The 57,671-nt window shown below is 34.8% G+C and carries 63 protein-coding genes, 1 pseudogene, 1 riboswitch and 1 other annotated feature (1 of these 66 running past the window's edge); of the genes and pseudogenes, 46 read left to right on the top strand and 18 right to left on the bottom strand.

From position 1 onward, the window contains the following. The 7 genes from DN408_RS14865 to DN408_RS14835 form a co-directional block, all read left to right on the top strand. Positions 1 to 454 carry the final stretch of a Na+/H+ antiporter NhaC family protein gene (locus DN408_RS14865; protein WP_147740227.1) on the top strand. Its footprint begins 863 nt before the window's first position, so the window shows 454 of its 1,317 coding nt (coding positions 864-1,317); the start codon falls outside the window, past its left edge; its stop codon occupies positions 452 to 454. Between the two features lie 229 nt (positions 455 to 683). After that, entirely contained in the window at positions 684 to 1,040 is a 357-nt protein-coding gene (locus tag DN408_RS14860) for a lmo0954 family membrane protein (RefSeq protein ID WP_002011676.1), read from the top strand. A gap of 44 nt (positions 1,041 to 1,084) precedes the next feature. Beyond that, a complete protein-coding gene (locus tag DN408_RS14855; protein ID WP_002011675.1) occupies positions 1,085 to 1,747 on the top strand; it encodes a PspA/IM30 family protein in 663 nt (220 codons plus the stop codon). A gap of 106 nt (positions 1,748 to 1,853) precedes the next feature. Further along, positions 1,854 to 2,594, top strand: a complete 741-nt coding sequence (gene liaF, locus DN408_RS14850; RefSeq protein ID WP_147740226.1) for a cell wall-active antibiotics response protein LiaF — start codon at positions 1,854 to 1,856, stop codon at positions 2,592 to 2,594. Further along, positions 2,594 to 3,649: a sensor histidine kinase gene (locus DN408_RS14845; RefSeq protein ID WP_002011673.1), complete on the top strand. Its 1,056-nt coding sequence runs from the start codon at positions 2,594 to 2,596 to the stop codon at positions 3,647 to 3,649. The genes liaF and DN408_RS14845 overlap by 1 nt, the downstream gene beginning before the upstream one ends. After that, the gene (locus DN408_RS14840; protein ID WP_000598709.1) at positions 3,646 to 4,278 is read left to right on the top strand and encodes a response regulator; all 633 of its coding nucleotides are present in this window, start codon (positions 3,646 to 3,648) and stop codon (positions 4,276 to 4,278) included. Before DN408_RS14845 ends, DN408_RS14840 begins: the two co-directional genes overlap by 4 nt. 10 nt (positions 4,279 to 4,288) lie before the next feature. Further along, a complete protein-coding gene (locus DN408_RS14835) occupies positions 4,289 to 4,645 on the top strand; it encodes a DUF3992 domain-containing protein (protein ID WP_139211963.1) in 357 nt (118 codons plus the stop codon). Positions 4,646 to 4,669: 24 nt separating this feature from the next. On the opposite strand, the gene brnQ3 is transcribed toward DN408_RS14835, so the two are convergent. After that, the gene (brnQ3, locus tag DN408_RS14830) at positions 4,670 to 6,025 is read right to left on the bottom strand and encodes a branched-chain amino acid transport system II carrier protein BrnQ3 (RefSeq protein WP_002126341.1); all 1,356 of its coding nucleotides are present in this window, start codon (positions 6,023 to 6,025) and stop codon (positions 4,670 to 4,672) included. 58 nt (positions 6,026 to 6,083) lie between these two features. Next, positions 6,084 to 6,342 (bottom strand) — a binding site (T-box leader). A gap of 262 nt (positions 6,343 to 6,604) precedes the next feature. Between brnQ3 and DN408_RS14825 the strand changes: the two genes are divergently transcribed. Then, on the top strand, positions 6,605 to 6,814 hold the full coding sequence (locus DN408_RS14825; protein ID WP_000880630.1) for a hypothetical protein: 210 nt from the start codon (positions 6,605 to 6,607) through the stop codon (positions 6,812 to 6,814). Positions 6,815 to 6,853: 39 nt separating this feature from the next. On the opposite strand, the gene DN408_RS14820 is transcribed toward DN408_RS14825, so the two are convergent. Continuing rightward, positions 6,854 to 7,630, bottom strand: coding sequence for a class I SAM-dependent methyltransferase (locus DN408_RS14820; RefSeq protein ID WP_002126342.1), 777 nt, complete (start codon positions 7,628 to 7,630; stop codon positions 6,854 to 6,856). Between the two features lie 108 nt (positions 7,631 to 7,738). Here DN408_RS14820 and DN408_RS14815 point away from each other — a divergent pair, with 108 nt between their 5' ends. Beyond that, positions 7,739 to 8,590, top strand: a complete 852-nt coding sequence (locus tag DN408_RS14815) for a YhfM domain-containing protein (protein ID WP_147740225.1) — start codon at positions 7,739 to 7,741, stop codon at positions 8,588 to 8,590. Between the two features lie 183 nt (positions 8,591 to 8,773). On the opposite strand, the gene DN408_RS14805 is transcribed toward DN408_RS14815, so the two are convergent. After that, complete coding sequence (locus DN408_RS14805) at positions 8,774 to 8,971, bottom strand: hypothetical protein (protein WP_000776287.1); 198 nt, start codon at positions 8,969 to 8,971, stop codon at positions 8,774 to 8,776. Between the two features lie 152 nt (positions 8,972 to 9,123). On the opposite strand from DN408_RS14805, the gene DN408_RS14800 reads away from it, so the two are divergent. The 3 genes from DN408_RS14800 (at position 9,124) to hmpA (ending at position 12,286) form a co-directional block, all read left to right on the top strand. Beyond that, on the top strand, positions 9,124 to 10,221 hold the full coding sequence (locus DN408_RS14800) for a site-2 protease family protein (RefSeq protein ID WP_002186315.1): 1,098 nt from the start codon (positions 9,124 to 9,126) through the stop codon (positions 10,219 to 10,221). A 114-nt stretch (positions 10,222 to 10,335) separates the two neighbouring features. Beyond that, positions 10,336 to 10,854, top strand: a complete 519-nt coding sequence (locus tag DN408_RS14795; RefSeq protein WP_147740224.1) for a hypothetical protein — start codon at positions 10,336 to 10,338, stop codon at positions 10,852 to 10,854. Positions 10,855 to 11,077: 223 nt separating this feature from the next. After that, positions 11,078 to 12,286 (top strand): NO-inducible flavohemoprotein, encoded by a 1,209-nt coding sequence (gene hmpA / locus DN408_RS14790; RefSeq protein ID WP_078177935.1) that lies wholly within the window; start codon positions 11,078 to 11,080, stop codon positions 12,284 to 12,286. 29 nt (positions 12,287 to 12,315) lie between these two features. On the opposite strand, the gene DN408_RS14785 is transcribed toward hmpA, so the two are convergent. Next, complete coding sequence (locus tag DN408_RS14785; protein ID WP_002086692.1) at positions 12,316 to 12,828, bottom strand: Crp/Fnr family transcriptional regulator; 513 nt, start codon at positions 12,826 to 12,828, stop codon at positions 12,316 to 12,318. 170 nt (positions 12,829 to 12,998) lie between these two features. Here DN408_RS14785 and DN408_RS14780 point away from each other — a divergent pair, with 170 nt between their 5' ends. Then, positions 12,999 to 13,226: a hypothetical protein gene (locus DN408_RS14780; protein WP_000883004.1), complete on the top strand. Its 228-nt coding sequence runs from the start codon at positions 12,999 to 13,001 to the stop codon at positions 13,224 to 13,226. A 293-nt stretch (positions 13,227 to 13,519) separates the two neighbouring features. Here the strand turns inward: DN408_RS14780 and DN408_RS14775 are convergent, their stop codons facing one another. The 3 genes from DN408_RS14775 to DN408_RS14765 form a co-directional block, all read right to left on the bottom strand. Next, on the bottom strand, positions 13,520 to 14,320 hold the full coding sequence (locus DN408_RS14775; RefSeq protein ID WP_078421980.1) for a sulfite exporter TauE/SafE family protein: 801 nt from the start codon (positions 14,318 to 14,320) through the stop codon (positions 13,520 to 13,522). A gap of 117 nt (positions 14,321 to 14,437) precedes the next feature. Then, entirely contained in the window at positions 14,438 to 15,436 is a 999-nt protein-coding gene (locus DN408_RS14770; protein ID WP_002126356.1) for an inorganic phosphate transporter, read from the bottom strand. An 11-nt stretch (positions 15,437 to 15,447) separates the two neighbouring features. Then, positions 15,448 to 16,068 carry a DUF47 domain-containing protein gene (locus DN408_RS14765; RefSeq protein WP_000231445.1) on the bottom strand — a complete coding sequence of 207 codons (621 nt, stop codon included), beginning with the start codon at positions 16,066 to 16,068 and terminating at the stop codon, positions 15,448 to 15,450. 310 nt (positions 16,069 to 16,378) lie between these two features. On the opposite strand from DN408_RS14765, the gene DN408_RS14760 reads away from it, so the two are divergent. Further along, a complete protein-coding gene (locus DN408_RS14760) occupies positions 16,379 to 18,418 on the top strand; it encodes a transglycosylase domain-containing protein (RefSeq protein ID WP_002126359.1) in 2,040 nt (679 codons plus the stop codon). A gap of 178 nt (positions 18,419 to 18,596) precedes the next feature. On the opposite strand, the gene DN408_RS14755 is transcribed toward DN408_RS14760, so the two are convergent. The 3 genes and pseudogenes from DN408_RS14755 to DN408_RS14745 form a co-directional block, all read right to left on the bottom strand. Then, the gene (locus tag DN408_RS14755) at positions 18,597 to 19,025 is read right to left on the bottom strand and encodes a hypothetical protein (protein WP_002168802.1); all 429 of its coding nucleotides are present in this window, start codon (positions 19,023 to 19,025) and stop codon (positions 18,597 to 18,599) included. Positions 19,026 to 19,225: 200 nt separating this feature from the next. Continuing rightward, positions 19,226 to 19,570: pseudogene (locus DN408_RS32615) on the bottom strand (Gly-Xaa-Xaa repeat protein); the annotation flags it as partial. Further along, positions 19,570 to 20,835, bottom strand: coding sequence for an ATP-binding protein (locus tag DN408_RS14745; RefSeq protein ID WP_002126365.1), 1,266 nt, complete (start codon positions 20,833 to 20,835; stop codon positions 19,570 to 19,572). The gene DN408_RS14745 and the pseudogene DN408_RS32615, both read right to left, overlap by 1 nt. Positions 20,836 to 20,995: 160 nt before the next feature. Between DN408_RS14745 and DN408_RS14740 the strand changes: the two genes are divergently transcribed. Next, entirely contained in the window at positions 20,996 to 21,841 is an 846-nt protein-coding gene (locus DN408_RS14740) for a DUF72 domain-containing protein (protein WP_002086674.1), read from the top strand. Positions 21,842 to 21,990: 149 nt separating this feature from the next. Further along, positions 21,991 to 22,128: a hypothetical protein gene (locus DN408_RS31460; protein ID WP_003188136.1), complete on the top strand. Its 138-nt coding sequence runs from the start codon at positions 21,991 to 21,993 to the stop codon at positions 22,126 to 22,128. Positions 22,129 to 22,209: 81 nt separating this feature from the next. On the opposite strand, the gene DN408_RS14735 is transcribed toward DN408_RS31460, so the two are convergent. The 4 genes from DN408_RS14735 to deoD all read right to left on the bottom strand — a co-directional run bounded on the left by DN408_RS14735 (position 22,210) and on the right by deoD (position 25,883). After that, the gene (locus DN408_RS14735) at positions 22,210 to 22,404 is read right to left on the bottom strand and encodes a DUF3924 family protein (protein ID WP_002011737.1); all 195 of its coding nucleotides are present in this window, start codon (positions 22,402 to 22,404) and stop codon (positions 22,210 to 22,212) included. Positions 22,405 to 22,524: 120 nt separating this feature from the next. Beyond that, complete coding sequence (locus DN408_RS14730; protein WP_000806230.1) at positions 22,525 to 23,055, bottom strand: tyrosine-type recombinase/integrase; 531 nt, start codon at positions 23,053 to 23,055, stop codon at positions 22,525 to 22,527. 107 nt (positions 23,056 to 23,162) lie between these two features. Then, positions 23,163 to 24,974, bottom strand: coding sequence for a sensor histidine kinase (locus DN408_RS14725; RefSeq protein WP_002168798.1), 1,812 nt, complete (start codon positions 24,972 to 24,974; stop codon positions 23,163 to 23,165). Between the two features lie 201 nt (positions 24,975 to 25,175). Then, a complete protein-coding gene (gene deoD, locus DN408_RS14720) occupies positions 25,176 to 25,883 on the bottom strand; it encodes a purine-nucleoside phosphorylase (RefSeq protein ID WP_000110704.1) in 708 nt (235 codons plus the stop codon). A 175-nt stretch (positions 25,884 to 26,058) separates the two neighbouring features. Between deoD and DN408_RS14715 the strand changes: the two genes are divergently transcribed. After that, positions 26,059 to 26,865, top strand: coding sequence for a hypothetical protein (locus tag DN408_RS14715; protein WP_016119901.1), 807 nt, complete (start codon positions 26,059 to 26,061; stop codon positions 26,863 to 26,865). Positions 26,866 to 26,869: 4 nt separating this feature from the next. Here DN408_RS14715 and mprF read toward each other — a convergent pair whose 3' ends face one another. Beyond that, positions 26,870 to 29,452, bottom strand: a complete 2,583-nt coding sequence (gene mprF / locus DN408_RS14710) for a bifunctional lysylphosphatidylglycerol flippase/synthetase MprF (RefSeq protein ID WP_147740223.1) — start codon at positions 29,450 to 29,452, stop codon at positions 26,870 to 26,872. A 186-nt stretch (positions 29,453 to 29,638) separates the two neighbouring features. Between mprF and DN408_RS14705 the strand changes: the two genes are divergently transcribed. The 14 genes from DN408_RS14705 to DN408_RS14640 all read left to right on the top strand — a co-directional run bounded on the left by DN408_RS14705 (position 29,639) and on the right by DN408_RS14640 (position 42,682). Continuing rightward, positions 29,639 to 30,028, top strand: a complete 390-nt coding sequence (locus DN408_RS14705) for a hypothetical protein (RefSeq protein WP_002086670.1) — start codon at positions 29,639 to 29,641, stop codon at positions 30,026 to 30,028. 22 nt (positions 30,029 to 30,050) lie between these two features. Then, complete coding sequence (locus DN408_RS14700) at positions 30,051 to 30,542, top strand: YpuI family protein (RefSeq protein ID WP_002126375.1); 492 nt, start codon at positions 30,051 to 30,053, stop codon at positions 30,540 to 30,542. 105 nt (positions 30,543 to 30,647) lie between these two features. Then, complete coding sequence (locus DN408_RS14695) at positions 30,648 to 31,562, top strand: superoxide dismutase (protein ID WP_002126378.1); 915 nt, start codon at positions 30,648 to 30,650, stop codon at positions 31,560 to 31,562. Positions 31,563 to 31,674: 112 nt separating this feature from the next. After that, complete coding sequence (locus DN408_RS14690; protein ID WP_002086664.1) at positions 31,675 to 32,799, top strand: D-alanyl-D-alanine carboxypeptidase family protein; 1,125 nt, start codon at positions 31,675 to 31,677, stop codon at positions 32,797 to 32,799. Further along, on the top strand, positions 32,792 to 33,388 hold the full coding sequence (gene spmA, locus DN408_RS14685; protein WP_002086662.1) for a spore maturation protein SpmA: 597 nt from the start codon (positions 32,792 to 32,794) through the stop codon (positions 33,386 to 33,388). Before DN408_RS14690 ends, spmA begins: the two co-directional genes overlap by 8 nt. Then, positions 33,385 to 33,915 carry a spore maturation protein SpmB gene (spmB, locus tag DN408_RS14680; protein WP_002086660.1) on the top strand — a complete coding sequence of 177 codons (531 nt, stop codon included), beginning with the start codon at positions 33,385 to 33,387 and terminating at the stop codon, positions 33,913 to 33,915. The genes spmA and spmB overlap by 4 nt, the downstream gene beginning before the upstream one ends. 288 nt (positions 33,916 to 34,203) lie before the next feature. After that, on the top strand, positions 34,204 to 34,932 hold the full coding sequence (gene rluB, locus DN408_RS14675; protein WP_002030733.1) for a 23S rRNA pseudouridine(2605) synthase RluB: 729 nt from the start codon (positions 34,204 to 34,206) through the stop codon (positions 34,930 to 34,932). Between the two features lie 94 nt (positions 34,933 to 35,026). After that, entirely contained in the window at positions 35,027 to 35,548 is a 522-nt protein-coding gene (resA, locus tag DN408_RS14670; RefSeq protein WP_002064495.1) for a thiol-disulfide oxidoreductase ResA, read from the top strand. A 124-nt stretch (positions 35,549 to 35,672) separates the two neighbouring features. Beyond that, on the top strand, positions 35,673 to 37,289 hold the full coding sequence (gene resB, locus DN408_RS14665) for a cytochrome c biogenesis protein ResB (RefSeq protein ID WP_002186305.1): 1,617 nt from the start codon (positions 35,673 to 35,675) through the stop codon (positions 37,287 to 37,289). 18 nt (positions 37,290 to 37,307) lie between these two features. After that, positions 37,308 to 38,465 carry a cytochrome c biogenesis protein ResC gene (resC, locus tag DN408_RS14660; RefSeq protein WP_002141019.1) on the top strand — a complete coding sequence of 386 codons (1,158 nt, stop codon included), beginning with the start codon at positions 37,308 to 37,310 and terminating at the stop codon, positions 38,463 to 38,465. A 301-nt stretch (positions 38,466 to 38,766) separates the two neighbouring features. Beyond that, complete coding sequence (resD, locus tag DN408_RS14655; RefSeq protein ID WP_002011758.1) at positions 38,767 to 39,483, top strand: DNA-binding response regulator ResD; 717 nt, start codon at positions 38,767 to 38,769, stop codon at positions 39,481 to 39,483. Beyond that, complete coding sequence (gene resE / locus DN408_RS14650; protein WP_088291306.1) at positions 39,483 to 41,258, top strand: sensor histidine kinase ResE; 1,776 nt, start codon at positions 39,483 to 39,485, stop codon at positions 41,256 to 41,258. The genes resD and resE overlap by 1 nt, the downstream gene beginning before the upstream one ends. A 142-nt stretch (positions 41,259 to 41,400) precedes the next feature. After that, positions 41,401 to 41,982: a cob(I)yrinic acid a,c-diamide adenosyltransferase gene (locus DN408_RS14645; RefSeq protein WP_002086651.1), complete on the top strand. Its 582-nt coding sequence runs from the start codon at positions 41,401 to 41,403 to the stop codon at positions 41,980 to 41,982. A gap of 85 nt (positions 41,983 to 42,067) precedes the next feature. After that, complete coding sequence (locus DN408_RS14640) at positions 42,068 to 42,682, top strand: peptidoglycan DD-metalloendopeptidase family protein (protein WP_002141020.1); 615 nt, start codon at positions 42,068 to 42,070, stop codon at positions 42,680 to 42,682. A gap of 220 nt (positions 42,683 to 42,902) precedes the next feature. Here the strand turns inward: DN408_RS14640 and DN408_RS14635 are convergent, their stop codons facing one another. Then, the gene (locus DN408_RS14635) at positions 42,903 to 43,589 is read right to left on the bottom strand and encodes a hypothetical protein (RefSeq protein WP_002011767.1); all 687 of its coding nucleotides are present in this window, start codon (positions 43,587 to 43,589) and stop codon (positions 42,903 to 42,905) included. 248 nt (positions 43,590 to 43,837) lie between these two features. Continuing rightward, positions 43,838 to 43,977: riboswitch (FMN riboswitch) on the top strand. Between the two features lie 163 nt (positions 43,978 to 44,140). Here DN408_RS14635 and DN408_RS14630 point away from each other — a divergent pair. Next, positions 44,141 to 44,719, top strand: a complete 579-nt coding sequence (locus tag DN408_RS14630) for an ECF transporter S component (protein ID WP_002011769.1) — start codon at positions 44,141 to 44,143, stop codon at positions 44,717 to 44,719. A gap of 117 nt (positions 44,720 to 44,836) precedes the next feature. Here DN408_RS14630 and DN408_RS14625 read toward each other — a convergent pair whose 3' ends face one another. After that, positions 44,837 to 45,085, bottom strand: coding sequence for a ferredoxin (locus DN408_RS14625; protein WP_001151994.1), 249 nt, complete (start codon positions 45,083 to 45,085; stop codon positions 44,837 to 44,839). 297 nt (positions 45,086 to 45,382) lie between these two features. Between DN408_RS14625 and DN408_RS14615 the strand changes: the two genes are divergently transcribed. From DN408_RS14615 to DN408_RS14560, 12 genes are all read left to right on the top strand, one after another. Beyond that, entirely contained in the window at positions 45,383 to 46,444 is a 1,062-nt protein-coding gene (locus DN408_RS14615; RefSeq protein ID WP_002086645.1) for a YpbB family protein, read from the top strand. Then, positions 46,434 to 47,963: a RecQ family ATP-dependent DNA helicase gene (locus tag DN408_RS14610; RefSeq protein ID WP_002086642.1), complete on the top strand. Its 1,530-nt coding sequence runs from the start codon at positions 46,434 to 46,436 to the stop codon at positions 47,961 to 47,963. The genes DN408_RS14615 and DN408_RS14610 overlap by 11 nt, the downstream gene beginning before the upstream one ends. After that, positions 47,963 to 48,526, top strand: a complete 564-nt coding sequence (locus DN408_RS14605) for a CPBP family intramembrane glutamic endopeptidase (protein WP_002064506.1) — start codon at positions 47,963 to 47,965, stop codon at positions 48,524 to 48,526. Before DN408_RS14610 ends, DN408_RS14605 begins: the two co-directional genes overlap by 1 nt. A 22-nt stretch (positions 48,527 to 48,548) precedes the next feature. Next, positions 48,549 to 49,028 carry a LysM peptidoglycan-binding domain-containing protein gene (locus tag DN408_RS14600; protein WP_002126396.1) on the top strand — a complete coding sequence of 160 codons (480 nt, stop codon included), beginning with the start codon at positions 48,549 to 48,551 and terminating at the stop codon, positions 49,026 to 49,028. Positions 49,029 to 49,099: 71 nt separating this feature from the next. Further along, entirely contained in the window at positions 49,100 to 49,876 is a 777-nt protein-coding gene (locus DN408_RS14595; RefSeq protein ID WP_002126398.1) for a metallophosphoesterase, read from the top strand. Next, on the top strand, positions 49,876 to 50,751 hold the full coding sequence (locus tag DN408_RS14590) for a MerR family transcriptional regulator (RefSeq protein ID WP_002011784.1): 876 nt from the start codon (positions 49,876 to 49,878) through the stop codon (positions 50,749 to 50,751). The genes DN408_RS14595 and DN408_RS14590 overlap by 1 nt, the downstream gene beginning before the upstream one ends. Positions 50,752 to 50,828: 77 nt before the next feature. Next, the gene (locus DN408_RS14585) at positions 50,829 to 51,437 is read left to right on the top strand and encodes a genetic competence negative regulator (protein WP_002126401.1); all 609 of its coding nucleotides are present in this window, start codon (positions 50,829 to 50,831) and stop codon (positions 51,435 to 51,437) included. Positions 51,438 to 51,785: 348 nt separating this feature from the next. Further along, the gene (gene gudB / locus DN408_RS14580; protein ID WP_000225168.1) at positions 51,786 to 53,072 is read left to right on the top strand and encodes an NAD-specific glutamate dehydrogenase; all 1,287 of its coding nucleotides are present in this window, start codon (positions 51,786 to 51,788) and stop codon (positions 53,070 to 53,072) included. Positions 53,073 to 53,152: 80 nt separating this feature from the next. Then, positions 53,153 to 53,362 (top strand): hypothetical protein, encoded by a 210-nt coding sequence (locus tag DN408_RS14575; protein WP_002126403.1) that lies wholly within the window; start codon positions 53,153 to 53,155, stop codon positions 53,360 to 53,362. A 94-nt stretch (positions 53,363 to 53,456) separates the two neighbouring features. After that, entirely contained in the window at positions 53,457 to 53,693 is a 237-nt protein-coding gene (locus DN408_RS14570) for a DUF3961 domain-containing protein (RefSeq protein ID WP_002011789.1), read from the top strand. Positions 53,694 to 53,772: 79 nt separating this feature from the next. Continuing rightward, complete coding sequence (locus DN408_RS14565) at positions 53,773 to 54,303, top strand: peptidoglycan recognition protein family protein (protein WP_002011791.1); 531 nt, start codon at positions 53,773 to 53,775, stop codon at positions 54,301 to 54,303. A gap of 109 nt (positions 54,304 to 54,412) precedes the next feature. Next, a complete protein-coding gene (locus DN408_RS14560) occupies positions 54,413 to 55,393 on the top strand; it encodes a YpdA family putative bacillithiol disulfide reductase (protein ID WP_078179141.1) in 981 nt (326 codons plus the stop codon). Between the two features lie 33 nt (positions 55,394 to 55,426). Here DN408_RS14560 and ansA read toward each other — a convergent pair whose 3' ends face one another. After that, positions 55,427 to 56,401, bottom strand: a complete 975-nt coding sequence (ansA, locus tag DN408_RS14555; protein WP_002030754.1) for an asparaginase — start codon at positions 56,399 to 56,401, stop codon at positions 55,427 to 55,429. A gap of 213 nt (positions 56,402 to 56,614) precedes the next feature. Between ansA and DN408_RS31455 the strand changes: the two genes are divergently transcribed. After that, positions 56,615 to 56,788 carry a DUF5359 family protein gene (locus DN408_RS31455; protein WP_002135263.1) on the top strand — a complete coding sequence of 58 codons (174 nt, stop codon included), beginning with the start codon at positions 56,615 to 56,617 and terminating at the stop codon, positions 56,786 to 56,788. Positions 56,789 to 56,918: 130 nt separating this feature from the next. After that, entirely contained in the window at positions 56,919 to 57,596 is a 678-nt protein-coding gene (gene cmk, locus DN408_RS14550) for a (d)CMP kinase (RefSeq protein ID WP_147740222.1), read from the top strand. The last annotated feature ends 75 nt before the right edge of the window (positions 57,597 to 57,671 follow it).

Raw genomic sequence — 57,671 nt, 5'->3', positions numbered from 1 at the left:
TGCCATTTTAATTGGTGGTATGGTCGAACTGATTCAATATAATGGTGGCATTCAATATTTAATGAATCTTTTAACGCGTAACATTCGTTCAAAAAAAGGAGCAGAGTTCGGTATTGCTGGCTTAGTGAGTATGACGAATATGTGTACAGCGAATAATACGATTTCTATTATCTTTACAGGTCCGCTTGCGAAAAACATTGCAGATCAATATGAAATTGACCCTCGTAAATCAGCGAGTGTATTAGATCTTTTCTCATGCTGTGTGCAAGGATTAATTCCGTATGGTGCGCAAATGTTAACGGCAGCAGGATTTGCGGCGTTATCTCCAATTGAATTGTTACCATATGCGTTTTATCCAATCTTAGTTGGAGTATGTGGAATCATTTCTATATTAATTGGTTTCCCGAGGTTTTCTAAAGTAGCGGGAAAGAAAGAGTATCACAAAACAGCATAATTTAAAATGAAGTTTATGGATAGTAACGAAAGCCGTACAGAGAATGTTCTCTGTACGGCTTTTTATGTGCGATAAAAGAGTGAATCATCCTATCCTACCGCATATTTTTGCAAAAGGCTGAATTTAACTCGGTCTTAAGTCTGAGTCGAAAACAGTTCTTAAGCTCGTTATGAAAAAATGAAAAAATAGTTAAGATAAGAGTATCAAATCGAAGGGAGGCAAGCACAAGATGAAACAATTTCTAGCGTTTATCGCAGCCGGTATTTTGGCTTTAATTGCTCTTGGTAGTCTTGCTGGTATTGTAGGATTCGCCATTGGAGCAGGAGTTGTGTACTGGAGCTATAAATCATTTGTGCGAGCTAAATCATTCTTTGGAAAGTTAGCTTGGGGTATTGTTGGTTTAATCGGTTTGTCCATTGCACTTTCTCATTCCCCAGCATTAATCGGTATCGCAGCATTAGTAGTTTTATACTACGGATACCGTGAGTGGAAAAAAGGAAAAAATGTAGTTGTTGATTCTGCTCCAGAAAGTGCTAAACCATATAGCAACTTTGAAGATGAGTGGAACAAGTTAATGAAAAACTAATATAAAATAAATCAAATTATAAAGTAGAAGAGAGGAAGATTATAATGAAACAATCTTTATTCGGACGTGTACGCGATGCAATTTTAGCTGATTTTCATAATGTGTTAGATGAGAAAGAAAGAAAAAATCCAATTGCTATGTTAAACCAATATTTACGAGATAGTGAGCGTGAAATAACAAAAATTGAGAAGTTAATTCAGCGTCATAAAACATTAAAATCTAACTTCGCTCGTGAGCTTGAGCAAGCACGTTATTTCGTTAATAAAAGATCAAAGCAAGCTATCATCGCACAAGAAGCAGGCGAATTGCAATTGCATGAACGTGCATTAGAAGAAGTAGCGTATTATGAAGGGCAAGTAACTCGCTTAGAAGAAATGTATGCTGGTGTTGTAGAGCAAATTGATGAGTTAGAGCGTCGTCTTTCAGAAATGAAAAATAAATTAAAAGAAATGAACGCAAAGCGTATGGAATTAATGGCACGTGAAAATATGGCGCATGCAAACCGCCGTATGAATACTGCTATGCATAAAATGGATGAAAATAATCCGTTCTTACGATTCGAAGAAATTGAAGATCACATTCGTGACATAGAGCTTCGTATAAATGAAGAGCATGAGCGTGATACATTTGATATGAAAATTGCAAAACTAGAGAGTGAAATGAAAGAGAAAAATGAAGTATCGTTAACGAAAGAAGTAACAAAATAATTGTAGTATATAATAAAACAGGCTTATGATATAGTGATAGGAGAAAAGGTGTTGGAAAGCAATGCCTTTTCTTCTATGTATATGTGACAAGGAGGGGGGAGCTGAAATGAAGAAGCAATTTTCAAAAACACAATTTATGGGGATGCTCCTCATCATATTTGGATTCGGTCTTTTTCTTGATATGATACTTGGACATTTTGAACCAGGTGGTCTAATATTTGCATTTATTATGATTATGTTTGGAAGACATTATCGAAAGAAGAACCGTTATGTAAGAGGGAATGTATTTTTATTTGTCGGTGGTATTGTCTTCTTATTCTTCTTATTTTCATCAGCGGCATTCGTACTTGTTGTGTTTGCTTGTTTAGCTTTAATTGGTTATCAACTTATTCAACAAGGACATCGGCAAAAAGCAATGAAAGTTGAAATTAAAGAAAAGGGATATATAAATGAAGAAAAACAAATATATCGTACAGAACCGTATATAAAAAATATGTTTGTAGGTAATGTACGAATGATGGATCATATTTATGAAATAGAGGATATTAACGTCCAATATGGTGCTTGTGACGTCGAGATTGATTTAACAACTGCTATGATTCCAGAGGGAGAAACGGTTATTGTGATTCGGGGCGTCATTGGTAATATTCGCTTATATGTACCATATGATATTGAATTGTCTTTAAATCATTCTGTTATTGTTGGGCGAGTGCTCCTACCAGGACACGAAGAAACTGGATTTAACCGTAATGTTACGTTTAGAACAGAACAGTATAAAGAAGCCCCTCGTCGTATTAAAATTATTTCTTCGCTTGTCGTAGGCGATACGGAAGTGAGGAAATTATAATGAAAAAACAAAGGAATATTTCGTGGATGTATATTCGTTATTCTATGTTGTCCTCTGTGAGTATCGCACTTATTTGTACAATTGTATATGTATGGAAAAGCGAGCAACAAGTTTATGATTTACTTTGGAAAGAATCCATTGCTTCTGTTCCAATTGGCTTGTTTATTATGAGTACGAGTCTTCTTATCGGAGGAATTGTAGGATATGCAATCGGTTATTATATAGAACAGCGTATACAAGGATTAAATACTTTTCTATTTGAAGTAGAGCGAGGGAATTTTCCGAGTGATGTTTCATTTACTGCGGACGATGAATTTCATGAAGTGGAACGAAAAGTAATTGGTCTTGCTCGTCGCTTAGAGGAGCAAGCTGGGCTATTTCAAAAAGTAACGAATGAACGAGCCCATTGGAATGAAGAGATGAGACAAGAAGCGATTTCTCAAGAAAGGCATCGATTAGCGAGAGAGCTACATGATTCTGTAAGTCAGCAGCTTTTTGCAATGTCGATGATGATGTCAGCCATTAATGAGCAAGCAGCTGAAATTCCAGACACGACGAAAAAACAGTTGCAGCTTGTTGAGAATATGGTTGTAAATGCACAATCAGAAATGAGAGCTTTGCTCCTTCATTTACGCCCAGTGCAGTTAGAAGGTAAGAAACTAACAGAGGGTATAGAAGAATTATTAACAGAACTGTCTAGAAAGCAACATATGAAAATTGAATGGTTAATTGAACCGATCCAATTAAAAAAAGGTGTAGAGGATCATTTATTCCGTATTGTACAAGAGGCGCTGTCTAATACTTTACGGCATGCGAAGGCAAAGAAAACCGAAGTACGCCTTCGGAAAATTGATCAATATGCGATTTTGAAAATTATTGATGACGGTGTTGGGTTTAAAGTTGGTGTTAATAAGGCTGGTTCATACGGTTTAAGGTCAATGCAAGAGCGAGTTCATGAAATTGGTGGTACATTAAAAGTTCTTAGTTTTCCGAATAAAGGTACGCAAATAGAAGTGAAAGTACCTATTATGATTGAGAGAGGGGGAGAATCATGATAAAAGTATTACTAGTTGATGATCATGAAATGGTTCGAATGGGTGTATCAGCATATTTATCAACGCAGCCAGATATTGAAGTAGTTGGAGAAGCTGAAAATGGAAGAAAAGGTTCAGAGTTAGCTTTGCAATTAAGACCGGATATTATTTTAATGGACCTTGTTATGGATGAGATGGATGGGGTTGAAGCGACACGTGCTATTATTCAAGAATGGCCAGAAGCGAAAATTGTAGTTGTCACGAGCTTTTTAGATGATGAAAAGTTATATCCTGTTATTGAGGCGGGGGCGACAAGTTATTTATTAAAAACATCAAGAGCGAGTGATATTGCAGATGCTGTAAGAGCTACTTATGATGGGGAAACGGTATTAGAGCCGAAAGTTACTGGCAAAATGATGTCTCGTATGCGTCAGAAGAAAGAACAACCTTTGCATGAGGAGTTAACAGAAAGAGAGTCTGAAATTTTGTTATTAATTGCAGAGGGGAAAAGTAATCAAGAGATTGCAGATGAGTTGTTTATTGCCCTTAAAACAGTAAAGACACATGTGAGTAATATATTAAATAAGCTAAATGTAAGTGACCGGACACAGGCGGTTATTTATGCGTTTAGACACCAATTGACGAAATAAGAAGGAAGCTTTGACTATATATGGTCAAAGCTTTTTATTGACGGTTATTTATGTAAGCGTTATCATTAAGGTGTTAACAGTACATACAAAGGGGAGAGAGTGTATGTTAGTTCAAACGATATTTGGAATGGATGAAACGAAAAAATTAGGTAACTATGTGAATGCGTTGCAAGCACTTTGTGAACAATATGATATTGAAACAGATCGTATTGCAATTATTGAGGCGACAGAAGAATATTATTTATTTCTAGTGAAGCAAGAAGATTGCTATGATGTTGTAAAAGTAGAAACAGTGGATACGAATATTGATTACTATATGAAAGCTTATAAAGTAAGTAGCTTTAATCATACTTCTTATCAAATGTAAAAAACTCCCGAAATGGGAGTTTTTTTATGATACTTTCGATTCAGGTGAATGATCCGTTAATGGTACTGCTTTGGCGCCACTTAATTTTGCGATAGCAAAACCGATAATAGCCCCAACTAATGCTGGTACTAACCAGCCAATTCCTTCATTATATAATGGAATAAACTCGAAATAAGATGTGATAGATGAAACAGGAATATTCCCTTGTTTTAATCCATCAAATACGCTCACAATTGCAGATCCAATTAACGCACCTACATAAACAGAACGATATCCACCGAAATATTTATGAAGTAATGATAGTAATACGAGTACAATCGCAATTGGATATACAACAAGTAAAATAGGAACAGAGATTGCGATAATTTTTGTTAAACCTAAGTTGGCAACTAATAATCCTAATGTGCAAATGACACTTGCTAACGTTGTGTATGAAAATTTCGTTAATAATGTTGAGAAGTATTGACTGCATGCAGATACAAGTCCAATACATGTTGTTAAGCAAGCGAGTGTAACGATAAGAGATAATAGAATTAGACCATATGGACCGAGTAATTGTTGTACGATAACGGTAAGTAGCTGTCCGCCGTTTGTTGCGTATCCGAGAGAGACACTAGTTGTACCGAGCCAGCCAAGTGCACCATATACAAGTACGAGACCAGTAGCGGCAATAAGTCCTGCTTTTGCTGTTGCGATGGCAATTGATTTGCGGTCATTCACACCTTTTGAGCGAATTGCATTTACAACGATAATTCCAAATGCAAGCGCTGAAATGGTATCCATCGTTAAGTATCCTTCCATAAAACCTTTGAAAACTGGAGAAGTTTGATACTCTTGCATTGCTGGTCCTGATTGCCCAAGTGGTGAAAATACACTCTTAAAGAATAATAAGAAAATAGAGAGTAATAAAATAGGTGTTAATACGCTTCCGATACGATCGACGAGTTTAGAAGGATTTAAACTAAGCCAAAATACGATAGCAAAGAAGATGACTGTGTATAAAAATAGCGTTAGGCTGCTAGAGCGAATAGTTTCTGGTAAGAAAGAACTAATTCCCATTTCATAAGCGACATTAGCAACACGTGGGATGCCCATAGATGGACCGATTGCAATGTATACAACTACCGTAAAGAATATTCCGAATAATGGGTGAACATGACTTGCAAGTTGTTGCATTCCATTTCCTGATAGAGAAATAGCGATAACAGTAAGTAGTGGTAAGCCGACTCCTGTTAGTAAAAAACCAATCATTGCTGGCCAAAAGTTTTCACCAGCATTTTGTCCAAGCATTGGAGGGAAAATTAAATTTCCTGCTCCAAAAAATAAAGAAAACAGCATAAGACCTGTGAAAAAAACATGTTTTTTTGATACAGTGTTCATTGTTTTTTTTCTCCTTTTTGTAAATTCATTGTAAGAACACAAAAAACTCGTCCCTTAAGAAAGGGACGAGTTATATTTACCCGCGATACCACCCTAATTTATACATGTAGAAATATATCTATATGTATACGGCTTTACAACGTACAACATGATACGTGTTCCTTGTAACGGGGGACGACCGGTAAGAACTTACTTTAGCATTCGGTTCTACTTCTCGGAGATGATTTTCGGTTACGAACTGAGCGTTGGCTTTCAGCAAAATACCAACTCTCTGGGGAACAGCTCTATAACATACTCGTTCTCGTCAATGAATTTTTATTCAAGTATTCTGACAACATTTTTACATGTTTTTTTTAGAAAGTCAACATATTTTTTGGGAAATACACTTTCCTGTAGAAATATAGCTGAGAATATAAGGGTTAATACTATTTGTAAAAATGCTGTAAAACATTATAGAGAATTGTAAAGTTTATGGAGAAAATCGATATTTATAGGAGTAAGGAAGGAATTGTTTGAATTTGCAGAGAATAATACAACAATCCACTTGCTGGAAAGAACAAACCAAAAGAGGTGACTGAAATGCTTGCGATGGGAGTATTATTTGGCATTATTGCTATAATTGGTTTTATGTGGTTATATTATTCGCGTTCGTTTAAACAAGCAGAAGTTTTACTCTTTCAAAAAGGTAGTTTGTTGACAAATCAGTCTAGATATTTAGTATGTCCGAAGTGTGGAAGTGCACAGGCCAGGAGTGGAGGATATCAAGAGTGTTGCAAAATTAGATTATGAAAGAAGGAAGCCTCACATTATTTTGTGAGGCTTCCTTCCTTACAATTTTTTCGCGCTCCAAATTGTCCAACGATCTCTTTCGATGATAGGAGAGACGTTTTGTAATGCCGTTTGGATATGATGTAGAAGTTGAGAAAGTTCATTATCTGTTAGTTCATATAGAATGGATCGGCCTGTTCGAGGAGATAAATCTTGTAGCAAAGCCTCTACAGAATCATGTACTTTTCGTACTTCCCATTGTGTTTGAATGGGGAGCGCTTGAAGAGGATATGTTTGTAATAATTGCTGTATAGTAGTGGTTTTTGGTCTTCTTTGCGCTTCTGTTTCAATGAGTTTTGGAAAGACCGAGAAAAAATATCCACGAAGGTGTTCAGGACTTCCTGGGATTATACAATCTTCAATGGTCCGGTCTTGTAAAATAAGTAGACCGTCTTTTTTTAATATACGAGAAGCCTCTCGTATAAATGTGGGAATATCATGCAAATGATGAATGACTGCACGAGAAATGACAAGGTCGAATGTTTCATTAGGGAATGAGATATTATGTGCATCACCGTGAATGAATGAAATGTTTGGGAAGGCATTACAATTTTCTTTTGCAGCTTGTAATATTTCTTTTGAAAAATCAAGCCCAACAACACTTTTGGCTCCCATAAGAGCAAGTTCTTTCGTGTAAATGCCGCCACCACAACCTATATCAATTACTTGTTTATTTTGCACATCTACAATATTGTTTATTGTTTCCTGCCATGAAATATGTGCGTTACGATTTGCATACGTATACTTATTATTTGCATCATGAAAATTAATGGACATTGTAAAATCCTCCCTTCAGTTTATAGTATAGCTCATTCTATATAATGTAACGTTTTTGTTTTATGCATGAGGATTATAAGAATTTCTTATTGGAAAAGGAGAATCGATTTGAAAGGGAAATATTTAATGTTTTTATGTGTTATTTTACTCGCGTCGTGTGGTCAATCCGAGCAAAAGAAAGAACCGGAACAAGTAGAGGAGACAGTGAATGAAATGAGAGAACCATTACAAGTAACTGTTATGCAAAAAGGTAAAGAAGAAAAAAATTTAAAGAAAATGGATGCGGAGTTGGTGGTGGATATTATAAACAAAGCGGAAAAACAAGAAGTAACGGGTAGTTTTGGTGAACCGGAATATGAAATACAAATTAGTAGTGATGGAAAAAAAGAAACATATTATGCATGGTTAAGAGGAGAAGATCGCCGAGGATGGATTCAATATAAGAAAGATATGTATATGCTTAACGAAAAAGATACGGAAAAGCTTTTGGCTATCTTTCCAAAGATTCCAGAACAAAAAGAAGATGAGATGCAGGTAGGTACTTTAACGGAAGTAACAAAAAAAGACATGCAGATTACTGCGTTTCATATTAAAGCTGGTGATCAAAAAATGAATTATACAGTACGTTATACGATTTCACAATCACTATATAATAAGTTAGCAAAGGAACAAGAATATTATTTGCAATTAATTTTCCCGGAAAAGGTCCAAAAATTAATTGGCGCAAAAGAGAGTGAAATAATTTCAGCTGAAAAAGTAAAGGAAGGGTATAAACAGTATGAGTTGAATGTTACTGTTCCGATAAAAGATGCTTCAGAATCACAATTAAAATCACTAGAAACCTATTATGATAATCACGATTTACAAATATTAAATAGTAAGAAAGAAAAAGTAGGATCATTTCAAAACATTATTCAAATTGTTAAAGAGTATGGTGAAAAAATGAATTTACAAAGATAAAGTGAAATTTTAATCAGTGGGGGCATCCCCCGCTGATTATTAGCACGAATCCTACCTAAATTCTTTGCTCCAGCCGAATTTTGAGGTGGGATTCTTACTGCCCGTAAATAGCGGGCAGTAAGAATCATAAAGTCTATATGGCCTTTCCTAGGAAATGATAATAGAGGGGAAAGATCCCCTCTATTATTTTGCTTTTGCAGATGGCTCATTCATTGATTTTCGTGTAATTAGAAAGGAAATCATAAGAGCAGAAAGAATAATAAGGGCTATAAATAAGTGATTTGGCAACCAATCTAATAATAATACGTAGCTGACGGTATAAAAAATAAGAGTTGAAGCTAAAAACGATAGAGCGCCTATCATAAGAGATTGTAATTTCATTTGTATTTACCTCCTTTTATTTTTATTTTTGGCTAAAAATGGATGGAATAAACATTATTTCTAACAATAGAAAAAAATATGTCATAATAGAGAAAAAGAATAAGTTTTGATGAGTGTATATGGCTCAATAAAGCGAGATAAAGGAGAGGAATATGAAAAATAATAAAAAAGGATTATGGGGAGTTATAGTTGCAATAGGGTTATTTTTACTATCTAAGTTAAAATGGGTATTTGCAATTTTTAAGTTAGCAAAATTTTCAACAGTATTTAGTATGTTTTTATCGCTTGGTGCATACGCAGTCATATATGGTTGGAAGTTTGGGGTAGCACTCGTATATTTATTGTTTGTACATGAGATGGGGCATTTATGGGCAGCGAGAAAGAAAGGGATACCAACATCGCCAGCAATCTTCATACCATTTATGGGAGCTCTTATTGGGATGAAAGAGATGCCGAAAAATGCAAAAGATGAAGCTTACATTGCATATATGGGACCTCTTTTCGGATTGCTTTCATTTTTACCTGCGATCCCACTGTATATAATCACGAAAGAGCCGTTTTGGGCGCTTATTATTTTACTTGGAAGTATGATTAATTTCTTTAATTTAATTCCAGTTTCTCCATTAGATGGTGGACGAATAATTTCAGTTGTAAGCACGAAAATTTGGGGAGCAGGGCTAGTTTTACTACTCGGCTATTCTATTTACTTCAAGAGTATTTTAGGAGGGTTTATTTTTATTATCGGCTGTATGGAACTATATAGAGTAATAAAGAGAGATGAGCCGATTAAGGAATTAGGATATAAAATCGATGGAATGACAGGATATGTTGCTAGGCTTGAAGAGGAATTAAAAGAAACTGGTGCGGTGCATCGAACGATTTATATGATTCACCATGAAATGAATGTATTAAGACAAAGAGAACGTGAAAAAGAATTAAAAACAGGAGAACTTCAAAAGATTGAAGTGCTAGAGTACCTTTTACCAAAATTTGAGCCACTTGATTATGTCCCATATGAAGATGAAAAAGAAATGCATACAATTCATATAAGAGAAGCATTTGAAATGTCAGAAAGAAAATTAAATGAATGGGAAACAGAAAAGGAACAACAAGAAAATTATTATAAAGTCGATACGAAAACGAAATGGACAGTATTTGCTTGTTATATCGGATTAATGGCTATACTCGGTTATACAGCTTATGAAGGTTATGTTGTTTTACAAGAGCATTTACCAAGGAGAAGTTTGTAGAAAAATAGTGTCGAAATGAAAAGGAGGATTTAAACAGGAATTACATTTCTACGAGAGAATGTTACAAGTGTAACAGTACATTGTAATATTCATAGTAGAAAAGGGGTTCTGTATATGAAGAAATTGTTAAGTGTATTGGTAACTATTACTGTGATGGCAATAGCGAGCTATAGTCTTATGAAAGTACTATTATATTATGCGAATAAGTCTGCTGGAGTAAATACAGTAGCACAAATAGAAGAGGTGCAAGAGAAGAAGAAGACACTCGATTTTGTTCGTACGACACATGAAAGTTATAATAATTTCTTGAATTATGGCAAGGCAGAGAAATATACAGATGGGGATTGGAAACATTTTAAACAATGGTTTCAAGAGCAAGAAGCCTCTTTAAAAAATATACATAAAGAAATAAAAAATGAAAAAATAAAACGCGATGTGAATAGAAGTTATGAAATTGTAAAAAAAGGTGTGGAGCTTCAGAATATTGAGTATGTAATCTATGCTCATCGCGTATATCATGACTTGGATATACTTGTGAATAAACATAAAGGTGAAACGAATATATGGGGGTATACAGAGTTTGGAGATGGGCAGAATATAAGAGTAATTGAACAAGCAATACAAACAAAGTAGTAGGCTAGCTAGAATTCTAGTTAGCTTTTTTTTTGAGCACAATTAATGGGGGCTAATAATTAGTAGCGGATGGGAGCACATCACTATTTAAAATTTATTTAATATGTGCATTGTTCATATATTTTTCACAAAAACACCATGTTAATAGTGATTAAAATCACAATATGTATTATACAATTCAGTTAAACTAAAAACAGTTAAGGAAATAGAGGAGTGGGATACAATGTTAAGTGCAAAAACAATTGAAATCGTAAAGTCAACAGTACCGTTATTACAAGAAAAAGGCGTTGAGATTACAACGAGATTTTATCAAATTTTATTTTCGGAACATCCGGAGTTATTGAATATTTTCAACCATACGAACCAGAAAAAAGGAAGACAACAACAAGCATTAGCAAATGCTGTTTATGCAGCTGCAATGTACATTGATAATTTAGAAGCTATTATTCCAGTTGTAAAACAAATCGGTCATAAGCATAGAAGTTTAGGTATTAGAGCAGAGCATTATCCAATAGTAGGTACATGCTTACTACGAGCGATTAAAGAGGTCGCAGGCGCGCCTGATGAAGTTTTAAATGCATGGGGAGAAGCGTATGGCGTCATTGCTGATGCATTCATTAGCATTGAAGCGGGTATGTATGAAGAAGCTGCACATAAAGAAGGTGGATGGAAAGATTTCCGCAACTTTGTGATTGTTAAAAAAGTGAAGGAAAGCGACGTTATTACATCATTTTATTTAAAACCTGAAGATGGCGGGAAAGTTTCTTCATTCATCCCAGGACAATATGTAACGATTCAAATAAATATTAAAGGTGAGACATATACACATAATCGTCAATATAGCTTGTCTGATGCTCCAGGAAAAGAATATTATCGTATTAGTGTAAAGAAAGAAAAAGGTGTAGATACACCAGATGGTAAAGTATCTAATTACTTACATGATCATGTAGGGGAAGGGGATGTCTTACCAGTAAGTGCACCAGCGGGAGATTTCGTATTAAATATGGAGTCAACATTACCTGTTGTACTAATTAGTGGTGGAGTAGGTATTACACCGATGATGAGTATGTTAAATACGTTAATTGAACAAGAATCCAAGCGTAATGTATGCTTTGTTCATGCAGCGATAAATAGTAATACACATGCGATGAAAGAGCATGTTGAGACAGTAGAAAAAGAGTATGAACAAGTTAAAGCATATACTTGCTATTCTTCACCGACAGAGCAAGATGTGGAAATGAAGAATTTTGATCAAGAAGGATTCATTGAACGTGAATGGTTACAAACTATTATTCCAACAACTGAAGCAGAATTTTATTTCTGCGGTCCAGTACCATTTATGAAACATATAAATGCAGCATTAATTGATTTGGGTGTTAAACAAGAGAACATTCATTATGAATTTTTCGGTCCCGCAGCAAGCTTACAATAGGTTAACGTTGCCAAGCGAAAAACGAGGTATTATTTTACCTCGTTTTTCGCTTGTTCTCTAAGTAAGCGATTTACTGTTTCGCGGCGTACACCTATGAGCTGACCAATTTCAGTTTGTGTTAATATTTCATAAATAGGGATGTCACCTAAATAAAAGGTGAACCACTCTTGTAAACGATGAAGGCGCTCTTTAGGAGAGACAGTTGTCAATTGATCGATACGCTGTTGCATCATTCTTAACTTCGATTGTAATTGTATAGCGATATTTTCATATGATGCAGGATTTGCCTGAAGTTTGTCGTACCATTCATTGCTAATTATAGGCTCGACTTCTGTTTTCATTAAAGCGATAGCTGTACCGTGATATTCCTTCGGTGAAATTAAAGAATGGTGAGGTATCGTTTCACCAGGAACGATAATATTAAATAAAAATGGTGTTCCGTCTTCTTCTAACCGAATCACTTTTAATAAACCTGTTTTTATAAAATATAATGGACCGTCCTCACCTTGACGGAATAATACATCTCCCTTATGTAGAATCAATGTTAGCCCCCCATTAAAACATTTCTATTTCTTATATTTTAGCGTATATGTATAAAGACAATATGCTTTTTAAACAGCAATTTCATTGACGAAATGTATGCTATTACAGTAGTATACTATTTAGTGTGTAATAGTACTAGCAATGAATACGCTGTAGGGGGTTTAGTATATTGTTAGATGCGATGAAGATGACGGATATGAGAATTCCGGCGAATGCTATCATTCATGTAGAAGAGATGAAAGGTGGAGTCGTTTTATCCGTTGAAATAGACGGCCAAATTATTTATACGATGGCTTATGATGAAGAAACAGATAGTTATGCTGAATTATATGATCGAAACGATAAGAGGGCGTGCCAAGTACATGAAGACTTTATGGGATGGTCACTTCTTCACTAAAAAGATGTCAATATGACATCTTTTTTTATTGAATCGATAGATTATACAAAGAAATGAAATATAAGGATAAAATTTGTAATAAATGATTTTGCATTGTTAGCGCTTTGTAACTGTAAGATAACTGTTTTTTCGCTATCATAAAGATAACAGTCATAGCTATAGGAGTGGTCAACTTGAAGAAATTACATATTTCAAATTTTATGCTATTAAGTGTTTGTTTAGTTTTATTTGTTCTCCTAGGAGCCTTTTTATATTCATGTGTATAAGAAAAAACGCATTCTAGAAAGAACGCGTTATAAAAATGAAGTAATGATTAATCTAGTTCCAAGAATAATTAATGTGATACGTAATAAATTAATTATTGCATTACCGCTTAATTTTGTGTTAATATAAGCCCCGATTTTTCCGCCAATCCATGCACCAGGAATAAGAATTAATGCATAAGCCCAGCTGACATTTCCTAGAGAGATGTGAGTTAAAGAACTTACAATTGCTGAGAGAAATACGATAAACATTGAAGTTGCTACAGCAATGTGTGCTGGGAACGCAAAAAGGAGCATCATCGCTGGCACAAGTAAGGCACCACCACCGATTCCAAATAATCCGGATATAAATCCAACTATAAAGGCAATAAAGATAGCGAGAAATGGTGGGAATTGATAGTCTACAGTATTTCCTTTGTTATCTGTAAAAGATCGCTTAATTACAGTCATATTTGATAGGGAAAGAGGTTTCAATTTGTCTCGTAGTATAAGAAGAATGGAGACGAATATAAGAAAAATCCCAAAGTATAAAGAAAATGTATCTTGGTTTAAAAATTTGTTTGCCCATGATCCGATAATACCACCAGGGCCACTCCCGATAAATAAAATAAGTCCACTTTTATAATCTACCCGTTTATGTTTCATATAAGTAAGGGTAGAAGCCAGCCCTGTAAAAACGACTGTTACCATAGAAGTTCCTACTGCGAGTTGTGGTGATAAACTGTGTAATCCAATTAATAACGGAACGATAATAATTCCGCCTCCAAGTCCGACTAGGCTCCCGACTGTCCCGGCGATTAATCCGATGAAAAGTAACATGATGTATTCCAAAATTGCCAACTCCTCTATATAACTTATCCATCAATCATTATACACGCTTTTTAATAAGAAATAGGCTTGTTCACAAAAAAGTCGTCTTCCTAGAAAAATAAGGAAGACGACTTTTGATTAAAAGATTAAGTGTAATAAGTAGTAAAATAATGCAGCTAAAGAAGCTGAAATAGGAAGTGTAATAACCCATGTAATTAACATGCGTTTTGCAGTTCCCCATTTTACACCTTTCACGCGATGTGAAGCACCAACTCCTAAAATAGAAGAAGAGATAACGTGCGTCGTACTAACCGGTAAGTGAATAAATGTTGCGCCGAAAATAACAAGTGATGATGATAAATCGGCAGCTACACCATTTACAGGACGAATTTTCATAATTTGTCCACCGACAGTTTTAATAATTTTCCAACCACCGACAGAAGTACCAAGACCCATTGCGATTGCACAAGATAATTGTACCCAGAAAGGGATATCGCCAGAAGTATGATAGTTATTGGCCATAAGAGCCATCGTAATGATTCCCATTGCTTTTTGTGCATCATTCGTACCGTGCGTATAAGCTTGCAATGCAGCGGTGAAAATCTGGAATATACGGAAGTTCTTGTTCGTTTTCGTTAAGTTAAAGTTTTTAAATACCACTTTAAAAATACTATATACGATGTAACCAATAACAAAAGCGATGATCGGTGAAATGATTAAAGCTTCAAGAATTTTTATAAACCCTTTATAGTTTAATGAGCTAATACCAGCAGCAGCAATTGCTGCACCAGCGATTGCGCCAATGATTGCATGCGAAGAACTACTTGGAATGCCATAGTACCAAGTGATCAAATTCCAGACTATTGCCGCAAGCAAAGCAGCTAAAATTACAAGAGAACCATTTTGCAAAGCAAACGGGTCAACAATATCTTTTGTAATCGTTTTTGCTACACCTGTAAATGTCATCGCACCTAAAAAGTTCATAATAGCTGCCATAACAATTGCATGTCTAGGCTTTAGAGCTTTCGTTGAAACAGCCGTTGCAATAGCGTTTGCTGTATCGTGAAATCCATTGATAAAGTCAAAAGCTAAAGCGCAAATGACTACTAAAACGGTCAGTATCAAGAGTGTATCCATGATCAAACTCCTTACGCGTTCTTCATAATGATTGTTTCTAATACGTTTGCAACGCTTTGACAGCTATCAGCTACTTCTTCAAGCTCTTCGTAAATCTCTTTAAATTGAATAATCTTAATCGGATCTTTCTCACGAGAGAATAAGTGCTTAATCGCATGACGGCGAATATCATCACATTGTGACTCGTAATCCTTAATCTTGATCGCATTTGTACGAATATCGACTAATTTCTTTTTAGAAAGTAGTTCAACAGAATTTGCAATCTCAATCGCACATTGATTAATTGCTTCAACGAATTTAATCATGTATTCATCAGCTTCTGTAATAGAATACATTTCGAATAGACCAGCACTGTGATCTAATCCGTCTAATACATCATCCATACTCATTGCAAGTTGTAGGATGTCTTCACGTTCAATAGGAGTAATAAACGCTTTGTTTAGCTCCATAATGATTTCGTGAATGAATGAGTCACCTTTTGACTCATACTCTTTCATGCGCATAGAAAACTCTTTTAAATCGCTAGCATTTTTAATTTTATACTCCACGAAAAACTGCGCGCCTTCTTTTAAATTTTCGGAAACGTTCATAAGCATTTCAGAAAATTTATCTTTTTTTGATTTAAAGACCATTATTGTTACCCCCACAAAAGTAATATATGTAAAATATATTGGCTAATCAATTCTAACAAAAAACTGTCGTTTTTTAAAACATTTTATCGAAAAGTTTACAAAAACTTAACAAAACTCTCATTGTTGTATTAATAATATTAATACTCAACAATGAATATCTTACTTGTAGAATGTCCTTTTCTTGCAAAAAGTATGAATGTGAAAGAAAAGCTTTACACTATAGGAACGACTACGTTATTATAATAAATTTAAAAGGAGGTATATTCTTCCTTTTAAAAAAAGAGTGTAAACAAATGAAGGAAGTGAACCAATGAAATTGAAGAACACTCACTTTAAAAAAACGCTTGAGTGGTTCAATAAGAGGAAGAAACTACGCAATTCATTAATTGTATTGGGAAGTTTACTTGCTACTCTATTTATTGTTGTAAATATAATAATTTCCATTCAAGATATATCTGAATTAAAACAAGCTGTTCCACAACCGACTTTAATTTATGATGCAAATAATGAAGTTGCGACTAAATTAGCTTCTTCTAAAACAGAAGGGGTCAAAAGGAAAGATATTCCTGATATTATGGTTCAAGCAATTGTTGCAGTAGAAGATAAGGAATTTTTTAGTCATCATGGTATTTACTATAGTGGAATTATAAGTGCTGTATTTAAGAACATTACAGCCGGTGAAGTTGTGGCAGGTGGTAGTACAATTACACAACAACTTGCGAAAAATGTATTTTTAACGCAAGACCGTACATTCTCGCGTAAAATAAAGGAATACTTTCTAACGAAAAAAATAGAACGTACTTATACGAAAGATGAAATTGTTGAAATGTATATGAATCAAATTTATTTTGGTGAAGGTGCTTGGGGGATAAAAAGAGCAGCTAAATCTTATTTTGATAAAGAAGTAAAAGACTTAACGATTTCAGAAGCTGCAACGATTGCAGGATTAATTAAAGCGCCATCTGCGTATTCGCCGTATAAAAACTTTAATAAATCAATTGAAAGACGTAATGTCGTATTAGGTTTAATGAAGGAGCAAGGATATATTTCTGAAGAACAATATAATCAGGAGAAAGAATCAGGTCTTGTATTACGACGTGGTGTTGACGATAAATATAAGGGAAAATATTCTCAATACGTAGATTATATTGTTAGAGAAGCGATGGACAAGTATGAATTAACACAAAATGAAATTTTAGCAGGTGGCTATCGTATTTATACGGAACTTGACTCGAAAAAACAACAAGCGGTTGAAGATGTTGTGAATAATGATAGTTATTTTAAAGATAGTGGCTCAGATCAGCTTATGCAAACGGGAGTGGTCCTTATGAATCCAAAAACTGGCGGTGTTCCGGCTTTAGTTGGAGGCAGAGGTCCTTATCAATTTTTACAGTTTAATCATGCAACACAATTAAAAAGACAGCCAGGTTCAACGTTAAAGCCTCTTGCAGTGTATGTACCAGCGTTAGAACAAGGATATGAAGTATACGATGTCTTAAAAGATGAACCGTTTAATATTAAAGAATATGCACCACAAAATAGTGATCATACGTTCCATGGTAATGTGACGATGTATGAAGCGGTGGCAAAGTCATATAATGTTTCAGCAGTTTGGCTATTAGAGAAAATTGGATTAGATAAAGGATTGAAATCTTTAGAGCGGTTTGGTATTCCATTAGAGCCTGAAGACCATACGTATCCGATTGCTTTAGGAGGTATGCATGTAGGGACTTCACCATTTGTAATGGCTCAAGCGTATAGCGCACTTGCAAATGATGGTGTCCAAGTAGAAGCTCATGCCATTAGAGAAATCCAAAATGCTGAAGGGAAAACAATTGGAAAATGGTATAAGAAAGAAACTCGTGTGACGAACGAGAAAGTTGCCCAAAAGATGACATACTTATTAAAAGGTGTTATTGAAAGGGGAACAGGTGAAAAAGCGAAAGTTAATAATATCGATACCGCAGGCAAGACAGGGACTACCCAGCTTGTAAATGGACCAAGCACTGGTGCGAAGGATTCGTGGTTTGTTGGATACACACCGGATTTAGTAGGTGCGATTTGGGTAGGGTATGATAAAACGGATAGTGAGCATTATGTGCCAGGAGGCAGCCAAATTACAACGACAATGTTCCGGGATATTATGAAGAAAGCGAATGGAAATCCAACTCAAAAGGCATTTCAGTTATCGCTAATACCTGAGGCGGATTATACAAAACAATTAAAAACGATTGAGGAAGAAAAACGAAGGAAAGAAGAAGAGAAAAAACGAAAAGAAGAGGAACAACAAAGAAAAGAACAGCAAAATGAATGGATAGATAAAGTGAAAGAGTGGATTCCATTTTGGTAAAAAAAGAGGCGAATAACGAGTTCGCCTCTTTTTTATGAGAAATGAGCGGTTTTATCTCGGTTCAAAATGTGGCAACAGAAAAGAAGTTAGGTGAGAATCGAGCTGCCTATAAAAATTTGATGGGTTTAACTTAATAATCCGTGGGGATGGGAAAAGCGCCACGGATTAAAGCTTCAGTTTATTTATTTAGCGTAACATTGGTCCTACCGAAGGATTGAGAATCATACGTGACGGTTATTATTCCTTTACTAATAGGTTCATATGGCAATTCCTCTTCGAAATTTCCAGTATTTTCATTATGGATAGAGAGTGTTATTTCATCAACGTCTTTATTTTTATATTGATCTTTAATCGTTTCAGCGATTTGAAGTAGGTTTTCATAACTAGAAGCTTCTGTAATAAGCATTCCTTTTATAACTTTTTTTTCATTTTGTGTGGAAGAGGAATACGGGATGTTGTTTTGTTTTGTATACAGAAGTTCGTATGGAATTGTTTTTCTTTCTGCTTTTGAAACATTTGAATAGTTTAGAGTTAAAAGAAACCCTATACATAAAATTATGCATACCATAAGAACAAACCAAAAACGTGTCAGTGATATAATTCGCATTGTCATCCCTCTTTCATGTCTTTGTCTTCACTATTCATCATACAAAAAGAGGATTAAGCTAGAGTAAATTTGAAGTAAAGAAACGTAAAGAAGGAGCACTTATCCTCCAAAATAAGTGCTCCTTTTTATTAAAAGGAAGATTTAACATACAATCAAAATAATACAAATTACTATAAATCAAACATTCTTGGTCGTGCAAAAGCTGTTAAAGTAACAATTGTGGAGAAAGAAACCGCACTACCGATAACGTTAGTTGAAAAATTACGAGTAGGTGGTTGACCGTTGAATGAAATACCGAATCCAAATGGTGAAGAACCCGGGAAGGTTGTAGATGCTGAGAAACTAATATCGTATACTCCTGTTTCTAAAATAGTTAAAGTATCTGAAGTGTCATTAAAAATGAGATTATTTAGTTCGAAAACTTGATTAAATTGGATATTCGTTCCAGGTGATATAGTTTGTGGATTAGAATTTCCTATTGCTGCTATAGTTACAGGGAGTGGTGTGCCCGACGGTCCAGTAGCGCCAGTAGCACCAGCCGGACCTAATGATTAATTCGTTCATAGTTCGCTTTAGGTAAAATTGGAATAGAAATAGTGAAAGTTGTACCGTTTTGATTACTAGACATTTTTAATGTACCGTTATGATTTTGAATAATTTTCTTCGTTACTGACAAGCCCAGTCCTGTTCCTGAATCTTTTGTTGAGAAGAATGGATCAAAGATATATTCTTGAATAGCTGGAGGAACCCCAGTTCCGTTATCTGTGAAAGTAATCCGAACAAAGTTATCTAGGCGATAACTAGAGATTTGAATGGAAAGAGGTCTTTCGCCTCGAGCATCGATAGCATTTTGAAATAAATTTAAAAAAACTTGCACAAGTTCATGACGATCGATATTGACAAGTACACCATCTAATTCCGTAGAAAATTCATAGTCAATAGAAATGTTGTGTAAAAAAACTTCACTAGCAAGTAGTTGTTGAATATATTCGCGTAAAAACGTATTGATGGGAAAAGGTTCTCTAGTAAATTCACGCGTTTTTGAAATGGCTAAAAATTTTGTGATAATACTATTTGCACGATCTAGTTCAGGAATGAGTAGACTTTTAAACAATTCTTTATTGGATGGAGAAACGTTATCTTGTAGAAATTGCAAGTATCCACGTACCGTTGTAAGGGGATTTCGTACTTCATGAGCAATCCCAGCTGCGATTCGTCCTGCTAATGAAAATTTTTCTGCATCACGTTCTGTGTTTAAATAATGGAAGACACTAATAACTCTAAAAATCTCTCCGTTATAATCCCGAATAATTCGATTGTTTAAAATACCATAGTTTTTGTCTAACACTTCTTCATTATATATTTCTGTTCCTGTTCTTAATGTTTCAATCGCTTTAATTTGTTCTTCTGGCAAGTTTAGTAATTGTTGAATTGGCTTTCCAATTATATCATTTCGTACTACACCAAAATCATCTGCTGCAGCTTGATTACATAAAGTTATATTTCCTTTACTATCAACAAAGGTGACATGATGTGAAAAAGCATCAAAAATATGAACAAAGTATGTTTCAAGTTGTTCAAATAAAAATAATGAATCGCAAGTAAGTTGAAAATCAGCCTTTTTATTCTCTTTTTGTATGTTTTGAATGGAATGAGTCGTTCTCGTTTTCTTTATTTGTAAACCAATATGTGGATTCTTGTATGTGAAATGATGTGGTAATTGATTCACAAGCTCTTCATATAACCGCACTTTATTTTCTAGTTCTTCTATTCGTTTTTCATGAGATACAATATCATCGTTTGGAAGCATAAATAAATAACCCCTCAATTTAAAAATTCTTCCATTTAGTATATCATATTTTTATACGGATACTCTTAAAGAAGGGGCTACTTAATGAAATTGATTAGCTGAAATGTCCGGGAAGTGAGTAGAATGGATAGAAGGTGAAGTTAAAAAGGGAGGGATATATTTGCTTTTCATTGGAGTGACAGGGTGGGGAGATCATGATTCTTTATATATAAATCCCTATGAAAATAGAAATAAATTGCGAACTTATAGTGAACATTTTCCCATTGTGGAAGTAGATAGTTCATTTTATGCGATACAACCTGCGCGGAATTATACAAAATGGGCGATGGAAACGCCGAAAGATTTTTCTTTTATAGTAAAAGCCTATCAAGGAATGACAGGACATATGAAAGGGGAAATCCCTTTTTCTACGTTCGATGAGATGTTTGATGTGTATAAACAATCCATTCTTCCTTTAATAGAAGCAAATAAATTAAAAATGATTTTATTTCAATATCCACCATGGTTTGATTGTAAAGTGAAAAATGTAGATTTACTTCGATACACGAAAGAAAAAATGGAAGATTTACCATGTGCAATAGAATTTCGAAATCAAACATGGTTTTATCCAGAAATGAGAGATAAGACGTTACAGTTTTTAGAAAAAGAAAACTGGATTCATACAATTTGCGATGAGCCTCAGGCTGGAATAGGATCAGTACCGCTTATATTAGAGGCAACAAACTCGGACATGGCGTTAATACGTTTTCATGGCCGAAATGTTCATGGTTGGCTGGATAAAGGAGAAAATTGGAGAGCGGTTCGCTGTTTGTATCGTTATAATAGTAAAGAATTGGCGGAATGGGTAGAACGATTAGAGCGATTGAAAAAGAAGACGAAGGATATATTTGTATTGTTTAATAATAATTCGGGCGGAGATGCAGCGGATAATGCGAAACAGCTTATGAAAATGATGAACATTACATATGGTGAGCCGAAGCCTGAGCAATTAAATTTGTTTGAATGATGATAAACAAGAAAGGCACTGTACAAACAGGGGGAATGTACAGTGCCTTTCTATATGAAAAAGAGGGGTAACAATGTTACTGAGCGTTTGGTTGATTCATCAATTGTTGGCTTCATAATAAATGATAATGGTTATCATTATCATTGTCAATGGTTTTTCGGAAAATAAGTAAAAAACTTTTTATCCCGCTATTTGCGGCAGTAAAACTCCTACCTCAAAATTCGGCTGGAGCAAAGAAGTTAGGTGGGAGCCCTGCTGCCCGTAAACGCCCGATTGGTGAAGGCTAATAATCAGTGGGGGATGAACAAAACCCCCACTGATTAAAGTTTCACTTTATATTTTAAATAGTAATAAAAAAAGAACAGCAATTACTGCTGTTCTTTTCCATTGATGATTTGTTGTAAATCAAAAGGAGTTATCGCTTGGATAAATTCCTTTGAGATAAGTGTTTGAACGAGAGTGCTTTCAGAAATTGTAGCACCTGTTTTCTTTTCATAAGATTTCTTTAATAAATCAAGTTTTTCAGCCGTTTCTTTCGGTAATTCAATTGTTAATGTGTTCATAATTTCTCCCCCTTACTATTAGAGTACCACTACAGTATAGGAGAGACAAGAAAAGAGAATATGAAACATAAAAAAGGTTACCAAATTTACAAATGGTAACCTTTTTATGTATAAGAGTTATTAAGCAATACCGATATACTTTAAAGTTTTGGATGGAGTACTGTGATCAAAGAAGTGTTGTAAAAATGCAATATCAACACCTGATTTGTATGCACAATAGCCCCAAGTTTTTCGAAGTGTATGTGAGCTAATCCCTTCTAATCCAACTTCTTTTGCAGCTTTGTTTAAAATGTACCATGCATGTTGTCTCGTAATAGACTTTGTTCCTTTTTGAGACTTTAATAATGGTTCATTACGTTTCCAAGTTTTACGTTCTTTCATGTAGTCTTCGATTGCGTGCTGTAAGTCTTCATTTACAGCAAACCATTTATGTTTCTTTACTTTTTCATTGTAAAATAAAATGGAATGGCGAACATTTTCGTCTTCATCGATTACATCACTAACTTTTAATTGTAAGATTTCACTTACTTTTAAGCCAGAATTTACAGCTAATACGAATAATAAGCCATCACGTTTCGAAGATTGTAAAAGTATATTTTTGATAGTTTCTAATTGTTTTTCGTTTTGAATAGGTTGTCCTGCTTGTTTCATTTTACGCACTCTCCTCTTTTATATGTGTAAAGGAAAGGATTAACTTGTTTCTTACTATAAAGGGAGAGTGTGAATTTCATGTGAACTCCTAGTGAAATTAAGACAAATTATTTGACTTCTTTCACTTTTTGTAAATTAAAATAAAATACAACGCTATTAGTGGTATTATACACACCGTACTCGGCGTGATGGAGATCTAAAATGTTTTTTACAATGGATAACCCAAGACCAGTACCTCCAGTATGACGGCTACGAGAAGCGTCTAAACGGTAGAAGCGATCCCAAATTTTTTCAAGACTTTCTTCTGGAATAGGATTGCCTGTGTTTTCAATTTCGATTTTCATTGTATCTTCCGTTTCTACAACAGAGACGTGTATTTTTTCACCATCTGGAGTATATCGAATTGCATTGCTAAGCAAGTTCACAACTACTTGCTCAATACGACTACGATTTGCTTTAACAAATAGAGAAGAGTCCACATGGATGTCCACTTGTAAATGTTTTTCTTCCATGCTAAATAATAATTTTGTATAGACTTGTTGAATTAATTCACCGATTGAGAATGTCGACATTTCTAGTTTGTACGTACCAGATTCAAGTTTTGCTAATTCTAACATTTCAACAATAAGCCTGTTCATATTTTCTGTTTCTTCTAAAATAACATTTGTATAATATGTCGTATCTTTACTTACGCCATCTTGAATACCTTCAGCGAAGCTACGAATAACACTAAGTGGTGTTTTTAATTCATGAGATACACCAGAAATGAATTCTTTTCTCGTTTTTTCCAATTGACGTTCGCGTTCAATATCTTGTTGTAATTTTGTATTGGCAACATTTAATCGGTCGATTCGATCTTTTAAATTTACAGAGAGTGTATTAATACCACTTGATAACCCGCCAATTTCATCGTCTGCTGTAACAGGTAACTTTTCGCTAAAATCAAAGTTGGCCATTTTTTTTGTAACGCGATTTATCTTAATTAATGGTTTAACAATGATTTTTGAGTAGTAGAAGGATAACAAAATAATAACGAGAAACACGATAATTAAGGCATAGACATAATAATCTTTTAAAACGAGCATCGCTTCATTAACAGGTTGTAAAGATGCTATAGCAAAAGCGTACTCCTTAATTTCTCCGTTTTCCATAATAGGCTTTACAAAGATACTATTTTTTATATTCTCTCCGCCATCTACTATATAAGTGTTTAATTGCTGCGAGTTAGCAGTGCCATTTCTAATAATCTCTGCAAAATATTGAACGGCTTGTAATGTTTCAAAATCATTTGCAAGACGAACCTCGGCTTTTGATGGAAGCTGTAACTTAGATACAATACCAGTAAAATCAATTTGAATCGCAGTTTTGTATCGGTTTGTAAGTCTATTTTTAGAAGGGTTGCCATTAATGGATTGAAAATCTGAATTGATACGTTCGTTTTGCCATCGATTATAATTTGTTGTCAATTCTAGTGGTGTTATTGTGTTCCCTTGTACCAAACCGACGACGTTTATCATGCCATCTTTTTTCAATCCTAAGTTTTCGAATTTCTTATATTCGTCGGGCGTTAAAAGATTATTGAGCGGAATGGAATATGTTTCATTATTTTTAGGATTAATTACATCAATGTAGTAATTGTTGTCACTTTTAATAATGCCGTCAGAAGTTAAAAATTGCATTTCAGCATTTGTTTTATCATGAAATTCTTGTTTTAATTTTCTAGTTTCCTCAAAGTCCTGGGTGCTTTTTTCGTAATTATCTACGAATTTTTCAAACGCCGTTTGAACGGTTTTTACTTTCTTATTAATATAGAACTTCTCTAAAAATAGAGATTGTCCAAGGAAAAAAAGGAGAAATATGATTGTAAATAAAGTTGATGTTAATAAAAATAGTTTAAAGACGATGCTTCTGTTCTTCACTGTTTCACCTCGTATGAAAAATACTGTAATACAAATGATTTCTTAATTATAACAAAGGTTACAAAAAAGTAGAGGGGATAAATCTGTCTCTCTCTAAAGTAGTTTTTTATAGAAAGTCACATAAAGAGAAGGTGCAGTGACTATAGAAGTATTTTAGCATAAAAAAGAACTCGCCAGACGTATGACGAGTTCTTTAGTGTACTATTGCTGAATTGCTGCATCTAAAGCGATTTCAATCATTTCGTTAAATGTAGTTTGACGCTCTTCAGATGTAGTTTCTTCACCAGTGAAGATATGGTCGCTTACTGTTAATACAGATAATGCATTTACACCATATTTAGCTGCTAATGTGTAAAGAGCAGTCGTCTCCATCTCTACTGCTAATACACCGTAATCTGCAAGTTTTTTAACCATGTCCATGCTCTCACGATAAAATACATCTGCTGTTAATACGTTACCAACACGAACGTGTAATCCTTTTTCTGTTCCAGCATCGTAGGCTTTCTTTAAAAGATCAAAGTTTGCAGCAGGAGCAAAATCAAAACCAGGGAATGTTAAGCGGTTCATATTAGAGTCTGTACAAGCCGTCATCGCAATAATAACGTCACGTACCTTAACATCTTTTTGAATTGCACCACATGTTCCAACACGAATTAAATTTTTCACTCCGTAGCTTTGAATTAATTCGTTTACATAAATAGAAATAGAAGGAACACCCATACCTGTACCTTGAACAGATACACGCTTTCCTTTATAAGTTCCAGTGAAACCTAACATGCCACGTACGTTGTTATAGCAAGTAACGTCCTCTAAAAATGTTTCAGCAATATATTTTGCACGTAATGGATCACCAGGTAATAGAATAGATTCAGCGATTTCGCCTTGCTTTGCTTCGATATGTACACTCATGAAAAGTCCTCCTTATTATGTATTGATAGAAATCAATATCATTTGCATTATACACTACGAATCCTGTCAATCAAAACCTTTTTAATATTTGTAATGTATACAAAATAGGAGGATTTCATGAATCATCACCTAGAATATATATTTAAGAAGTTTTGCATGGATAGAGACAATAAAAATGGTAGGTGATATTTTGAAAAATCTTGTCATTGGGCTTATTGCACTAGTACTTATTGTGGCAGGAGGATTTTACATAAAAAAATATCAAGAAACTGTAGAAACGACCGGAGATGTTCAAGAAGTGAAATGGGATGTGAAAAATAAAAAGGGAAATGAAAAAGCCGATATTTCGTTTCAATTGCTAAATAAAATGAATAATGAAGTTCGTGGTGTGAACGATCAAATTCGAGCAGTGATAGTGGATGGGAATCTGAAAAACATACAACAAACGAAGCCTATATTTGCTGGAAATGGATCGTATAAGCTATCTTCAGATGTAGTGAAAGGTGAAGAGTACACGATATTTTTGTATGAAGATGAAAACAAGTCTGTGGAATCATTTGCTAAGAAAGATTTTGGTGAAGAAAAAAAGGAGAAAAACAAGGACAAAAACAAGGACAAGAATAAAAAGAAACTACCTGTCGATACTGTACTTACAAAAAATATAGGAGAGCATCAAGTGTCTCTTTTATTTGGTGCATTACATCCGAATGAGGCAGTGACATTAACATTTCAGTTTCAAGCGAAAAAGGGAGAAAAGATGAAATTAAATTCAGGAAGAGGAGAGGTCGATTCTCTATATATCGTTGATGAAACGAGGGAACATTTTTTATATGCTATTCCTGTTGATACGGATGAACAATTACAATATCGTATTACCTTTCCAGAAGAAGGGACATACAAAATATGGGGGGATTTCTATATAAATGGTAAGAAGTATGCAAAGGAGTTTAGTATACAAGTGCAAAAACGAAAAAACAGCTAAGTACTTAGCTGTTTTTTCGTTTTCCTATTAATTTTGTTACAGAGAGCATTGTAATTGGTAAAGAATGATTCTTTCGAAATGCTAAATATTTTCCACTCCATGCAGGTTTGTATTTTTCTTTAAAATGTCGTAAACCGCTGAAGCTATATGTGTAACGAACGTTATTAAATATTGCAGCGGCAACTCGTTCAGACCAGAACGATTGCGTTGATAAACCGACATTTGAGAGTGGTGCCATACCAATATTAAAGGAATGGTATTCATTTTCTTTTGCCCAGTGGAATAGGTGGATAAAAATTGCATCCATAATACCGCTAGGGGCATCTGGATAATAACGCATTAAATCAACAGATAATATGCCACTTTGATATACTGGCATAAAGGTTGTGAATGCAATAATTTTTCCTTCTGCATCAGATAATGTAGCGATAGGGGCACGACTAATATACTCACGATCGAAGTACCCAAGTGAAAATCCTTTCTCTTTTTTTCCGCCGAGCCAAGCATCAGACACTTTCTTTAATTCCTCGTATAATTCGTCTGAGAATGGTGGCTCATGAATAGAGAATGTATAACTTTCTCGTTCAAAACGGTTGAAAGTAGCTCGCATACCAGCACGTTTTTTTCCTGTTATTGTAAACGTATTTAAATCAACGACAGCTTCTTCACCCAGTTTAAAGAAGTTGTAGCCAAAATCGTGGTATAAGCTCATCCATTTGCTTTCAATTTGATAGAATACGCAAATATACCCAAATCGATCAGCTTCAGTTAAAAATTCTTGCAACACAGTGCGGTAGGAGGATGGATCACCAATTGGATCACCTAGTACAACAAGACGTTTTCCAGTAATTGAAAAGAGAAGAAGTGCTTTTCCGTCACTACTGAAGAAGAACTGTTTATCTCCTAAAAAACCTAAATGACTAAGTACATTCCCGCCATGTTCATCTAAGAAGTTTTCTAACCTTTTATCATTAGCTGGTTGCCCGGGAAATTGACTACGGTAACGATTGGCAATTAGTGAGCCGATAAGTAAAAAAGTAGGAACGAAAAAGGCTGCTGCTAATGCACTTCGTTTAACTTGTGTAATATTTCGAACGACAAAATCAGGTTGGAACGCTTCTTTTGCACCCGCAAATAAAATACCTAAGTTTTTATATAAATATAACGTAAGTAATAAGAAGATAAATACTTTTACGATATCAGAAAGAGAGACTTCCATTTTTTCGCGTGCAAATCTTTTACGAAGCATATACAGCACAGCAAGTACGATTAATAAAATAAAGGTTTCTTCAATATCAATTCCTTTTAGGGTATTAAAGATTGCTGCTCCAATTAAAGAAACAATCGTCATATAGTAAGAACGCTTTGTTCCATAATATATGCCTCGCGAAAGAATCAGGAGGAGAATACCGAATGTTAATGATAAGCTAAAAGAAAATTGAATAAGGTGCTTTGGAGCTAAAATATGTAAGGCGTGAGCTCGATTTATACTAGTCGGTAAAATTGTTGATAGAATAACCATTAAGCCAGCGAATACTGTTAAAGCGGCGGATGCCCATGAACCTAATTTCCCTAAAAAATCACGTTGTAAAGTCCAAATTACACCAGTTGTTTCTAACGCAGGTGCAATAAATGGTTTATCTTCAATTTTTTTTATGGCAGCTCCTGTCATTTCAAAGGCTGCAAAAATGAGACCTAGGCAGAATGGTAAGATGTAATAGACAAGTCGGTATAATAACATAGCAGGTAGTAATACGCCTGTATCAACGCCGTATTGTCCTAGTCCAGTTAAGAAAACAAGGTCAAATGAACCAAGGCCACCAGGAACAAGACTTACGACACCAGCTAAAGCAGCAATTACGTAAACACCTAAAAATTTTTGAAATTCGATATCAATTCCAAACAATATTAAAATGACGTACATAACGATACCGGCAGATACCCACTCGACTAATGAAACTAATGAATATAAAACAGTTGGATTTTTCTCTTCTTCTTCCTCTTGTCCGTCTAGCTGTTTTGTTTTTCTATTTTTAATTTTAGAAAACCCAATATATATAGGAACGAAAAGAGCAAAGAAGATAAGAACAGGCCATAACCACGGTTTTTCGTGCAGAATAAAACTAGTGTCTAATATTCCAATAAGGCCGAGGAATGACAGAATGGCTAATCCGTTAATAAAAGCGGTTGTCATCCAAGCAATACTTTTAATAAGTTTTCCATTATCTTTTATATGCGGACGATATAGCATTGTACGTACACCGGCACCAACAAGACCACCAAAACCGATAAATCCATTTAAAGTGTTGGCAATCCATGAGATGCGGAAGATCTTTTGTACAGGTATATCTGCTTTTAAGTAACGAAGCATAACAAAGTCATAAAAGAACATTGTTGAAACGGCAAATGCACCGAGTGTAATCGCTAAAAATACCCCACCAGTTGGAATGTTTTTAATTGTTTCAATTGCTTCTAAAAAAGAAATGCCTGCTAATTCTTTTTTAGCTTGAAAGAAAACAATTGTTAAGACAACAAATGGGAAGATTATTTTCCCGATTTGTAAGAAACGTTTCCATGAAAACGACATAAATACAACTCTCCTTGTGTAAGAAAACTGAGACAATAATATTATTATGACAAACTTCAAGAAAAATAAAAAGGTAAATTCCTGTATAGGGAAGCTATTTTTTATATAGGTTATATTTAAAAGAATATTTCGTTTATTAGAAAATTGAGTTAAGATAAGGTGAAAGAAGGAAGAGAGGGGAAGTAGATGATTATAATAGGTTATGCAGGATATGAGTTAGAAAAAGCAAAACCGAATACATCAGAAGATTTTTTTAATAGATCTGAAGTGACATATATATTAAATAATCAAGAAAAAACCTTTTCTGTCTTATATGTTAGATATTTTGAAGAAATTTTACAAGAAATTACCCCTTTTGAAGGAAATCCAGTTTATAAAGTAGAAGAACAAGACGTATATTTACGAGATATTGTAGCGATCGCTTGTTTAGTGAAAGATAAAGAGCTACGCGCGCAGAAGCGCTTGTATCTCAATGAAGTAACAGACTTTCAACGATACTTTGATGAGGGAACAGTGGTGAAAGTACAAGAAATATTAGCTGAATTACATAAAAATAAAAGAGTAGAAATAGCGTAAAACGGCAAAGGAGAGAGAAGCCATGTCTAATTTGATGGTTGAAAATCAAACAGAACAAGTTTCTATATTTTTAGAAGATGTAATTTCCTTGATAACTAATTATGTAAATTATCATACGTTACCTTCTTTATTGGAGGAGACACCAACAGGAAACGAGCAATATTATAAAGGTATATTAGCATCAATAAGAAGACTTCTTGTTTTTTGTGAAGAAGGACTTGATGCATGTTTTGTTTTGTTGAATAGCCAACCATTTCGAAAGACCGCAGCTGAAACAGTTTTATATAAGATTTACCATCAAGTAATTGCAGAGTTTTTTTCGCCAAAGAATGATCATTGGTATGAAAATAGTCGTTCTGCTTATACAGGGAAAAATTCTATTGTTTTTCAGCAAACCCCCCCTGGGTCTATAGAACGAATGATGAAGGATTTAGAAGGGAAATTTCAATTGATGCGTGAAGAACTAGAATATTATGAGACAGATTACCAAACAAAAATGTTGCACAAATATTAATTAAGGAAAAGAAGCTAAGGACACTTAGCTTCTTTTCCTTTTGTACAGTTATATAAGGGATTTTCATTGAATATATTTAAGTGGATAGCAATAAGGAGGTGTGACATGAGTCAGCAAGGTGTATTTACAGATTACTTTCATGAAGTAGAAAGCTGGTGTGAAAGTGTTCTTCAAGTATTAGATAGCCGTGCAATGGAAGTGTATGATGTCCATATGCTTGCTTATAAAATTCAAACGTTATTAGAGCGTATGAAAGAGCATGAATACGACACAGATGCCGAGTTTATGTATGAAATAAGTGAGGATGTAGAACATATTCAACACCATTTACAGGAAGTATTTATGCAAGAAGGAGAGGAATATGAACTATGTGAAAGAGGGGATAGCGAACGAGCTGTTCCGATTGGGGGGCATACCCTTCCGCCATTACCTTATCCATATAATGCGCTAGAACCGTACATTTCACGAGAAATTATGATGTTACACCATGATAAACACCATCGTAGTTACGTGGAAGGATTAAATAAAGCAGAGAAGATGATGGAAGAAGCGAGAAAAACAAATCAATTTGATTTAATTAAGCATTGGGAAAGAGAAGCGGCTTTTCATGGATCAGGTCATTACTTACACACGATATTTTGGAATAATATGAAAAAAGATGGGGGCGGGGGTCCACGAGGGGCATTATCACAAGAAATTGAGAAGGATTTTGGGAGTTACTTACGTTTCCAAAAACATTTTACAGAGGCGGCCTCGAAAGTTGAGGGGTCTGGATGGGCAATCCTTGTATGGGTGCCTCGGTCCGGAAGGTTAGAAATTTTGCAGAGTACACTTCATCAATTGTTTACACAATGGGATACGATACCGCTCCTTGTACTAGATGTATGGGAACATGCGTATTATTTACAATACCAAAATCGAAAAGATGAATATATTAAAAACTGGTGGAATGTTGTAAATTGGCCTGATGTAGAAAAAAGATTTGAAACTGCGAAACAAATTGAATGGACACCGTATTAGACGCATATCTCATGCGTCTTTTTTAGTGGAGGTGGAAGGAAGATTTCGTTCATATTTTAAAAGGCCAAGCATACACTTGTACAAAAAGTGCCAAAAGGACGTGGGGGGAAATATGAGACGAATTTGTATAATAATTACGCTAATTATAATGTACGCAAGCGTTATGCCAATTCCTGCATATGCAAAAATGAACGGTGGTGTCAGTGCTCGTAACGCAGTCTTAATGGAACAACAATCCGGTCGTGTGCTATATGGGAAATTAGAACATGAGCCACAAAAAATTGCTAGTATAACAAAAATTATGACAGCATTGTTAGCTGCTGAATCAGGAAAAATGAAAGAATTAGTATCGGTTAGTAATGAAGCGGTACGAGTAGAAGGATCGGCAATTTATTTAAAACCTGGACAAAAAGTTAAGTTAGAAGATTTAGTTTACGGATTAATGCTTAGATCTGGTAATGATGCAGCACAAGTAATTGCTGAAAATGTGGGAGGGAGTATAGAAGGATTTGTATATTTAATGAATGAAAAGGCGAAAGAAATCGGAATGAAAGATACGCATTTCTCAAACCCGCATGGCTTGGATGGGGATGGATCGCATTATTCGTCGGCTTATGACATGGCATTATTAACGAAATATGCAATGGGGAACGAGACCTTTAAGAAAATTTTTGGAACAAAAACGTATAAATCAGATTCTTGGGATTATCCGTGGAAAAATAAACATAAGCTTGTGACATCTTATTATGAATTTGCAACAGGGGGAAAGACAGGTTTTACGAAGAAAGCAGGACGGACGCTTGTCACAACAGCTTCAAAAGATGGACTAGATTTAATTGTCGTAACTTTGAGTGCTTCTAGTGACTGGGATGATCATATGAATTTGTTTGATAAAGGCTTTGAACGCTATAAGCAAGCGAAAGTTTTAGGACAAGGCGCACTCGCTGAAATAAATGAAAAGAAATATGCCAATCATGTTTATACGAAAAATAGTTTTTCTGTACCTTTAACTGAAGAGGAAAGAAAGAGCGTGTTATTGAAAGTTGAGCTCGATAAAAGTGCAAAACTTACGGATGGAGTAAAGATTGGGAAGACAGAAATTTATGTAGGGAACGAGAAAGTTGGAGAACGAAATTTGTTTTACAGTAAACGAAAGTTAGTAGCTACAACGGGAATGTATTGGAATAACGTAAAAGAAATATTCTCTTACATGATAGGTGTTGGGATAGATGGTTAATCTCGTATGGGCAGCGATGGCAGTTATAGGGATTGTGTATGCCATGATAAATGGAACGATGGAAGAAGTGACCAAAGCAGTGTTTGAAGGGTCAAAAGATGCTGTAACGATTTGTATTGGACTTATTAGTGTTTTAGTATTTTGGCTCGGTTTAATGAAAATTGCTGAGGAAGCTGGATTGTTAAAGAAGTTAGTATCACTTTTTATGCCGATAGTAAAAAGATTATTTCCAGAAATACCGAAGGATCACCCGTCAATGGGATTCATTTTATCAAATATGATGGCGAACTTTTTTGGGTTAGGTAATGCAGCAACACCTTTAGGTATTAAAGCAATGGAACAACTGAAAGAGTTAAATGGTGGAAAGGATTCAGCAAGTCGTTCTATGGTGACGTTTCTAGCATTAAATACTTCAGCGATTACATTAATTCCGACTACTGTCATTTCGATTCGAATGACTTATGAATCAGCAAACCCTACTGAAATCGTTGGCGTAACATTTATAGCACAAGTGTTATCGATGATTGGAGCGATTTGGATTGACCGCTATTTTTACCGGAGAAGGAGTAGAAAGGGGCGGAAAAAATGAGTATTGTAAATACAATTTCATTATGGGTAATTCCTTGTGTAATTGGTTTTATCCTTTTGTATGGCACGATAAAGAAAGTTCCAACGTACGAATCGTTCGTTGAGGGCGGAAAAGAAGGGATTCAAATTGCGGTTTCCATTTTGCCGTTTATGGTTGGAATGCTTGTATCTATTTCTATTTTCCGGGCATCAGGTGCTTTAGATGCGATGATATCGGTAATGAAGCCGATGTTAGACTTTATTCATGTACCAGCCGAAATCGTTCCACTTGCACTTATACGTCCGATTTCGGGATCTGCTGGTTTAAGTATTACGACCGACTTAATCGCTACATATGGGCCAGACTCGTTTATTGGTAGGTTAGCTTCAACGATGCAAGGTAGCACAGATACGACTTTTTATATATTAACAGTATACTTTGGGGCTGTCGGTATTAGAAAAATGGGAGATGCATTAAAGGTAGGACTTTTTGCAGATTTAATCGGAATTATTTGTTCAATTGTGTTTGTTTCCCTATTGTTTCGGTAATGCTATTCATTTTTTGCGCTATTTAGCTTATAATACGTATACGACCACTATTAACGTGTAGTTTAATAGTGGTTTTTTTATGCGGTGTTTTTGACAAAATGATGAACTTTTATCGTGGACAACATGAAAAAGTGTAAACAATAATAAAGGGTGAAAACGTGATATGCCTTTAGACGTTTATCATCATTGCTATGTTGTTAAAGATAGGCGAAGTAAATGGCATAAAGCTTAGGCGGTTGCCAAGTCTTTCTAATGTAAGGTAAGATAAATTTGAGGTGAAAAAAAGAAATGGAACGATTACAAAAAGTGATTGCGCAAGCAGGTATTGCATCGAGAAGAAAGGCTGAGGAATTAATTCAGCAAGGGAAAGTGAAAGTTAATGGGAAAATAGTGAAGGAGTTAGGAACAAAAGTAACTCCTCAAGATAAAGTGGAAGTAAATAACATCCCTCTTGAAAAAGAAGAACCTGTTTATTTTTTACTATATAAACCAACTGGTGTAATTTCAAGTGTATCAGATGATAAAGGAAGAAATGTTGTAACAGACTTTTTCCCTGAAATTAGACAACGTTTATTCCCAATCGGACGCTTAGATTATGATACGTCTGGCGTATTATTGATGACAAATGATGGTGAATTTGCAAATGTATTAATGCATCCGAGATATAAAGTTGAAAAAACGTATGTTGCGAAAATTAAAGGGCCATTAACAGGTGAGAAAATTCGCATGTTAGAACGAGGTGTTGCATTAGAAGATGGGAAAACAGCACCAGCACAAGCGAAAATTATTTCTTGGGACAAGCGTAAAGAGATGGCAATTGTACAATTAACGATTCATGAAGGACGTAACCGTCAAGTACGCCGCATGTTTGAAGCGTTAGATTGTAAAGTAATGAAATTAAAACGTGAACGGTATGCCTTTTTAGAAGTGGGTAGCTTGCGTCCTGGCGATGCAAGAGAATTGACACCACATGAGGTGAAACAATTACGTGCATTGGCTTCTACAAAGCCTCGCTAATCTATATTGTGAAACTTTCACCAGTGGAATGCTCCGCTGGTGATTTATTAAAAAATACATATATTTATCACTCGTCGAAGAGAGGGGAGACAACATGAAAAAAAATCGCTTATTATTTCGTGTTATCATTTTGCTCATTTTAAGCGGTGCGGTAGGGTTTACGCTATATCAAGGATTTTTTACTGATAAAGAGAAAATGCAAATTGGAAAAGAAGCACCTAACTTTGTTGTAACTGATTTAGAAGGAAAGAATATTGAATTAAAAGATTTAAAGGGAAAAGGTGTATTTTTAAATTTTTGGGGAACTTGGTGTAAACCTTGTGAAAAAGAAATGCCTTATATGAATGAGTTATATCCGAAATATAAAGAAAAAGGCGTTGAAATTATTGCCTTAGATGCAGATGAAACGGATATCGCAGTGAAGAACTTTGTGAAACAATACGATTTGAAATTCCCAGTTGCAATTGATAAAGGGCAAAAGATCATAGGTACATATGGAGTGGGACCATTACCAACAACCTTTTTAATTGATAAAGAAGGCAAAGTAGTAGAGCAAATTATAGGTGAGCAAACGAAGGAACAATTGGAAGAGTACTTAAAGAAAATCACTCCATAATTAATAAAGCCTTTACATAAGAGGTGCTTACGTATAGCGCCTTCGCTTTAAAAATTCTGAGTATTGCGGTAACTATAAGCTGGAATATACAATAGTACATATAGATAAAAGGGCGGTGAGAGCTTTGAAAGAAATTAAGTGTGAATGTGGACATGTTAATCCGATAGGAACCATTTTTTGTGAAGCGTGTGGGAAACCATTTGAAAGTAATGAAAATATAAAATTATTGGATATGAGATATGAGGGGAGTGCTCGGAGATCTCTCACACATACAAAAACGATAGTCGATAAAATTTGGAGTTTTTTCTCTTCTGTAAAAGTAGGTGTATGGTTAATCGTAATAACTTTAGCTTCATCGGCAATAGGAACTATCTTTCCCCAAGAAATGTACATAACTCCAGGAATCGAACCAGCTGAATATTATAAGACCGAGTATGGATTTTTAGGACAATTATACTATCAATTAGGATTTAATAATTTATATGGATCATGGTGGTACATGATTTTAATTGCTTCCATTGGTATTTCACTTGTTATATGTAGTTTAGACCGTGTCATTCCTCTTTATAAAGCTTTAAAAAAACAAGGGGTGAAAAGACACCCAAGTTTTTTGAAAAGACAGAGAGTGCACGGGACTGGTACGCCGCATGAAGGTGACTTAGAACGAGTTCAAATTAATTTAAAGAAACGTAATTATAAGGTGAAAGTGGAAGACGGGAACGTTTTAGCGGAAAAGGGACGTTTTTCACGCTGGGGTCCATATGTAAACCATATTGGTCTTATTATCTTTCTATTCGGTGCAATGCTACGTTTTTTACCGAGTATGTATGTAGATGAAGCACTTTGGTTACGTGACGGTGAAACGAAAGAAATACCAGGAACAGATGGTCAATACTATTTGAAAAACGAAAAGTTTATCAAGGAAGTTTATGATAAGAGTAAGGATAAAGAAGTTTTTGATGAAGCAATTGATCGTGTTGGTGATAAAATGATTGCGAAAAACTTCCAAACAAATGCTGTATTATATAAAGCGGTAGGAGAAAATATAGCGGGTCAAAAACCAAAATTAGAAAAGGTAAAAGAAGCTGAAATTCGAGTGAATGAGCCACTGAAATTTGATCAATTTGCTGTTTATCAAGTGGATTACAAAGAAAGTGAATTTAAAAGCATGTCTTTCCATTTGCAAAACAAAGAAAATAATCAAAAGTTGGGACCGATTAAAGTAGATTTAGCGAATCCTACAGAAAAATATGATTTAGGAAATGGGTATTCTCTAGAACTATTAAGCTATTTTCCTGATTTTTATTTTGATGAGAATGGAAGGCCGAATACGAAAACAAAATTACCGAATAATCCTGCATTCGTCTTTAAAATGTTTACCCCGGAAACACCAGATGGTGAAGTTAGTTTCGTCGGTATTCAGCAAAACATAGAGCCTGACGGGAATAATAAATATAAAATGTCATTTGCAGGTGTGGAAATGCAAAATGCAACAGCTCTTACAGTAAGAAAAGATTTGACGCTTTGGATTCTCGGTATTGGAGGATTTATATTTATGGTTGGTGTGATTCAAGGTATGTATTGGAACCATCGCCGTATTTGGATACAACGTGTTAATGATGAATGGTGGGTTGCAGGCCATACGAATAAAAATTGGTTCGGCTTAAAGAAAGATATTGAAAGAGTACTAGAAGGAACAGCGATTCCACAACCACACGATAAAATGAATGAAAAAAATTAGTTAAGGTGGGGAAACGACATGGTACAAATAAGTAGTAATTTTTTGTTCGCGGCGTTTATCTTATATTTAATTGCAACTTTATTTTTTGGAGGAGCAATTAAAGAAAAAGGTAACAAGTGGGCAAATATAGGTATAACTATAACAATTTTGGGGTTTATTGCACAAATAGTATATTTTGTTACAAGATGGATCGCATCAGGACATGCACCGGTTAGTAACTTTTTTGAATTTGGTACATTTTTTGGCATGATGCTTGTGGGAGCCTTTATCATTATGTACTTTGTATATCGTGTAAGTATTATTGGTTTATTTGCTTTACCGGTAGCTCTTTTATTAATCGCTTATGCAAGTATGTTCCCGAGAGAAATTTCGCCGCTTATACCATCTTTAAAGAGTAATTGGCTACATATTCATGTAACGACAGCGGCAGCGGGACAAGCAATATTAGCAATTAGTTTTATTACAGGCGTAATGTATTTACTGAAAAATGTAGATCAATCAACAAGAAGTAAGCGTACATTTTGGTTAGAGACAGTAGTTTTCACACTTGTTTGTACAGTTGGGTTTATTGGAATAACAACGGTATTTTCTAGTATGAAATACGAAGCGAAGTTTCAATGGGTTGATAAAAATGAACAACAAGTTGAAATGAAGTATAATCTCCCTGCTTTAGTTGGACCGCATGAAGGGAAGTTAATGACAGAAAATAAATTAGAGCCAACAGTTGAAGTTCCAGCGATTGTAAATGCGAAAAAATTAAATACTGTTATTTGGTCAGTGTTAGTGGGAACGCTACTTTATATTGTATTAAGACTTGTTTTACGTAAGCGAGTGTCAGCGGCACTTCAGCCGTTAGTAAAGAATACGAATAGTGATTTATTAGATGAAATCGGATATCGTTCTATTGCGATAGGATTCCCGGTGTTTACATTAGGAGCATTAATCTTTGCAATGATCTGGGCTCAAATCGCTTGGACGCGCTTTTGGGGTTGGGATCCAAAAGAAGTTTGGGCGCTTATTACTTGGCTCTTTTATGCTGCGGTATTACATTTACGTTTATCTAAAGGATGGCATGGAGAAAAATCCGCCTGGCTTGCAGTGATTGGTTTTGCAATCATTATGTTTAACTTTATTGTAGTAAACTTAATTATCGCGGGTTTACATTCATATGCATAGAGAAATAAAATAGGAAAGTGTATGTCACTTTCCTATTTTATTTTTGTCAAATTTTCTTCTTTTTTGAGAAAAACATGACAAAGTAGCGGTTGATTCTGTAAAATGATGTCGAGGACCAAATATACTGTTCAAAAAAAATACATAGTTTTGGAAAAAAAATGAACAAACTTTATTATTCTTGTGAAGCATAATATGGGAAGTGGAACGTTAAAAAATGCTTAATTAAACGAGGATAGGTGCAACATTATATTGTAGAAGGGTAGGTGTAAACCGTTGTGGTAAAAGTACGCAGCGGGTAGAAATGGAAAATGAATCAAGAATTTTAATTGTAGACGATGAGGATCGTATTCGTCGTTTATTAAAGATGTATTTAGAAAGAGAGCAATACACAATTGAAGAAGCGGATAATGGTGATACAGCTTTAGAAATGGCGTTACAAAATGATTATGATTTAATCCTACTGGATATTATGATGCCTGGTAAAGATGGTATCGAAGTGTGTAAAGGGATTCGTGAGAAGAAAGCGACGCCAATTATTATGCTGACAGCAAAAGGTGAAGAAGTAAATAGGGTACAAGGGTTTGAAGTTGGAACTGATGATTATATTGTAAAGCCGTTTAGCCCGCGTGAAGTAGTACTTCGTGTGAAAGCGGTATTACGCCGCGCTGTACCAACGACATTCTTTACACAAGATACAACGACGAAAGATGTTACTGTTTTCCCTCATTTAACAATTGATAATGATGCGCACCGCGTTACAGCGGATGGTAATGAAGTAAACTTAACACCGAAAGAATATGAATTACTATTATTCTTAGCGAAATCCCCGGATAAAGTTTTTGACCGTGAGCAATTGTTAAAAGAAGTATGGCAATATGAGTTCTTCGGAGATTTACGTACAGTTGATACGCATGTAAAGCGTTTACGTGAAAAGTTAAGTAAACAATCACCAGATGCAGCGAAAATGATTGTTACCGTTTGGGGCGTAGGTTACAAGTTTGAGGTTGTGAACGACTGATGCTTTGGAGAAGTGTAGTAGGGAAGTTATGGATGACCATATTACTTCTCGTTTCGTTTGTTCTTGGATTTGTTGCTATTTTACTTTCACAGTTTTTTAGAACGTATTATGTTGATATGAGTGAAGCTAGGCTTCAGAAAGTTGCAACAAGTGTCACGGAATTAATTGAAGAAGGTGCCGATGTAAAAACGATTGAGAATATTGCTTACAAATTTTCTGATCCACTTTCAAGGATTATCATTGTAGAAGACGGTAAGGAAATTTCTTCTTCGCCGAAACAAGAAGGATTAGTTACTCTTACAATAGATGATTTGAAAAATGATAAAGAATTAGCAGCTGTTTTTACAGATAAAAAGGATATTAAGAATAATATTAGAAAAGCTTCTAATAGTAGGAAGAATAAAAATACTGAAAATGATATTATGATCGTCGGGAAACCAGTACAGTCAAAAAATCAAAGTGCAGTGTTTGTATATGAATCATTGCAAGTTCCAATACAAGGTATGGAGAGAACGACTGATTTTATTTTCTTATCAGCCGGGATTGCGATTATTTTAACAACTTTCTTTGCATTTTTCTTATCTACTCGAATTACGGCACCGCTTCGTAAAATGCGTGAGGTTGCATTTGAGGTAGCGCGCGGGAAATTTGATACGAAAGCCCCTATGGTGTCTCAGGACGAAATTGGTGAGCTTGCAACTGCTTTAAATCAAATGGGGAAACAGTTGAAGTTTAATATGAATGCCCTGCAGCAAGAAAAAGAGCAGTTAGCTAGCATTTTGAGTAGTATGGCAGATGGTGTTGTTACGTTAAATCAAGAAGGTGAAGTCGTTGTTATCAACCCACCGGCAGAACACTTCTTACAAGTTTGGCAAGAAGAAAAAGAAGTAGAGTTAATTAAAAAACTGCCTTCTGAACTTGTTGAACTATTCCATCTCGTTGTAGAAAGTGAGCAACAACAAGTTGTTGAAATTAATTTGCAAAAAGGTAACTACGTAGTTCTTATGACACCGCTTTACAATCAAACAAAAATTCGTGGAGCTGTAGCAGTATTGCGAGATATGACGGAGGAGCGTCGTCTTGAGAAAATGCGTCAAGACTTTATTGCGAATGTATCACATGAACTTCGTACACCGATGGTAATGCTTCAAGGATATAGTGAAGCAATTTTAGATGATATTGTGCAAACGAAAGAAGAAATTAATGAGTTTGTTCAAATTATTTATGATGAATCTGTTCGTTTAGGTAAACTTGTAAATGAGTTATTAGATTTAGCCCGTATGGAAAGTGGACATGTAGAGTTACATATAGGTGAAGTAGATATTCATCCATTTGTCGAAAAAATTGGCCGTAAATTCCAGGGGATTGCAAAGGATAAAGAAGTCCAATTAACAGTGGATTTCCAAAGTCCAATTGAACAATATCCGTTTGATGCAGACCGTATGGAACAGGTACTGACGAATTTAATTGATAATGCAATCCGTCATACAAATGCAGGTGGACATGTTACACTTGTAATTAATACGAAAAATAGTGGCCTTACTTTCGAAGTGCAAGATTCAGGTGCTGGTATTCCAGAAGAAGATATTCCGTTCTTGTTCGATCGATTCTATAAAGCTGATAAAGCAAGAACGCGAGGGAAAAAAGTTGGAACAGGACTCGGGCTTGCGATTGCTAAAAATATTGTTCAAGGTCATGACGGGAAAATTTCTGTATCAAGTGTCGTTGGAGAAGGAACTACATTCTCTGTATATTTACCAAATCGTATAATTTAGATATGTATGTTTTTAAAAAGTTGATCATGAATAAAAGCTTTACTGTTTTTTTATTTTTTTGTAAGTGCAATTAAATAAAGAATGGTAGAGTTTTTTTCTTTAATAATCAGAATGAAAATAAAAAGAGAGGTGTCATAATGAAATGAAACTTTATACAAAAACAGGTGATAAAGGGGAAACGAGTGTCATAGGTGGCCGAGTGGATAAAGATCATATACGTGTAGAAGCTTATGGAACAATTGATGAGGCGAATTCTCATATCGGATATGCCATGTCTAAATTACAAGAGGAATGTTTTCGTAACATTTATAACGAACTTGAAAATATTCAACATGAACTATTTGATTGTGGAGGGGATTTAGCAATAGTAGAGAAGAAAATCCCTTATAAAGTAACGATAGAGATGGTCGAGTATTTAGAGAGACGAATTGATTCGTATACAGAAGAAGCGCCGCCTTTAGAGCGTTTTATTTTACCAGGCGGTAGCGAGATATCGGCTGCACTACACATTGCACGTACAGTTATAAGAAGAGCAGAACGTTGTATAGTGTCATTGCAAAAAGAAGGAGAAACCAATGAAATTGTTCTAAAGTATATAAATAGGTTATCTGATTATTTATTTGCGCTTGCTAGAGTAATAAATGCGCGTTTACAAGTGAAAGATGTGGAGTATAACCGCAGTGCACTTGTTTTTCGTAATAAAGAAGAGAAGGAAGTGGAGTAATCCACTTTCTTTTTTTTGTATACTTTTTTCTGTAATATCCCACAATAGAGAAGGTATGACGGTTATTAGAAAACGGAGGATGTATATGAAAGCGTTAAAATGTGGCGTGGTGATATTGAGTGTATTATTTTTATCTCAATTACATGTTTACGCTGAAGGGAATCAGTGGATATGGCCTGTTGATGGGCAGATAAGTGATTATTTTGGGACAAGACATGGGAAACACTATGGTATTGATATAGCTGCGCCTATTGGAACGCCTGTTGCAGCTATTCAAAATGGTAAGGTGACAAAGTCTTATTTTTCAAGTAGTTATGGAAATGTTGTGTTTATTAAACATGGAGAATATGAGGCTGTTTATGCGCATTTAAATAAGAGATATGTAGTTCAAGGTGATAACATTTCAAAAGGAGAGCTAATTGGAGAGGTAGGGAATACAGGAGAATCGCGAGGAGCGCATTTACATTTAGAAGTGCATCAAGGGAGATGGACGATGGAGAAAAGGAATGCGATGAATCCGTTGCTTGTTTTAAATGAACAAAAAAATCAAGTTGTGTCATCATCACTATATATTGTACAAAAAGGTGATACTTTAGTTGGTATTGCCCGGAAATTTAGTATGACAGTTGAGGAAATTAAAGTGAGGAATGGATTGCGACAAGAGCAAATCTATCCGAACCAACAACTATACGTCAAGTAAAGGCAACGTCTCAAAAGCATAACTTTTGAATAAATTTATTTTTTTCTTATTTAAGATTGCGATAGTAAATGAAATTATATCGACGCAAATTTATATCGAACATAGCTATTATTATATCGACATTTCGACAAGAAATGTCGACTAACAATAAAATGCGACAGTAAGAGCAACCTATCCTTAACGAAAAACCGTCCCAAAAGATCTTTTGGGACGGCTTCTTTTACCAAAAAATAAAGACACATATAAATCCAGTAATAGCTAAGTAGCTATATAAGTAAAAGACTTTTGTTCTTGTTTTTTCTTTTGTCCGAAATAGTACGATAGTTGGTTCGATTAGACCAATTGTAAGACAAAGTAAACCAAGAAGCATAAAGCCAATTGAAAGAGAATACAGGGCGATTTGTGGTGCTTGAAATGGAATCATCCATTTTAATAAAAATGCAATAAGTGCAGTGTAACAAATGCTACCGATGTATTTATTCAATGGAGTATCAGAACGGAAACCAGGAAGTTTCTTGGAAAACGGACGGGAAACAACTTCCGTTTGTAAAGATGTATGTTCTTCAATTATTTTTTGAGCTTCTTTTCCTTTTTGGAAAAGGGATAAAATCCAGTTTCGCTCACCTTGGAAAATAAATTGAGAAGTTGTTAAATAGTGATCAACTTTTACCTTATTCCAACTCTTCCATGGATGACGCTCACACAATTTTAATTTACTTTCTGTTTTTTTATCATACTGATAAATACTTATGCCATCTTGGTCAAAAGTAGCGTAGTATGTCTCTCTTGAGAATGTGCCTAGATCAATTGGACAGTAGAAAAGTAATTCTTTTTTCAAATAAAAGTATTCTTTTCTTAAGTTCTTTTTCATTGCTTCTCGAATAGAGTGTCTTTTATCTTTCTTCATGACATTTCCTCCATAACTCAGAAAATGTTCTTATCTTAACAATTCAACATCTTATCACTTTTGACGACATATGACTAGGGGGATTCATAAGAGAAATACCGAATTATAAAAAATATGGGTTGTATTGTAAAATATAGTGATTGTTTCTTTAATTATATAAAATCAATAACTTATTTTTAGTAAGTTACACTTTTTTTGTTCACAATACGATCATGTTGTTGTATAATGAAGTGGAAAATAGAATATCGGTCTATCTTCGGGGCAGGGTGAAAATCCCGACCGGCGGTGATGAACATTTAATAATTTCGTTCTAAGCCCGCGAGCCGTTAAGGCAGGATTTGGTGTGATTCCAAAGCCGACAGTACAGTCTGGATGGGAGAAGATGGAGGTTCAAGCGTTCAAAAAAGATAAGTATTTGAACGTCTGTTTGATGTGCCTTAAAATTCTCCCTTTGTGTAAATCACAAAGGGTTTTTTCGTTCTATGAAAAAATAGGCATAGCAGAACCTTTCCACTTTCCATGAGAAGATCGATGGAAAAGGAGAGAGAAAGATGAAACAAAAAAACAGTGTAGTGCAGATGGTGAGTGTAGCGATGCTAAGTAGTATTGCGTATTTACTAATGATGTTGGATTTTCCATTCCCAGGGCTTCCGCCATTTTTAAAAATTGATTTTAGTGATGTGCCAGCTTTAATTGCGGCGATAATTTTTAGTCCAATTGCAGGTGTAATTGTAGAAGCGATAAAAAATATTTTGCATTACGGAATTCAAGGAAGTTTAACGGGAGTACCAGTAGGAGAAGTAGCAAACTTTATAGCGGGATGTTTATTTATTGGTCCAGCAGCATTCTTATTCCGAAAGTATCGCACAGTAAAAAGTTTAACGACAGGATTAATGCTAGGTACAATTACTATGACAGTTATTATGAGTGTGTTAAACTACTTTATTATTTTACCAGCGTACACTTGGTTTTTAAATTCACCAGCTATGTCTAGTGATATTATGCGACAAACTATTGTAACGGCGATATTACCGTTTAATGTAATTAAAGGAATTGTTGTAACAATTGTATTTGTAGCACTATTTTCACGCTTGAAAGTATGGGTATTTGCAAAAATGAAAAATGCTTAAAAATATTAAACCATTGGCAGCGTAACTGCTAATGGTTTTTTTGTTAGTGAGAATGAAAAAGAGTGCAAAAAATCCCCCTCATAAGTATGAGGGGGATTTTTTGAAGTTAATAAAAGACTATTCGAATTTTAAAGAGTCGCCATCAAATGATTCGTCAGCAACTTTAATTGAGTCAGTTGGACAACCTTCGAATGCATCCATCATATCTTCAATTAATACATCTGGAATTTCAACGATACCTTGGTTATCGTCTAATGTTACAAATGCAATGCCTTCATCATCATAGTCATAAATGTCTGGTGCAGCAGCACCACAAGCACCGCATGCAATACAAGTATCTTTGTCAACGATTGTATATTTTGCCATATTTTTTCCCTCCTGATAATATGTATGTGAAAAGTTCGCCAAAAAATTATAATCTTATTGTAAAACGGTTTTAAAAACTTTTCAACATAAAATTATAATGATAATGCTTATCAATTAGAGTGTCAACTTATTTTTGAATTATTTCATAAGATTTTCAAAATACTTAAATGTTATTTCGTTTGATACAATAGAATATATACAAGCATGTAGTGTGAATATGATAAGTTAAATGAATAGCAGTTAATGTGCAATCGTATTGAAAAAGGAATGAAGTTAGACTGAGAGGTGGAAGCGGTAATGCAGCTACAATATACTTTATTATATTGTTTAAAACAATTGAATGGTGAAAGAACCGTTTCTTCGATTTATTATTTATTAAAAGGAAAGAGATCGTCGCAAACATTACAAGATGGGAATATGTTTCAAATTTCTTTTTTGTTTGGGATTTATAAGTCATTAAATAGAGCTGATTATGATCAAGAAGTTGCAAAGTTGTTACAAACGGATTTAGTTCAAGGTATACATGATAATACATATGTGTTAACGACTGCTGGTAACGTGCAATTAAACAAATGGGAAGGTGACTTTGCCTTTCCGACATATTTAAATGGTTTACACTATGGTGAAATAGGTGAAACATTTTGGAAGAGATTATCATTGATCGTTCAAACCATTTCGAATTTACAACAGGCGAATACGAAATTTATTCCAATTCAACAGGATACAGAAATAATGATGTGGGTGAAACGTTTTCTCACTGGAATACCGTATATGAGAAGTGAATTGGCTAAAAGATTATGGAAGGAAATGCATACTCTTTTACAAAAAAATAATCCAGTAGAGGCGACAATCGTAATATATCGGTTAACTGGGTATAAACGTATTGGGTGTACTTTACAACAATTAGCGGAAATTACGAAACAAGATATATTTCGAGTGTATTTTTTATTTTGGGGTACAATTCATTTCCTTATTCAAGAAGTTCGCAATAAAGAAAATGAGTTTCCATTATTAGCTGAAATTATATCTTATCCAAATGAGAAAGCTGATTTATTTAGTTTATCAACAAAAAAAACATATAATCTTTGGAGACAAGGACGCTCTTTAGAAGAAATAGCAACAATTCGGAATTTGAAGGTTGCCACGATAGAAGACCATTTTGTAGAAATTGCTTTACGAGAAAAAGAATTTTCTATTGAAATGTTTATGGAAAAAGAAAAAATGGAAAAAGTAACAAAAGTAATTGAAGCATTACAAACACGTAAATTGCGTGTGTTGAAGCAAGCGGTTGGAGAGGAAATCTCTTATTTTGAAGTACGTCTTGTATTGGCACGGATGGAGGGTATAAATGAAGCTTGAGGAATATTTATATAAGTGGTTTGGATATTCTGAATTTCGTCCGGGGCAAAAAGGAGTTATTACGGACTTATTGGAAGGAAAAGATGTTGTAGCAATGCTTCCGACTGGAAGGGGAAAGTCAATGTGTTATCAACTTCCGGGGCTTCTGCAAGAGGGTACGGTGCTTGTTGTATCACCATTATTATCTTTAATGGAAGACCAAGTTACGCAATTAAAGTATGTCGTGAAAAATCGAGTTATTGCATTGAATAGTTTTCGGACGTTAATTGAAAAAAGAGAAGCAATGAAAAAGCTATCTTTTTATAAATTTGTTTTCGTATCACCAGAGATGTTGCAGTCGGAACTTCTAATAAGAGAATTGAAAAAAATTCATATTTCATTATTTGTCGTAGATGAAGCGCATTGTATTTCACAATGGGGCTATGATTTTCGGCCAGATTATAAAAAATTAGATAAAGTAATTGAGAGTATCGGATCTCCGACAGTACTAGCATTAACAGCAACTGCGACAAAGGATGTACTGCGAGATATAGCGGAAAGTTTAAATCTAAAAAATATTGCTGAGCATGTGTACTCAATTGATCGTCCAAATATTGCGATGGAAGTGCAATTTGTGGAAACAATAGAAGAAAAAAAAGAGGCGCTTTTTGAGCATGTAATGTATTTGCAAGGGCCTGGTATTGTTTATTGTTCAAGTAGGGCCTGGACAGAGCGTTTAACCGAGTATTTAAGAGGAAAAGGAATTACAGGTGTAGCTTTTTATCATGGTGGTATGGAACATGAAGAGCGTATGTTAATTCAACAACAGTTTATGAATGACCAGTTGCAAATTGTAATATGTACAAGTGCTTTTGGGATGGGGGTAAATAAGGCGAATACAAGATATATTATTCATTTTCAATATCCGACAAATGTAGCTTCCTATTTACAAGAAATTGGAAGAGCCGGAAGAGATGGAGAATTGAGTATAGCCATTTTATTATGTAGTCCATTGGATCACGATTTGCCAATTTCAATCATTGAAGATGAATTACCAAGTAAATCGCAAATACAATTTTTATTTTCGTTACTACAAGAAAGAATGTTTCAAACGAAAGTATTACCATTAGAAGATGTAGAAGAAATTTGTTATAATGCAGCAAGATTTAATGAACAGTATTGGCGCTTTACACGTTATCATCTCGAACATCTTGGAATCATACAACAGCGAAATCTCATGCTAGAGAGCTTGTCAGATGAAATAATGCACAGATTAATAGCGGAAGTGGAAGTGAGAATGCGTAATAAATATAGTGAGTTAGAAAATATGAAGTCATGGATACAAGTTCAAGGATGTAGACGTGAATATTTATTACAACAATTCGGTTATAGAAAAGAAAAAGAGATAGAAAACTGTTGTGATTACTGTGGTATTACAAAAACGGATTATAAAAAAAGACGAGCGCAACAGTTAGTTTTCGACTATAATTGGGAAACAGAGTTACAAAAGCTTTTCGGCCTAGGAAAGATGGAGGAATGATGAACATTCAAAGGCATAATGTTGAAGATATGAGTCCGAGAGAAATAAGACTGAATCTCTACATAACACAACTAATCATTATTGGTATCGGTTGTTTACTAGCATATATATTATTTCAAGATAAAAGAGAAGTTTATAGTTTATGGAAATGGGAACCGGTTTCTATACTTTTAATAGGTAGCTTGTTAGCGATTTGTATTGTGTTATTAGATTATGTTGCAATGCGAGTGTTTCCAGAATCTTGGTTTGATGATGGTGGCATTAACGATAGAATGTTTCAAGGGATTTCTGTCATGCATTTACTCGTTATCACGTTTATTATTGGCTTTGCGGAAGAGTTTTTATTTAGAGGTGTAGTGCAGACTCATTTCGGAATTGTAATAGCGAGTTTAATTTTTGCTGTGTTACATATTCGGTATATAACGAAGCCTTTTTTGTTTTGTTTCGTCTGCTTTATTAGTTTTGTTTTTGGTTATGTATTCGAGTGGACAGGAAATTTGTTTATAACAATCTTTGCACACTTTCTTGTTGATTTTATAATGGGGCTCCAATTAAGAAAATAAATGGAAGGTGGTGGTGAACAACATGAGAAAACGAATTCCTGATTTTGAAGAGGAGTTAGAAGTTGAGCAAGTGGAAGAAGATGAAAGTTTACCGCCGCGTAGTGAAATTCATAGAAATAAAGAGAACAAACCAAAGTTTAAAATGAATCACATTTTCGTCCGAGTGTTAACATTTTTGTTCATATTGTTACCTATTAGTATCCTATGGTATACGGATAAGTATATACAGGTAAAAAGTGATAGTAATAATGCTGAGAAAAGTGCGTTTGAAGTAATTTTCTTTGATTCCGCTAAGACTGAATCAAAGAAGCAGCCTGAGAAAGTAGCAACTCATGTTGTGAAAGATGGAGAAACTTTAGAAAGTATAGCGAAGCAATATTTCTCAGATGAAGATGGGATAGAAATAATAAAAAAGTATAATGATTTACAAGAAGACGAAGTGAAGGTAGGACAAGAATTGAAAATTCCTATAAAAGATAAGTCCACGAAGTATGAGAGCTAGCTAAATGAGTGATATATAGCTCCACATAAAATTAAGGACTATACTTTACGAGGAGGGAGAGTAAAAAATATATGTCATGGATTATATTATTATGTACTCTCATATGCATTGGTTTTGTATGTCTTCTTGGAATGTATAAAGAAGCGATGCGTAATACAGTGTTGGAACATACTTTAGTATTCGAAGAATTTCCGGAAAGTTTTCAAAAAGTTAAAGTTTTTTTTATTTCGGATATTCATAGAAGGATCATTTCTAGCTCGCTAATTGAACGAGTGAAAGGAAAAGCAGATATCGTAATTATTGGCGGTGATTTAGCTGAAAAAGGAGTACCTTTATCGCAAATCTCTTTAAATATTCAAAAGTTAAGAGAAATAGCCCCTGTATATTTTGTATGGGGAAATAATGACTATGAAATTGAATATCACGAATTAGATGCTTTATTAATAGAAAATAATGTGAAGGTATTAGATAATACAAGAGTTGTATTTGAATCTGAATTAGGAGAGAAAATTTGCTTACTCGGTATCGATGATGTTGGATTAGAACGAGATCGTTTAGATTTAGCGTTGTCTGATTGTAAAGAAGAAGGTTTTCGCATTTTAATTAGTCACAACCCAGATATAATAAAGAAAATGTCTGGTAATGAACAAATTTCGCTCGTATTAAGTGGACATACACATGGAGGCCAGATTCGGTTGTTTCCATCTGAAAAGTATTTAAAGGGTGGCGTATATAAGCATTCTAATACGACTCTCTTTGTTAGTAATGGGTATGGAACAACATTGTTCCCTCTTCGTTTTCGGGCACCTTCCCAAACACATATCATTACGTTATGCGGAGGGAAATAATGCCGAATTCAAATGGAAAATATAATATAAAAGCTGTCTCAAATATACTCGGAATTCAACCGAGTACACTTCGCGCATGGGAAAGACGCTATCATATTATTGCCCCAAAGAGAAATCGTGCGGGGCATCGTTTATATACAGAAGAGCATATTCATATTTTGAAATGGTTAATGAACAAAGTTTCTGAGGGGATGATGATTGGACAAGCAGTTCAGTTATTAGAAGGGAATCGGTTGCAGAACAACGTTCAAAAAGAAAAAATTACTGATACAGAAGTTGTTTTAGTGGACGATATACTACAAGCTTTGTTAGAATTTGATGAAATTACAATTTCTGCATTATTAAACGAGGTTTTTAGTATATATTCAACGGAAAAGGTTGTTGCAAGCATCATTCTTCAAGTGGCAAACAAGTTGTTAACTTTAAAAAGTAATAATGAGATTACAATGTCGCAATTCAAATATGTTGTATCATTCTTACAAACACGTTTAGGAATGATCTATCATAATGCGTCGGTGTATTCTTCCGTTAACAAAGTTTTCGTTTTAGAAAATAATATATTAAAAGGATTTATTTTCGCGACGTATTTACGACTAAAAGGATATCAAACAATGTATATGGGGACAAGTTTAGATGAAGAAGGTATTTTACTAGCTATTGAACAATTACAACCTAAATATTTGTTTATATCTTTTGATGATGAACGAGAACTTGAAGAGGCAGTAGAATTTATTGACTTGTTGCAAGAAAAAAATGAAAACATCTCTGGTGGTTTTATAGGAAGAAAAGGCATTGGAGATCAATTAAATCTTCAAAATATCCTAATTGGTAACACGAAAGAAGAATGGGATGGATGGTTAAAGATGCCGGAATAGTCGTTCGAAAAGAACCATCTATTTTCTATTTCATATAATAAAAATTAGATGCAATGGTTACGTAGGGAGGGTATGAGATGAGACTGGAACGTTTAAATTATAATAAGATTAAAATTTTCCTAACATTTGATGATTTATCTGAACGAGGATTAACGAAAGAAGATTTGTGGAGAAATGCACCGAAAGTACAGCAATTATTCCGTGATATGATGCAAGAAGCAAATACAGAATTAGGGTTTGAAGCGGATGGACCGATTGCTGTTGAAGTATTTTCTCTACAAGCTCAAGGTATGGTTGTAATTGTAACAAAAGAAAATTACGAAGTGGACACAGAAGATGAGTTCCGTGACGAGTTTATTGAAATGCAAGTGACTCTTGATGAAAGTGAACATATACTTTACGAGTTTGCTACATTAGATGATGTAATCAATTTGTCAAATCGCTTATATAACCTTGGTGTAACTGATGGGAAGTTGTATACGTGGGATGATCGTTTTTATCTTTGGATAGAAGAAGAAGAGCAATTTCAATTATTGAAGGCGGATTTTATAGCTATTTTAGCGGAGTACGGTAATCCGTCAACAGCAACAATTTACCGCGTAATGGAATATGGTAAAGAATTAATGGATTCTCAAGCGATTGAACAAATATACAATTACTTTGTGAAAAAACAAAACCTCAGCTAATGTAACGTAGCTTGAGGTTTTATTTTTATTCAGCTGAAAATCTAAAATCTATAAAACGAAGTGTAGGTAACAAGACTAGCCGATCTGTATGTTAAAATGTAATCAGTATTTCTTGATGAAATAATGGTTTTATCGAATGTATTTTGATGAAAATAAAAAATATTTAAATATTTAAGTATTTTACTTTTCTAAAAGCAATAAAAGGACTATAATAATAGTGAAAACGCTTGCAATACAAAATAGTTTGTATATATTTGTTAGCGTTTTCTATTGCATTCCAAATTTAACGGTGTATACTAGGCAATGAAGGTTTACTAAACAAGTGAAATTACAGGGGGTTTACTTACTATGGTAGCCGAAAAGGGAACTCAAACGAAAACACAACAACAAGGGGAACAACATTTTGAATTGTTAAATTCAACACAAATTGTAATTAATGAAGCATTAGAAAAATTGGGTTATCCAAACGAAGTATATGAATTATTGAAAGAACCAATTCGTATGATGACAGTGAAAATTCCAGTTCGTATGGATGACGGGACTGTTAAAATATTTACAGGATATCGTGCACAACATAATGATGCTGTTGGTCCAACGAAAGGTGGAATTCGCTTCCATCCAAACGTAACAGAAAATGAAGTGAAAGCACTTTCTATTTGGATGAGTTTAAAATGTGGTATTGTTGATTTACCATATGGTGGAGGTAAAGGTGGAATCATTTGTGACCCACGTGAGATGTCTTTCCGTGAATTAGAAAGATTAAGCCGCGGTTATGTACGAGCAATTAGCCAAATTGTTGGTCCGACAAAAGATATTCCGGCTCCAGATGTATTTACAAACTCACAAATTATGGCATGGATGATGGATGAGTATAGCCGTATCGATGAATTTAATTCACCAGGATTTATTACAGGTAAACCACTTGTATTAGGTGGATCACACGGACGTGAAACAGCGACTGCAAAAGGTGTAACAATTTGTATTCGTGAAGCTGCGAAAAAACGTGACATTGATATTAAAGGTGCACGCGTTGTTGTTCAAGGATTTGGTAATGCGGGTAGCTTCTTAGCTAAATTTATGCATGATGCAGGCGCGAAAGTAATTGCAATTTCAGATGCTTACGGTGCATTACATGATCCGAATGGATTAGATATTGACTACTTACTAGATCGTCGCGATAGCTTTGGTACTGTAACAAAACTATTTAATAATACAATTTCAAATACAGAACTGTTAGAACTTGATTGCGACATTTTAGTTCCTGCTGCAATTGAGAACCAAATTACAGAAGAAAATGCTGATAAGATTAAAGCGAAAATTGTGGTTGAAGCTGCAAATGGTCCAACTACATTAGAAGCAACAAAAATCTTAACAGATCGTGGTATCTTACTTGTTCCAGACGTATTAGCAAGTGCTGGTGGCGTTACGGTATCTTACTTTGAGTGGGTACAAAATAACCAAGGTTACTACTGGACTGAAGAAGAAGTAGAACAACGTTTAGAAAAAGTAATGGTAAAATCATTCGATTCAATTTATGAAACATCACAAGTTCGTAAAGTGAACATGCGCTTAGCTGCATACATGATTGGTGTTCGTAAAATGGCTGAGGCTAGTCGCTTCAGAGGTTGGGTATAATATATAATGTTTTGAGAAAACGTGATTTCCTTTCGAGGGAATCGCGTTTTTTTGTTGAAGTATTAAATGAGGTGTTGTATATGGGGAATGAAATAATGGAACGAGTAGACCAATTAGAAGAAAAGGTTAAGGTGTTAGAGGGTGAACTTGCAAGAGCTAAGAGAGCCCGAAAAACAAGTGTCGTTCGGGTGTTCGGCGAAGGATTATTATTTTTAATATTTGGTGCAGTTGTAGTTGGACCAATTATCGCGTTTATATTCACAATTATTACTTGGTTTGGTGAAAAATAGAATAAAAAATAAAAAAGAACGCTTGTTCTATACGAACAAACGTGCTATACTTTCCTTAGATAAGCAAAACGGAAATGATTTTAAGGAGAGATAAATGATGAAAATGACAGTAGACCAAAGATTTATGATGCCAGCAGATGTTGTAGAACGAGTGGAAGTATTACGAAACAAACAAAGCAAGCGTGGCACATTATTACAATCGGTAAATAAATTTTTCGGTTTAGATACGAAAGAAGATTGTATTTGGTTTTACGGTTTTTACGGAGTGGCTGTAAGTATTGTATTATTTATGGTATTCACATCAAATATTTTCGATGTTCTCTTCGCATAAGAAATATGCCATAAGGACATTGCCACCGAATACATATATAAGGAAGTAAGGTAATTTTTTAGAGCGGGAGTTGGTAGTAATGGCGATGTTCCCTATAGAGCGTAACTATATTGGGTATGGAAATTCACGACCAGGAATTCCTCTTTCAAAAGTAAGATTTATTGTAAGTCATGACACGGGGAACCCTGGTAGCAATGCGATAGGAAATCGGGATTACTTTAATGAAATACAACCGAAAGCTTCAGCGCATACATTTATTGATGATAAAACAATATTAGAAATTGTCCCTATAAATGAAGTTGCGTACCATGTTCGATACAATGTGCCAACGGATAATGAGTTATTCGGTTATGATGCGAATAAGGCTGCAATTGGGGTTGAACTTTGCTATGGTGGCGACGTAAACTTTTGGGAGGCGTATACTCGTTTTACGTGGTATCACGCTTATTTATGTCAAAATTTCGGTTTAAATCCTAAAAAGGCTATTGTGTCACACAAAACGTTGGATCCTACTCGGAAAATCGATCCTGAGAATGTATTAGGGCAACAAGGAATTAAATTTCAGCAGTTTTTAGCAGATGTCTATCGGATGTATGTTTCGTTTAGATGACAAATATATGAAAAATGAATACAATAAAGATAGATGCCTACTGCTGTAAGTAGGTTTTTTCTTGTTTATATAAATAGAGCAGAGGTAGAAGACTAGGAGTGAACTAAGTATGCAAAAAGAAACAGTTATTATTATCGGAGGCGGTCCATGCGGATTAGCAGCGGCGATTTCGTTGCAAAAAGTGGGGTTAAATCCGTTAGTAATCGAAAAAGGAAACATTGTAAATGCAATTTATAATTATCCAACTCATCAAACATTTTTCTCCTCTAGTGAAAAATTAGAAATTGGTGAAGTTGCTTTTATTACAGAAAATCGTAAGCCATTTCGTAATCAGGCGCTTGCGTATTATCGTGAAGTAGTAAAGCGTAAATCTATACGTGTAAATGCATTTGAACGAGTGGAACAAGTTCAAAAAGATGGTGATGTTTTTAAAGTTGAAACGACGAAGCGTGACGGAAACAAAGAAATATATGTTGCGAAATATATTGTTGTCGCAACTGGATATTATGATAATCCGAATTATATGAATGTACCTGGTGAGAAACTTGAGAAAGTAGCGCATTATTTCAAAGAAGGACACCCTTATTTTGATCGAGATGTCGTTGTAATAGGTGGTAAAAATTCAAGTATAGATGCAGCGTTAGAGCTTGTTAAATCGGGTGCACGTGTAACAGTTCTATACCGTGGTGGGGAATACTCGCCAAGTATTAAGCCGTGGATTTTGCCGGAATTTGAGGCGTTAGTACGAAATGGGATAATTCAAATGCATTTCCATGCGCATGTAAAAGAAATTACTGAGCATACGTTGACGTATACAGTAGATGGTGAGGCAAATACAATTCAAAACGATTTTGTATTTGCTATGACGGGTTACCATCCAGACCACAGCTTCTTAACAAAAATGGGAGTTCGGATTGATGAAGAAACAGGGCGCCCGATTTATTTAGAGGGTAGTATGGAAACAAACGCTGAAAATATTTTTATTGCAGGTGTAATTGCTGCGGGGAATAACGCAAATGAAATATTTATCGAGAACGGTAGATTCCATGGAGATGCGATTGCGCAAACCATTGCATCAAGAGAAGAATAAAAAGAAGCTGTCGAAATCTTCGACAGCTTCTTTTTAATCGTGCATAAACATATGTTGGATTGTTTCGTGAGAGTTTGTGTTTTCTAGTGCGACTAGTAATTTAATTCGCGCCTTTTGAGCGTTTAAACCGTAGGTGAAAACAATGCCCATATCTTTTAATTGTTTTCCGCCACCTTCATAAGAGTATACGTCTTGAACGATACCGTTAAAGCAGCGTGAAACTAATACAATTGGAATGCCTTTTTCTATTAATCGCCCTAGACTAGGAAGTGTTCTTGGAGGTAAATTACCTTGTCCAAGTGCTTCAATAACAATTCCGTCTACTGGTAGTGTTTCGATTGCTGATAATAATGTATCATCCATACCTGCGTATGCTTTTAGAACGACAACGTTTTTAGAAATCTGTCGTACTGTGCATGTTTCGTGATGCACTAAAGCATGATGGAAAACAACACCACGTTTTGTTACCATGCCAATTGGTCCGTACTGTGGACTTTGGAATGTCGCGACATTACTTGTGTGCGTTTTTGTTACATTTGTAGCACAATGTATTTCGTCATTTAATACGACTAGAACGCCTTTTTCAGCAGCTTCATTACTACTAGCAACTTTTACAGCTGATAAGAAATTATATAGACCATCGGCACCTAATTCATTACTAGAACGCATTGCCCCTGTCACAACGATTGGGATAGTTGCTTGAACTGTTAAATCAAGAAAATAAGCTGTCTCTTCTAATGTATCGGTACCATGCGTGATGACTACGCCGTGAATATCGTCTTGTTTTACTCTTTCGTCAATGATGACTTGCAATTGTAGCATTTCGCTAGGAGTCATGTGAGGAGATGGAAGATGGAACACATCTTCGACAATTAAATCAACATCGCCTTCTAAATCAGGAATGAATTTTAAAAGAGGATTCTTTTTACCTGGTTGTACGACCCCAGTTTCTTTATCTTCCTCCATTGCAATTGTTCCACCTGTGTGTAAAACTAGGATTCTTTTCAATGCTTATACCCCTTTCAAGTTGAAAAATACATTTAGAACATAACATGTTTTGAGTAAATTCGACAATGAAAATGTATAAAAGTATGCTTAGAAAATGACAATAAAATAAATTACCTTAAGTGTGCTCCGGTAAGTGGTTATTAGGTTAGGTTTTGTTTATGGAAATTTATGAGAGTGGATGTGTAAGTGTAGAGAGGGAAGGAGTGAGTTTTTTTGAAAAAAGTGGAGAAAATTATAATTCGTATATTACTGATTCAATTTATTTTTCTTTCTGTCGTCCAACTGCTTTTTATACATAAATCTTCAGTGAAATATTTATCGAAAATTGTTTATTACGAAGGTGTCGTCACGAAAAATAAGGCGGAAATCTTACAGGTGAATAAGTAGTTTTCATTTTCTTCTATGATGGATTATGCTACAATTATTGAGGATTTAATGACGTGAGGCAAATGAGAAGAAGCAGGGGGAAAATACCTGCTTTTCGTTTTGTTTTATAAGTGAAAAATGAGGTGTTACAATGGATAGACGAATTTCGATTGCTATAGATGGTCCAGCGGCTGCTGGGAAAAGTACAGTGGCAAAAGTTGTTGCAAAAAAACTTTCATATGTTTACATTGATACAGGCGCAATGTACCGTACTATTACATATGCAGCCCTTGAACAAAAAGTGGATATTGAAAATGAAGAAAAGTTAATGGAAGTTGTAAAAAATGTAAATATTGAATTTCAGCAAGGGGAAAATACACAACTTGTATTTTTAAATGGACAAGATGTTTCTGAAGTGATTCGTACGCCAGATGTGACGAATCGTGTATCTATTGTAGCAAAGCATCGTCTTGTTCGTGAAGAAATGGTACGTCGTCAACAAGGATTAGCTAAAAAAGGCGGCGTAGTAATGGATGGCCGTGATATTGGTACACATGTACTACCGGATGCTGAAGTGAAAATCTTTATGCTTGCTTCTGTAGAAGAAAGAGCGGAAAGAAGACATTTAGAAAATATGAATAAAGGTTTCGATTCTAATTTAGAGCAGTTAAGAGAAGAAATTGCTAGGCGTGATAAATTAGATTCAGAACGCGAAGTTTCTCCTTTGAAAAAAGCTGATGATGCATTGGAATTAGATACAACTTCTTTATCAATTGAAGAAGTTGTCCAAAAAATTATGGGTATTGTTTCAGGAGTATTTGCGAAATAAAGAAAGAGGACTATCCTCTTTCTTTTTTTTTTTTTGAAATGTAAAGGATAAGTGAATTGATATGATCCCCTTATA

This window comes from Bacillus sp. AR13-1 (assembly GCF_008042285.1).
Taxonomy (GTDB): domain Bacteria; phylum Bacillota; class Bacilli; order Bacillales; family Bacillaceae_G; genus Bacillus_A; species Bacillus_A mycoides.
The sequence above is the reverse complement of the archived record's forward strand: the minus strand, read 5'-3'. Positions and strand labels throughout refer to the sequence as shown.

Coding starts and splice junctions, on each gene's coding strand:
- DN408_RS14860 (WP_002011676.1), top strand. CDS start 684: ATGAAACAATTTCTAGCGTTTATCGCAGCCGGTATTTTGGCTTTAATT.
- DN408_RS14855 (WP_002011675.1), top strand. CDS start 1,085: ATGAAACAATCTTTATTCGGACGTGTACGCGATGCAATTTTAGCTGAT.
- liaF (WP_147740226.1), top strand. CDS start 1,854: ATGAAGAAGCAATTTTCAAAAACACAATTTATGGGGATGCTCCTCATC.
- DN408_RS14845 (WP_002011673.1), top strand. CDS start 2,594: ATGAAAAAACAAAGGAATATTTCGTGGATGTATATTCGTTATTCTATG.
- DN408_RS14840 (WP_000598709.1), top strand. CDS start 3,646: ATGATAAAAGTATTACTAGTTGATGATCATGAAATGGTTCGAATGGGT.
- brnQ3 (WP_002126341.1), bottom strand. CDS start 6,025: ATGAACACTGTATCAAAAAAACATGTTTTTTTCACAGGTCTTATGCTG.
- DN408_RS14825 (WP_000880630.1), top strand. CDS start 6,605: ATGCTTGCGATGGGAGTATTATTTGGCATTATTGCTATAATTGGTTTT.
- DN408_RS14820 (WP_002126342.1), bottom strand. CDS start 7,630: ATGTCCATTAATTTTCATGATGCAAATAATAAGTATACGTATGCAAAT.
- DN408_RS14805 (WP_000776287.1), bottom strand. CDS start 8,971: ATGAAATTACAATCTCTTATGATAGGCGCTCTATCGTTTTTAGCTTCA.
- DN408_RS14800 (WP_002186315.1), top strand. CDS start 9,124: ATGAAAAATAATAAAAAAGGATTATGGGGAGTTATAGTTGCAATAGGG.
- DN408_RS14795 (WP_147740224.1), top strand. CDS start 10,336: ATGAAGAAATTGTTAAGTGTATTGGTAACTATTACTGTGATGGCAATA.
- hmpA (WP_078177935.1), top strand. CDS start 11,078: ATGTTAAGTGCAAAAACAATTGAAATCGTAAAGTCAACAGTACCGTTA.
- DN408_RS14770 (WP_002126356.1), bottom strand. CDS start 15,436: ATGGATACACTCTTGATACTGACCGTTTTAGTAGTCATTTGCGCTTTA.
- DN408_RS14765 (WP_000231445.1), bottom strand. CDS start 16,068: ATGGTCTTTAAATCAAAAAAAGATAAATTTTCTGAAATGCTTATGAAC.
- DN408_RS14760 (WP_002126359.1), top strand. CDS start 16,379: ATGAAATTGAAGAACACTCACTTTAAAAAAACGCTTGAGTGGTTCAAT.
- DN408_RS14755 (WP_002168802.1), bottom strand. CDS start 19,025: ATGCGAATTATATCACTGACACGTTTTTGGTTTGTTCTTATGGTATGC.
- DN408_RS14745 (WP_002126365.1), bottom strand. CDS start 20,835: ATGCTTCCAAACGATGATATTGTATCTCATGAAAAACGAATAGAAGAA.
- DN408_RS31460 (WP_003188136.1), top strand. CDS start 21,991: ATGGTTTTTCGGAAAATAAGTAAAAAACTTTTTATCCCGCTATTTGCG.
- DN408_RS14735 (WP_002011737.1), bottom strand. CDS start 22,404: ATGAACACATTAACAATTGAATTACCGAAAGAAACGGCTGAAAAACTT.
- DN408_RS14730 (WP_000806230.1), bottom strand. CDS start 23,055: ATGAAACAAGCAGGACAACCTATTCAAAACGAAAAACAATTAGAAACT.
- deoD (WP_000110704.1), bottom strand. CDS start 25,883: ATGAGTGTACATATCGAAGCAAAGCAAGGCGAAATCGCTGAATCTATT.
- DN408_RS14715 (WP_016119901.1), top strand. CDS start 26,059: ATGGTAGGTGATATTTTGAAAAATCTTGTCATTGGGCTTATTGCACTA.
- mprF (WP_147740223.1), bottom strand. CDS start 29,452: ATGTCGTTTTCATGGAAACGTTTCTTACAAATCGGGAAAATAATCTTC.
- DN408_RS14705 (WP_002086670.1), top strand. CDS start 29,639: ATGATTATAATAGGTTATGCAGGATATGAGTTAGAAAAAGCAAAACCG.
- DN408_RS14700 (WP_002126375.1), top strand. CDS start 30,051: ATGTCTAATTTGATGGTTGAAAATCAAACAGAACAAGTTTCTATATTT.
- DN408_RS14695 (WP_002126378.1), top strand. CDS start 30,648: ATGAGTCAGCAAGGTGTATTTACAGATTACTTTCATGAAGTAGAAAGC.
- DN408_RS14690 (WP_002086664.1), top strand. CDS start 31,675: ATGAGACGAATTTGTATAATAATTACGCTAATTATAATGTACGCAAGC.
- spmA (WP_002086662.1), top strand. CDS start 32,792: ATGGTTAATCTCGTATGGGCAGCGATGGCAGTTATAGGGATTGTGTAT.
- spmB (WP_002086660.1), top strand. CDS start 33,385: ATGAGTATTGTAAATACAATTTCATTATGGGTAATTCCTTGTGTAATT.
- rluB (WP_002030733.1), top strand. CDS start 34,204: ATGGAACGATTACAAAAAGTGATTGCGCAAGCAGGTATTGCATCGAGA.
- resA (WP_002064495.1), top strand. CDS start 35,027: ATGAAAAAAAATCGCTTATTATTTCGTGTTATCATTTTGCTCATTTTA.
- resC (WP_002141019.1), top strand. CDS start 37,308: ATGGTACAAATAAGTAGTAATTTTTTGTTCGCGGCGTTTATCTTATAT.
- resD (WP_002011758.1), top strand. CDS start 38,767: ATGGAAAATGAATCAAGAATTTTAATTGTAGACGATGAGGATCGTATT.
- resE (WP_088291306.1), top strand. CDS start 39,483: ATGCTTTGGAGAAGTGTAGTAGGGAAGTTATGGATGACCATATTACTT.
- DN408_RS14645 (WP_002086651.1), top strand. CDS start 41,401: ATGAAACTTTATACAAAAACAGGTGATAAAGGGGAAACGAGTGTCATA.
- DN408_RS14640 (WP_002141020.1), top strand. CDS start 42,068: ATGAAAGCGTTAAAATGTGGCGTGGTGATATTGAGTGTATTATTTTTA.
- DN408_RS14635 (WP_002011767.1), bottom strand. CDS start 43,589: ATGAAGAAAGATAAAAGACACTCTATTCGAGAAGCAATGAAAAAGAAC.
- DN408_RS14630 (WP_002011769.1), top strand. CDS start 44,141: ATGAAACAAAAAAACAGTGTAGTGCAGATGGTGAGTGTAGCGATGCTA.
- DN408_RS14625 (WP_001151994.1), bottom strand. CDS start 45,085: ATGGCAAAATATACAATCGTTGACAAAGATACTTGTATTGCATGCGGT.
- DN408_RS14615 (WP_002086645.1), top strand. CDS start 45,383: ATGCAGCTACAATATACTTTATTATATTGTTTAAAACAATTGAATGGT.
- DN408_RS14610 (WP_002086642.1), top strand. CDS start 46,434: ATGAAGCTTGAGGAATATTTATATAAGTGGTTTGGATATTCTGAATTT.
- DN408_RS14605 (WP_002064506.1), top strand. CDS start 47,963: ATGAACATTCAAAGGCATAATGTTGAAGATATGAGTCCGAGAGAAATA.
- DN408_RS14600 (WP_002126396.1), top strand. CDS start 48,549: ATGAGAAAACGAATTCCTGATTTTGAAGAGGAGTTAGAAGTTGAGCAA.
- DN408_RS14595 (WP_002126398.1), top strand. CDS start 49,100: ATGTCATGGATTATATTATTATGTACTCTCATATGCATTGGTTTTGTA.
- DN408_RS14590 (WP_002011784.1), top strand. CDS start 49,876: ATGCCGAATTCAAATGGAAAATATAATATAAAAGCTGTCTCAAATATA.
- DN408_RS14585 (WP_002126401.1), top strand. CDS start 50,829: ATGAGACTGGAACGTTTAAATTATAATAAGATTAAAATTTTCCTAACA.
- gudB (WP_000225168.1), top strand. CDS start 51,786: ATGGTAGCCGAAAAGGGAACTCAAACGAAAACACAACAACAAGGGGAA.
- DN408_RS14575 (WP_002126403.1), top strand. CDS start 53,153: ATGGGGAATGAAATAATGGAACGAGTAGACCAATTAGAAGAAAAGGTT.
- DN408_RS14570 (WP_002011789.1), top strand. CDS start 53,457: ATGATGAAAATGACAGTAGACCAAAGATTTATGATGCCAGCAGATGTT.
- DN408_RS14565 (WP_002011791.1), top strand. CDS start 53,773: ATGGCGATGTTCCCTATAGAGCGTAACTATATTGGGTATGGAAATTCA.
- DN408_RS14560 (WP_078179141.1), top strand. CDS start 54,413: ATGCAAAAAGAAACAGTTATTATTATCGGAGGCGGTCCATGCGGATTA.
- cmk (WP_147740222.1), top strand. CDS start 56,919: ATGGATAGACGAATTTCGATTGCTATAGATGGTCCAGCGGCTGCTGGG.